Genomic DNA, 57,261 nt, shown 5'->3' on the forward strand with positions numbered 1-57,261 from the left:
TTCTGCAGGAAGAGGATGACGAAGACGTCGAGCGCGGTGATCAGCACGCCGAGTTCGAGCGGAATGCCCATCAAGAGGTTGAGGCCGATCGCCGTGCCGATCACCTCGGCGATGTCGGTGGCGATGATGGCAATTTCGGCAAAGGCCCAGAGCGGCACCGAAACCCATTTCGGATAGGCGTCGCGGCAAGCCTGCGCAAGGTCGCGGCCCGAGGCGATCGCGAGACGCGCGCAGAGCGATTGCAGGACGATCGCCATCAGGTTGGAAAGCAGTGCGACGGTGAGCAGCGCATAGCCGAATTTCGAGCCGCCGGCGAGCGAGGTCGCCCAATTGCCGGGGTCCATATAGCCGACGGCGACCATATAGCCCGGCCCGGCAAAGGCCGCCGCCCTGCGCCACCTCGAGCTGTGACGCCCGGTTCCGACGGTGCGGTAGACATCCGACAGCGACGCCTCGCCGCGTTCGTGCCGCCAGCCGCTTGTTACCTTTGGGTTGAGGGCGTCCATGCCATTTCCACCTGTTTATCGTGAGCGCACTATGACGAATCAGAATGACAATGCAAGTCATTCGCAACAAGAAAGACCATTCTCGATGTTTTGCAAACGCGGCCATTGCGTTTGTCGTTCCAACGCATACATGGATGCCGATCGTAGATTGACGATCGGGCGACCCGAAGCGAAGGATGGGAAATGGCCGGATTCTGGAAAAAATTGCTGCCGAAACGGTTCCGCAAGGAGGGCGTCACCATCCCGGTCGTCAGATTGCAGGGCGCGATCATCAGCGGCGGCGGCCAATTCCGGCCGACCCTCAATCTCGCCAATGTCGCTCCGGTCCTGGAAAAGGCCTTTGCCATGAAGGGCTCGCCGGCGGTTGCCATCGCGATCAACTCGCCGGGCGGCTCGCCCGTCCAGTCCCGGCTGATCTTCACCCGCATCCGCGAGCTTGCCCGCGAGAAGCAGAAGAAGGTCCTGGTCTTCGTCGAGGACGTCGCCGCCTCCGGCGGCTATATGATCGCGCTTGCCGGCGATGAGATCATCGCCGACGCCACCTCGATCGTCGGCTCGATCGGCGTCGTCTCCGGCGGTTTCGGCTTTCCCGAACTTCTGAAGAAGATCGGCGTCGAGCGCCGCGTCTATACGGCGGGCGAAAACAAGGTGATCCTCGATCCGTTCCAGCCGGAAAAAGAAAAGGACATCGAATATCTGAAGAGCCTGCAGCTCGAGATCCATCAGGTCTTCATCTCGATGGTGCGCGAGCGCCGCGCCGGCAAGCTGAAGGATGACGCCACCGTCTTTTCCGGCCTGTTCTGGAGCGGCACCCGCGGCCTCGAACTCGGCCTCGTCGACGGCCTCGGCGACATGCGCCAGGAATTGAAGCGACGCTACGGCCAGAAGACCAAGCTTGAGCTCGTCACCGCCGGCCGCGGCCTGCTCGGCCGCCGCATCCCCGGCGTGTCGCCGGTCTCGCTCGAGGGCGCCGCATCGGGACTCGCGACGGGGCTTGTCGAAGCAGCGGAAGAGAGAGCATTGTGGACCCGCTTCGGGCTTTGAGAGGAGCAAGAGAGGGGCATGGCACAGCTTATCACCATCCTGGTCCTGGTCTTTTCGGCCTGGTGGCTCTACCGCCGCTTCGTCTCCGATGCCCGCAAGCTCGCTGAAAAATCACGCCGCGCCGAAAAGGAGCGCCAGACCGGCGCGATCGGCACGCTGGTCAAGGATCCCGTGACCGGGGAATACCGGCTGAAGCGCGAGGGAGAATAAGAGGCCTCGTAACTCATCTGCCTCTCATCAGGCTGCCGCTCCGCAGTGCGCAGCGTAGGGCGGGCTTGGAACCCTCCTCTGTCCTGCCGGACATCTCCCCCACTCGGGGGAGGCAGGGCAGAGGGTATTCCGGAATTATGGGGCAGATGCCACCAACCGATAACGATGCGGTGTTGGCAGCTTTGCGCCCCAGAAGCGGACGGTTGAAGATTTCCGATCAGCGGCTGGAATGATCCAAAGCAGTCGCTCGAGGAGACTACGATCCATGTTCTGTGGCCTGCATCGAAACCTGCCTCCCGAGAGATGGCCAGTCCCCAAATTTCCGAAAGTAGGCGCGGGAGAATGCTGCGGCACTGCCGAAGCCGACTTGCCGTGCCACGGTCTTCACCGTCGCCCCTTTGGACAGCTTCCGTCGGCCAATGACCAAGCGCCATCCCGTCAGGTAAGCCTGGGGCGTTGTGCCAACCACGTCGCGAAAAAGAGCCATAAAATGGCTTCGTGACATCCCGGCCTCCGCAGCAAGGTCTTCGATGTTCCAAGCGCGAGTCGGAGCATCATGCATAGCTACCAATGTCCGGTGTAATGAGGGGTGGGACAGGCCTGCCAGTAAGCCAGGTCCGGTTGCACCGCGGTCGATCGCTGTACGCAGAATAAGCAAAACCATCACTTCGCAGAGGCGGTTGAGGGCCGCGCTGCGCCCGCAACGGGGTTCCAAGGCCTCCGCCAGGAAAGCGGCTGTCGTGTCCCGAAGGGTTGGAATGTCGTTGATTTCGACCAGAACTTGATCCGGCAGCGCGTTCAAGAGCGGGTTGTGTACCCCCTCGAAATCGACCGCTGCTGTTACCAAAGCTGGCGGTTCAGGAATCGTGTCGCCGCGCAGGCAAAGGATGATCTTTTCCGCACGTCCCCCCGGTTCGCCGATTACAAATAGCCTCGCTTGTCTGTCGTTGGCCCGCGTCGGTTCTAGCGAGGCTTTCAGCTCGAACGTGTCAAAGAAGGCTGAGAGGCGATCCAGTTTCGAAAGGATTTTCGGATTCTTGATCATATTTTGAGGATCATTAACGGCCCTGACTATGGAATATTGAAGCACCAACGTCAACTTGGGCGTCGGAAGCGTCATGCAATCGGAGTTGATCGATGTTAGTCCCGAGAACACTGGCCCCTCATTTGACCGTCAAAACCCTCCAGCACGGAGAGTTCGATCTCACCCGCGAAAAGCCATCGCTTATGACGCTCGTGTGCTTTTACCGTGGTCTCCACTGCCCGGTCTGCGGAATCTATCTCAAAGAGCTGGAGCGGATGACGCTATCCTTCGACGAGCGCGGAGTCAGTACAATCGCCATAAGCTCTGATGGGGAAGACCGCGCCCGGCAAATGGCCGATAAGATTGGTGCTGAGCACTTGCGTATCGGCTTCGGTCTGCCTTTAAGCGTGGCACGGCAATGGGGCCTCTACATTTCATCCTCGCGCGGAAAGACCTCAATCGGCATCGAGGAGCCCGAACTGTTTTCCGAGCCGGGGGTCTTCCTGATCAAGCCGGATCAAACGGTCTATTGGCTCTCGGTGCAATCCATGCCATTCGCACGACCAAATTTCGTCGAGATGGTGCAAGCTTTGGATTTCGTCATCAAAAACGACTACTCGGCACGAGGTGAATACACCGGCGAGGTTTAAGTCCGGTTGGCGGCCCTGGAACGCTGGAATGCAGCTCTAGCCGCCTCGGCCCTGTCTCGGAATACGCAGTCTTCGGCGTGATCATTGAACAGTCCCATTGCCTGCATGAAAGCATAGACTGTGGTGGGGCCGACAAATGACCAGCCGCGCTTCTTCAGGTCTTTCGACATGGCGATGGACCCGGCTGAGGTGGATGCGGTCTGCGGAGCAGCAAGCTCTGTCGCCTTCGGTTCGAAGCGCCAGACATAGGCGGCGAGCGAACCCTCCTGCTTCACCAGTTCCTGGGCACGCTGCGCGTTGTTTATGACCGCCGCGATCTTACCGCGATGGCGCACGATGCCATCGTCCCGGAGCAGGCGCATAATGTCGGCCTCCGTGAATTGCGCGATGCGGTCAAAGTCGAAACCGAGAAAGGCAGCCCGAAAATTCTCGCGCTTGGACAGGATAGTGCGCCAGCTCAAACCTGACTGGAAGCCTTCGAGGCAAAGCTTCTCAAATAAACGGTGATCATCATCTACCGGGAAGCCCCACTCGGTGTCGTGATAGGGCAGGAACTCCGGAGCGGCTGCGCACCAGCGGCAACGCGGCTGCCCATCCGGGCCGAAGATCGTCGCGCTCATTTTCTCACGCCCTAAGAAAGGCCAAGCGGTCGTCGGTGCGGCCCGGTGCAATTTCAAGAATGTCTGCGCTTACGACACCCCCCACAACGAAAGGATCTTGCTGGAGACGCATTTCGAGATCGGCGCGGGATGTGTTGTGGGCGAGAACCGCTCCGCCCGCACTTTGCTGTAGGCTTCCGGTAAGGAGGAAGATACCATCGTCAAAGCCCTGTTTGATCCAGGCATTATGCCCTTCCATAAGGGCGGAGGCTCGGGCCTTGTTGGCGGAGAATTTAAGTGTAACGACGAACATACAGGCCCCCCTTTAGGAATTCTGGATGGAAACGGATTCGGGATGATCGGATAGATTGGGTCGCTGCACTGCCAACCATAGGCACATATCGTCGACTTCACGGCGGACGAAGGCTTCGTCGCGGAAGGCGGTCGCGAGTGCGGCGACACCCTGGCTTCGCATCAGGATGTGCATGGCAAGCGCGTCGGCATCGGTCTCACGGCCAAGTGCGGCAAACTGGCGCGAAAGCCAATTGCGAAACAGAGTGAAAAGCTTGGTCGCCTCGTCCTTGGCAGAGTGGTCGAGTTTGGCGAGTTCGTTGCAAAGCGTGCCGACTGGGCAGCCAAAGGCCATGATCTTTGTCTGGTTCATGATGAGCATGTGGATGAAGCTTCTGATCCGTTCGCCGGGGGCTTCAGCCCCAGCCTCCCACGCATCTAGCATCGCCTTGGTCTTTGAAAGACGATGGGCGATCACCGCATCGAGAATCTCGTCTTTCGTCTTGAAGTGATAGTAGAAGTTGCCTCGCGAAAGTCCGACGACTGCCGCAATGTCGGCGAAGGACGTCGCCTCGAATCCCCGCTCATAAAAAAGCCTGTCTGCAGCCTCAACAATCTGCAGTCGTGTGGTCGCTGCCCCCAAGTGCCCGGTTCTCCATCGCCATCGCTCGTCGCGTAGGGCAATTGCCCTACAAAGTTCTTTAGGACGATTGTCCTAATGACGTCAAGGGTGGACGTGAAGGTGACGGGCTTCAGCAAGTGACTGCTATCCCCCAATGTAGACGCTCGACTATCGAGAGAAGCGACCGCTGAGGGCCAGGCCGAAAGCGGTCGCTGGTGGCATTTGCTGCATAATTCCGGGGTATTCCCCGCTGCACGCCGCCACAAGGGTTAGGGTGAGGGGCGGCTAAGTCCTCTTCCATATCGGCTTTCGCCGGCTGTCCGCCGTAAACGTCTTGACCCCCGCCGCCCTCCATGGCACCTGTCGCGTCGATAATCCCAAAGCAATCGGTGCCGTCGATGTCAGCTATCCCAGACCATATGAACCCCAAGCGCTCGTTCCAGGCGCTGATCCTGACCCTGCATAACTACTGGGCGGACAAGGGTTGCGCGGTGCTGCAGCCCTACGACATGGAAGTCGGTGCCGGCACCTTCCACCCGGCCACGACGCTGCGCTCCCTCGGGCCGAAACCATGGAAGGCGGCCTATGTTCAGCCGTCGCGGCGTCCGTCCGACGGCCGCTATGGCGAAAACCCGAACCGGCTGCAGCATTATTACCAGTATCAGGTCATCCTGAAGCCGAACCCGCCCAATTTGCAGGAGCTTTATCTCGGCTCGCTGGCGGCGATCGGCCTCGACCCGCTGCTGCACGACATCCGCTTCGTCGAGGATGATTGGGAAAGCCCGACGCTCGGCGCCTGGGGTCTCGGCTGGGAATGCTGGTGCGACGGCATGGAAGTCTCGCAGTTCACCTATTTCCAGCAGGTCTGCGGCATCGAATGCGCGCCGGTCGCCGGTGAACTGACCTATGGTCTCGAGCGCCTCGCCATGTATGTCCAGGGCGTCGACAATGTCTACGATCTGAACTTCAACGGCCGCGAGGGCGACGAGAAGATCAGCTATGGCGACGTCTTCCTGCAGGCCGAGCAGGAATATTCGCGTCACAATTTCGAATTCGCCAATATCGAGATGCTGCATCGTCACTTTGTCGATGCCGAGAAGGAATGCCGGGCGCTGCTCGATGCCGGCGCGCCTGACGACAGCGCCAACCAGCGCCTGCACAAATGCGTCTTCCCGGCCTATGACCAGTGCATCAAGGCCAGCCACGTCTTCAACCTTCTGGATGCCCGCGGCGTCATCTCGGTCACCGAGCGCCAGAGCTATATCTTGCGGGTGCGCACGCTCGCCAAAGCCTGCGGCGAAGCCTTCCTGCTGACCGATGCCGGCGGCGTCAATCTGACCAGCGAGGCGGCGTGACGCAAAAGCCTGCCAGCCGTATAATCCATATCAACGGCTGGCCAGGCACCGGGAAGCTGACGGTCGGCCGCTTGCTGGCGAAAAGGCTCGGCGCACGGCTCATCGACAATCATACGCTGCTTAATCCAGCCGAGGCTCTTTTTGCCCGCAGCAACCCTCTGCATGCATCGCTGCGTGAGCAGATTCGCCGAGCGGTCTTCGACCATGCTGCGCGCGCCGATCCGGCGGAAAGCTTCGTCTTCACCGATGCTCTTTCGGATGACGCGGACGATAGTGCGATGTTTTCCTGGTATCTCGATCTGGCGGCCGCCAGAGGCGCGGATCTGGTCGCGGTTCTCCTCGATTGCGCGCCGGAGGAGAATGCCAGGCGCCTCATCTCAGCGGGCCGGTCCGAGGCGCTCAAGCTGACGGATGCGGCGAAGCTGCAACAGCTCAGGGCAAACTATAAACTGTTGCGCGGACTGGCGGAGCACACAGTCGTAATTGATACGACGGAGCTTTCGCCGGAGTTGACGGCGGCCCGGATCCTCGCGCATATCGGTGTCTGACGATAGCCCGCTCCTACACTCCATGTCGTCTAAAAAAATCCGTCGCTCCAGGGGTCAGGCTTCTTTTGTATTGCGTAAACCATCACTACGTTGTCATCTCTGGTGTTACGATAACGTAAGCTTTGGTATCTCTTTGAAGAGCAATATTTTTTACTTTAGACTTTTATATGAGAATTTGCCCTCCAGTATGTTGCGCCTTTTATCATGGCCCATCTTATGCGCCATGCTGCTCGCACTGACGTCGTGCAGCAATTTCGACCAAGAGTTCACCGTCCAATCGGCAAACAGCACGGTTGAGGTCTACACCGACGGCACCGCCTTTGTGTCGGAGTTCTTCGACATCGCGGTCAAAAGGGCGGAAAATTACGGCGGCGTTTACGTTGATATCCCTCAACGTTTCACGGATGCGTCAGGTGGTGTTCACTGGCGCGATTTCCAACTGGCCGCAGCTCGGCGCGGCGGACTCGATGAATATTTTTCCATAGAAAACAATGTGCCGGGCTATTCGATTTATATAGGAATGGAGCACTGCAAAAGTTGCTCTGCAGATCTGCCCAAGGTTCCTACAAAGATCCAGATCGCTTACTGGCTCGGACGCCTGGTTCGTCAGGAAGGCAACCGCGAGGTTCTCTTCCTGCCAGCCTATATGGGTCGCGTGCACGGCCAGGGAGCGAAAAAAACGCTGACCCTGAAGCTGCCGCCGGGCGGAACGTTACGCCCTTCGCAACAGGATCGGGCGGCGGCCTATGACGTCACGCGCAGCGCGCCGAATGAGCTCTTGGTGTCGATTCCAGCAGGCAAGGGGGATAGAGTCCTGCCTGATATCGAGATCGAATATCCCGCAGGGACCTTTGTGATTGTAACAAGCGGGAAGCGGATACAGTGGTGGCTTTCCGATCATTTTCTCCCCTTCATAAGCATTTTAGGGCCGCTGATCGTCGCTCTGGTCGCTATCCTCAAATTTCGACCGTCCTGGCTTGTGCCTGCACCATTGATAACTGTCGACACCAAAATAACGCAAAACATATCCCCCGCTCTGGCGGCCTATTTGTTCCGGAATTGGAAGGCAGATGCGGCAAAAGCGGCCTTCCTGGCGTCCGTCTGCCAACTCGCAGTAAAGCGAATGCTTCGCATTTCCAGCCTGGATGAGGATGCGGAGGCTTCGAACTTAATCACAAAGCAAGAGCGCAAGAAGGGCAAGCCGGGTCGCTCCAGGTGGTATGCTCTTCCGGCCCCGACGCGCTTGGTATTCGGCCAAATTGAAGGAGAGCGGCCTGCCGGCGATCGGCGCAGAGTTAAAAATGCCCGGCCTGATGTGAGAGATGAATTGCACAGAACAGTCACTGAGGAATATCAGAAGATCAGAGGCAAAGATCGATGGAGCTTGGCGGCTGCAGTATCAATTTTGGCTCTCGGCATTGTCGTCGCCTCTTTTTCCGGCCTTTTGATCTTCTCCACGGCCATCTGCGGGATATTGTTGGTTCTGTTGATCGTTGTAACGATGTTCCGCCATCCGGAGCGGTTTCCCGTGGCCGCCGGCACCTCCGAGCAATTCAGCCAGGCGGCATTTTTGTTTGTAGGGCTTCCGGCGATTGTTATTGCTGCACTTTCCTATATCGGCACGACCGAGGTGATCAGCGAACAGCGGCCATATCTGATGGCGATCTTGCTGCACATTGTCGGCATTATCGCCATTGTGGCGATGCTGCGCATGCCAACGCCGAAGCAGCGGCAGATCCGCAACAACATCCTCGATTTGAATCGGTATTTTCGCGGCGAGATAAACGGCCCGGCAATGTCGGTCGAATGTTACGAGCACTATCTGCCATTCGCTGTTGCGCTTGATGTCGAGCAACGCTGGACCGAACGCTTCAATCTGTGGCGGGAACGCGAAAAGATGGATGCCTATGCTCCGGATTGGCTGATAGCCTCTTAGTCAGCAGAGTATCCATCAAAGTCTCATCGAAACCGGCTGAGGAATTGTTTCGCCACGATGACTTTCCACAGCGGAATCACTAACGTGCGGTCATCAAATCGGGGAGCCCATCTGCATGTATGTCATACTCGCTGTTGTAGCCGTTATCGCGCTTTACATCGTCTTCATCTATAACGGCCTGGTTCGCTCCCGGCAGATGGCGCAAGAGGCCTGGTCGGGCATCGATGTGCAGTTGAAGCGCCGCGCCGATCTGATCCCGAACCTGATCGAGACCGTCAAGGGTTATGCCGCCCATGAGAAGTCGACGCTCGAAGAGGTGGTTTCGCTCCGCAACAAGGCGCAGGCCGTGCCATCAGGCGATGTCGCCGGCAGGGCACAGGTGGAAGGGCTGCTCGGCCAGGCGCTCGGCCGCGTCATCGCGCTCGCCGAAGCCTATCCGGATCTCAAGGCCAACCAGAATTTTGCCGAGCTGCAGGATTCGCTGGAAACCATGGAAGGCGAGCTGCAGATGTCGCGGCGTTATTACAATGGTGCGGCCCGCGATCTGAACGTCAAGGTCGAAAGCTTCCCCTCCAATCTCGTTGCCGGCCAGTTCGGTTTTGCCAAGCGGGAATATTTCGAAATCACCAATGAGGCCGATCGTGCCGTCCCCAGCGTGAAATTCTGACGGTCCGGCATTTTGCCTTTGCCAGAAAGCGATTAAGAGCAAGGGCAGATTGCGACCGGCAATGGTCGCTCCATGGAAGAAACAACATGACACGCACAGCCAAACTCACGATCATCCCGCCTGCCGGGCCGCTTTCGGGCCGCGCCATGCCGCCGGGTTCGAAGTCGATCACCAATCGGGCACTGCTGCTCGCCGGCCTTGCAAAGGGCACGAGCCGGCTGACCGGCGCGCTGAAGAGCGACGATACGCGTTATATGGCCGATGCGCTGCGCGCCATGGGCGTTGCGATCGATGAGCCCGATGAGACCACCTTCGTCGTCACCGGCAGCGGCCGGCTCCTGCCGCCGAAAGCGCCGCTCTTCCTCGGCAATGCCGGTACGGCCACACGCTTCCTGACAGCGGCCGCCGCGCTCGTCGACGGCACCGTCATCGTCGATGGCGACGAGCACATGCGCAAGCGCCCGATCGGCCCGCTGGTCGAGGCGATGCGCACACTCGGCATCGATGTGAGCGCCGAAACCGGCTGCCCGCCGGTCACCGTCAGGGGTACCGGCCGCTTTGAGGCCGACCGCATCCTGATCGATGGCGGGCTGTCCAGCCAATATGTTTCGGCGCTGCTGATGATGGCCGCCGGAGGCGACCGTCCTGTTGACATCGAACTCGTCGGCGAGGATATCGGCGCGCTTGGCTATATCGATCTCACCACGGCGGCGATGACGGCCTTCGGCGCCAAGGTCGAAAAGACCAGCCCCGTCACCTGGCGCGTCGAGCCGACCGGTTATCGCGCAGCCGACTTCGTCATCGAGCCGGATGCATCCGCCGCCACCTATCTCTGGGCGGCCGAGGTGCTGAGCGATGGCAAGATCGATCTCGGGGTGCCGAACGATGCCTTCACCCAGCCGGATGCCAAGGCCTACGAGACGATTGCCAGGTTCCCGCATCTGCCGGCTGAAATCGATGGCTCGCAGATGCAGGATGCCGTTCCGACGATCGCCGTGCTTGCCGCCTTCAACGAGACGCCGGTGCGCTTCGTTGGAATCGCCAATCTGCGCGTCAAGGAATGCGACCGCATCCGCGCCCTGTCCACGGGGCTCAACAATATTCGCGAAGGCCTGGCCGTCGAGGAGGGTGACGACCTGATCGTCCATTCCGATCCTGCTCTCGCCGGTCAGACGCTGCCGGCCGAGATCGACACGTTTGCCGATCACCGTATTGCGATGAGCTTTGCGCTCGCCGGCCTCAAGATCGATGGCATCACCATTCTCGATCCCGATTGCGTCGGCAAGACCTTCCCTGCCTATTGGCGGACGCTTGCTGCACTTGGTGTGACCTATCGGGACAAGGATTGACGGACAGGCGCAGTCGAGGCTGACGGCGGGGAGACGGGGATGGGGCGTCGGTTTTTCGGTTTTTGCTTGGCGCTGCTCTTGTGGGTGGCCGCCCCGGCGGCCTTCGCCACGGAGCTGATCGACAGTTTCGTCTCAGACATTGCGCTCGAAAAAAGCGGCGCGATGACGGTGACGGAAACGATTACCGTCAATGCCGAGGGCAACCAGATCAATCACGGCATCTTTCGTGATTTCCCGCTCTATTTCACCGATGCAGCAGACCGCCGGCGCAGCGTTGATTTCGATATGGTCTCGGTGCAGCGGGACGGCGAGGACGAGCCCTGGCATACCGAGTCGATATCGGGCGGCATCCGCATCTATGCCGGCTCGGCCGACGTAACCGTGACGCCTGGCCGTCATCGCTACGTCTTCACCTACAAGACGAACCGGCAGATTCGCTATTTCGACGACCATGACGAGCTCTACTGGAACGTCACCGGCAATGGCTGGATCTTTCCGATCCGTTCGGTCACTGCGACGGTGACGCTGCCGCCGGGAGTCGGCGCAACCGAGACGATCTTTTTCACCGGCCCGCAGGGCGCGACGGGAAAGAACGCACGGGTCAGTGAAACCGCGGCCGGCCTCGTCTTTTCCACCACCACGCCGCTCGGCGCAGGCGAAGGCCTGACCTTCGCGATCCGCATGCCGAAAGGCTCGATCGATCCGCCGAGCGCGGACATGGAAAGCAGCTGGTGGCTGAAGGACAACCGCAACTATTTCATCGGCTTCGGCGGCCTGGTCCTGGTCTTTGCCTATTACCTCAGATCCTGGCTGAAAGTCGGTCGCGATCCTGCCCGCGGCGTCGTCGTGCCGCGTTGGGATGCGCCCGACGGCATCTCGCCGGCGCTGGTCAACTATATCGACAATAAGGGTTTCTCCGGTGGGGGCTGGACGGCGCTTGCCGCCACCGCGCTCAATCTTGCGGTGCGCGGCTACGTCAAACTCGAAGACCTGAAGAATTCGATCGTCGTCCGCGGCACCGGAAAGCCGCTCGGCAAGGAGAAATTCCAGGCCGGCGAGACCGAACTGCTGAGGGTTGCGGGCGGCGCCGGCGGGACGCTGACGATCGACAGGGCCAATGGCGAGCGGGTGAAAACGGTCGGCCAGGCCTTCCGTTCGGCGATCGAGAAGGAGCACCGCGGCAGATATTACAATTCCAACGTCGGTTATACCGCAGGCGGCGTCGCGCTCAGCGCTGCGGCGTTGGTGATATTGTTCGTCTACGGTTCGCTGGAGCCCGACACCATCGCGCTGATGCTGATCCCGATCGCCATCTCGGTCTTCGTTGCGGTCTTCGTCGCCGGCTTGGTCAAGTCGCTGCATCGGGGCAGCTCGCTGTTCGGCAAGATCATCGCCATCATCGCCGCGGCGATCGGGGTTTTCGTCGGCATCAGCATCCTTGCGGTCGTCGTCCTGGCGCTTGCCTCATCGCTGATGGAACTGCACGAGACGCCGATGCTCTTCGCCGTTGGCGGAATCGTGCTGCTCAACATCCTCTATGTCTTCATCATGGGGGCGCCGACGCCGCTCGGCGCCAGGATGATGGACGGCATAGACGGCCTGCGGCAATATTTGACGCTGGCCGAGAAGGACCGCATGAACATGGCGGGCGCGCCTGAAATGTCGCCGCAACATTTCGAGACGCTGCTCCCCTACGCCGTGGCTTTGGGCGTCGAAAAGCCTTGGTCGCGCACTTTTGAGACCTGGCTTGCGGCTGCCGCCGCCGGTGCGGCGGCCTATGACCCCTCCTGGTATTCCGGCGATTTCGACAGCGGCCGCTTTTCCGACCGCGTCGGCGGGTTCTCCTCGTCGATGGCCTCGACCATCGCCTCGACGATCCCGTCGCCGCCGCCGTCGAGCTCGTCCTCCGGCTTTTCCGGCGGCGGCTCCTCCGGCGGGGGTGGCGGCGGTGGCGGAGGCGGGGGCTGGTAAGCTTTCCCGCTTGACCTTTCGGCGCTTGGCCCTTAACCGCCAGGGACAAAAGGAAAGGGTGGCGCATGAAGGTTCTGTTGATCGGATCGGGCGGACGCGAGCACGCACTCGCCTGGAAGCTGGCGCAATCGCCGTTGCTGAGCGAGTTCTATGCCGCACCCGGCAATCCCGGCATTGCCGAACACGCCACCCTCGTACCCGTGAATATCGACGATCATGAAGCGGTCGCCGCTTTCTGCCGGGAGAAGGCGATCGATTTCGTCGTCGTCGGCCCGGAAGCGCCGCTCGTTGCCGGCCTTGCCGACCGGCTGCGCGCCGATGGCCTGGCGGTCTTCGGTCCCTCCGCCGCCGCCGCCCAGCTCGAGGGCTCCAAGGGCTTCACCAAGGATATCTGCGCCCGCTACGGTATTCCCACCGGCGCCTATCAGCGCTTCAACAATGCGCCGAAGGCCAAGGCCTATATCCGCGCCCAGGGCGCACCGATCGTCGTCAAGGCTGACGGCCTGGCCGCCGGCAAGGGCGTGACCGTCGCGATGACGCTGGACGAGGCGTTTGCTGCCGTCGACGACTGTTTCGAGGGTGCTTTTGGTGCCGCCGGCGCCGAAGTCGTGGTCGAAGCCTATCTCGATGGCGAGGAGGCGAGCTTCTTCTGCCTCTGCGACGGCAGACATGCGCTGCCGCTCGCAACCGCCCAGGATCACAAGCGGGTGGGCGAGGGCGATACCGGCGTCAATACCGGCGGCATGGGCGCCTATTCGCCGGCGCCCGTCATGACCGCCGAAATGGTCGAGCGCACCATGAAGGAGATCATCGAGCCGACGATCCGCGGCATGGCCGAGAGCGGCCATCCCTTCTCTGGCGTGTTTTTCGCCGGATTGATGATCACCGAGAAAGGGCCGGAACTGATCGAATACAATGTCCGCTTCGGTGATCCCGAATGCCAGGTGCTGATGATGCGGCTGAAGAGCGATCTGCTGCCGCTGCTTCTGGCCGCCGCCAACGGCACCCTCGACCAGGTCAGCGCCGACTGGAGTGACGATCCGGCACTGACTGTCGTCATGGCCTCGAAGGGCTATCCCGGCGCCTATGAAAAGAACACGCCGATCCTCTCCCTGCCGCAGGCGGGCGACGGCGAGAAAGTGTTTCATGCCGGCACGGGCCTCAAGGACGGCGCGCTGGTTGCAACCGGCGGCCGCGTGCTGAACGTCACCGCATCAGGCGGCACGGTCGCCGAAGCGAGTACACGCGCCTACGCCCTGCTCGACAAGGTCCGCTGGGAAAACGGCTTCTGCCGCCGCGACATCGGCTGGCGGGCGATCGAGCGCGAAAAGGCCTGATATCAGGTGTAAACCGGCGCCTTCGTTAAATTTTTACCCTTTCCCCTGACGGGATGGAAACAAAGCTGCGTTATACCGCTCTCATAGTGAGACGGAGCGGCTTTATGCGTCAGATTTTCCTCGGTGCGGCAATCCTGCTGATGGCGGATTCGGCAATGGCCTCCTCAATCGAGGTGATCGGCAAGGCCGCGCCGCGCGCCGCCGAGGGCAGCATCGTCACCGAAAGTTGCGCCGATTGCCCGCCGCTGCAGGCCGAGATCACCAAGAAGGATTATACAGTGCCGGAACTGAAGGCCGGCGCCGTGCAGGCGACCGAGGTCCGTGATGTCGGCGGCGAAAAGAAGATCTATCGCACTGAAGCCTGGATGGGCGGCTCGCCCGTGGTCTTCGTCAGCAAAGCGACCCCGGAAGCGATGATTGCCGCCGCGCCTTTGGCCCCGCCTGCCGACGGGATCGATATGAACGCCACCACCGCCGCCGTCATCGGCAGCGACGCCCGGCCGGTTGCCGCCGGCGTGGCGCAACAGCCGGCGACCCTCAACGTTTCCGATTTCAAGCTGCGGTTCTGAAGCAATTCCCGTTTTGCGCCCGGAATTGCTTGAAGACAAAGTTCCCTGCCCCTGCCTGATCAAGGTTTCGATCGCTTGGGGCTCCACCACCGGTGGACCGAATGCACCCTCGATGAGCAGCGAGGGTGCATTCACGTTTTGGAGCATATGCTGGAAATAGCGCGGTGTCCGGGGCCAGAAAGCGGCATGAAAATCCGGCGGTTTTGCTTTGCAAGCTACCCCCGGATTTTTAGGGAATTTGCGTCGCGAACAGTAAAATTAAAGCTTTCTTATAGGGTGAGCGTCAATGGTTATTTACCCGGTCGCAGCATGTTGTTTTTAGCAGCGGTAGACGCGTCGTCTTGTTTGGCGCGCTCGCACAGGCGGTAGAAGACCGCACCGGAAGGCACCCACCATTCCCGTTGCGAGGCGTCGTGAAAAATCTGAAAATATCGAAGCAGCTCATATTACTGGTCGTTGGGCTGATGGCGGCCTTTGCGATCGCCACCTCCCTGCAGATCTGCTCCTCGGTCGATGCGATCTACAAGGAGCGTTATGACATGCTGCGCGCCGAGGTTCAGTCGGCGGTCTCCGTTCTCAAGCTTTACCAGGCCAAGGTCACGTCAGGCGAAATGACGCTCGAGGATGCCCAGAAGCAGGCCTACACCACCGTCAACGGGATGAAATACGACCCGGACGGCTATTTCTTCGGTTATAGCTACGACGTCCAGATGATGTTCCACTACGACGCCGCGAAAGTCGGGCAGAACCTGAAGGGCCAGCCGGACAGCAAGGGCAAGCTCTATCGCGAAGAGCTGGTGAAGCTCGGGCAGCAGGGCGGCGGTCTCGTCGAATTTTATTCCACCAGCAAACCGGGAGAGCCCGCCGGCGATTTCCGCAAGACGGCCTATGGGCAGGCCTTCGATCCCTGGAAGGTCGTCGTCGTCACCGGCGTCTACATGGACGATCTCGATGCTCAGGTAAACAGCACGATCCTGACCGCACTGTCCGGCAGCATCGTCCTGTTCTTTCTTGCCATGACGGCCGCCTACATCGTCATCCGCGGCATATCGGGCCCCCTCAACAACGTCCATGCCGCCCTGAAGGCAGTGGCCGAGGAGGACGTTTCCATCACCATCCCGCACACGGCCATGAACAATGAGGTCGGCATGATGGCCAAGGCGACGTTGTCGCTGCAGGAAAAAATCAGGGAGCGCCATCAAATGTCGGATCGCGAGGCGGCCCAGCAGTTGGCGCTGGAAAACGAGCGTGAAAACAATCTGCGTCAGCAGCAGGGCGAGGCGGCGCTCCAGGCCCGCGTGGTGGCGACGATTGGTCAGGCGCTGGAGATGATCGCCCGCGGTGATCTCACCGTCCGCTGCGCCGATCTCGGTCAGAAATACGCCGCCCTGCGAGACAACTTCAACGATGCACTGTCGCATCTCGAAGCCGCCATGGCCAAGGTCAGCGCCAAGGGCACCGATATCGGCACCAGCAAGGAAGAGATCCGCCGCGCCTCCAACGAGCTGTCGCAGCGCACCGAACGCCAGGCCGCCAGCCTGGAGGAAACCTCGGCCGCCCTCGACGAACTCACCGTTGCCGTTCGCCAGACCGCCGATGGCGCCCATGAGGCGAGCAAGCGCGTCCACTCCGTCAGCACCGAGGCCACCCGTAGCGATGCGATCGTCGGCCAGGCGATCGAGGCGATGAGCGGCATCGAGAAGTCATCATCGGAGATCACCAAGATCATCGGCGTCATCGACGAGATCGCCTTCCAGACCAACCTGTTGGCGCTGAATGCCGGCGTCGAGGCGGCCCGTGCCGGTGAAAGCGGCAAGGGTTTTGCGGTCGTCGCCCAGGAAGTCCGCGAGCTTGCCCAGCGCTCGGCTGCCGCCGCCAAGGAGATCAAGGATCAGATCGCCCGCTCCTCCAGCCAGGTGGATCAGGGCGTCCGTCTGGTCGGCGAGGCCGGCGAGGCGCTGAAGCGCATCTCCGACCAGATCAAGGCGGCCAACGAGATCGTCGCCAAGATCGCCCACAGCGCCTCCGAACAGGATACGACGCTGCGCTCGATCTCCTCGTCGATGAACCAGCTCGACGCCGCCACCCAGCAGAATGCCGCCATGGCCGAGGAGACCACGGCATCGGCCGAAACGCTGGCCAGCGATACCGACGAACTGATCGACCTCATCCGCGGCTTCCGCGTCAGTGGCGAAAGGGTTGCTCCTGCCATGCATCGAGGTCGCCGCGCCGCGTAATCCGCTTTGGGGATTGCGTTACCAGAGCTTAGCGGCCGCCGGTTTCCGGCGGCCGCCCTGCGTTCAGGTGTCGTGTGCCACGCGTGCGATCAGCCGCTCGATGTCGCGATCGGAAAACACTTCGATACCGACCGCTTTCAGCGCTGCCGCCGTCACGCCATTGCCGGCCTGCTTGCGGCCGGAAAAGCTGCCATCATAGATGAAGGCCGAGCCGCAGGACGGACTGCCGTCGATGAGCAGCGCATAGCGGCAGCCGGTCTGCTTTGCGAGCGCCACGGCATTTTCCGCCGCCAGCAGGAACACTGCCGTCACGTCGCCGCCGGTGACCTCGACAACCCGCGCCGTGCCAGCCAGCACCTCTTCGCCGGTTGCCGCCCCTGCTATCTCCGCCGGCGATCGCGGCACCTTCATGCCTGCCGACATTTCCGGACAGATCGTCACCAGCCGCCCCTCGGCCCGCCATGCCTCGATCGCCGGATGCAGCAACGGCTTCGCCCGCCCGTCATAGCGGACGGCGTGGCCCATAAGACAGGCGCTGACGAGAATCTTGTCTTGCATGCCTTTTGGATAACGCCACTGCTGCTACAATGCCAGCCTGCGTTCGCCTGAAAATTCCAGCCGAAACCCGGCTCTCACCCCGAAATCTTCGAGAAATCCGCAACCGTTCCCGTTGCTTCGCGGATCAGCCGCAAGAGGGCGAGGCGGTTGGCGCGGATGGCGGCGTCCTCGTCGTTGACCAGCACCTCTTCGAAGAAGCGGTCGACCGGGCCGCGCAGCTTGGACAGGGCTTCCATCGCCGAGCGGAAATCCTCCCCGGCCACGGCATCCGCCGCATCCTTCGAGGCAGCTGATATGGCGGCAAACAGCTCCTTCTCGGCGTCGAGCTTCAGAAGTGCCGGGGATACGCCGTCGGCAATGACGGTGCCCTTCTTTTCCTCGGCGGCGAGCAGCTGCGTCGCACGCTTGGTGCCGGCAAGCAGGTTCTTGCCGTCTTCCGAGGTGATGAAGTCTGTCAGCGCTTCGACGCGGCGCGCCACCATCAAGAGGTCGTCGGCATCGGGCGTCAGCACGGCGTCGATGAGATCGTGGCGGGCGCCCTGATCGCGCAGATAGACCTTGAGCCGGTCGTGGAAGAAGGAGAGCAGATCGCCATCCCTTGTTGTCGCCAACAGCGACAGGCGGACCCTTCGCTCCAGCAGGATGCGGACGACACCGAGGGCTGCCCGCCGCAGCGCAAAGGGATCCTTCGATCCCGTCGGCTTTTCGTCGATCGCCCAGAAGCCGGTCAGCGTGTCGAGCTTGTCGGCAAGCGCCAGCGTGATCGCCACCTTGTCTTCCGGCACCCGGTCGGACGGGCCTTGCGGCTTGTAGTGATCTTCGACGGCCGCGGCAACCGAGGCGTTTTCGCCCTGCAACACCGCATATTTGCGGCCCATCAACCCTTGCAGCTCCGGAAATTCGCCGACGGCTTCGGTGCGCAGATCGGCCTTGGCGAGCACGGCGGCGCGATCGGTGAGCGCCGTATCGGCGCCGGTGACAGCAGCCAATTCCTTGGCCAGCGCCCGGATGCGGGCGACGCGCGCACCCTGCGTGCCGAGCTTGGCATGGAAGGTCACGTCGAGCGCGTCGAGCTTGGCCATGCGCTGATCGAGCGGCTTCTTGAGGTCGAGGCCGAACTTTGTCGCCGAAGCTGCGAGCGTCTCGAGATCCGGCAGGTTGCCCTGGTCGCGCTTCCAGAAATGCAGCGCGTCCGAAAGCCGGGCCCGCACCACCTTGCCATTGCCATGGACGATTTCCTTGCCGCCGTCATGCGCCTGGATGTTGGAGACGAGGATGAACCGGTTCGACAGCGTCTCCTCGCCCTGCTTGCGGGTGACGAAGCACTTCTGATTGGTCTTGATCGTCAGCCGGATGATTTCCGAGGGGATGGAGAGGTAATCCTCCTCGAAGGAGCCCATCAGCACCTGCGGCCATTCGACGAGGCCGGAGACTTCCTCCAGCAAGCCTTCGTCTTCCACCAGTTCGAGCCCGTTGGCAAAGGCGATGTCGCGCGCGTCGTGCAGGATGATGTCCTTGCGCCGCTCGGCATCGAGGATGACCTTCGCCTTTTCCAGGCTCGCCGCATAATCGTCGAAGCGCCGGACGGTGATCGCCTCGGGCGCATGGAATCGATGGCCGTAGGTGACGTTGGAGGCGGTGATGCCGTCGATCTCGAAGGGGATGACGACTGTCTCCTCATGCTCGGGTCCGAAGGTGCAGACGATCGACTGCAGCGGCCGCACCCAGCGCAGCGCGCCGGACTTGGAGGAGGCCTTGCCCCAGCGCATCGACTTCGGCCAGGGGAAATCGCGGATGATGCCGGGCATCACATCGGCGACGATTTCTTCCGCCGCGCGGCCGGGCTTGGAGATGACCGCGACGTAAAAATCGCCCTTCTTCGGATCGCTGACCACCTGCGCCTCGGAAACCGACGCAAGGCCGGCGCCGCGCAAGAAACCTTCGATCGCCTTCTCGTTGGCGTCGGTGCGCGGCCCCTTGCGCTCCTCGCGCACATCGGCCGAGCGCGCCGTCAGGCCGTGAATGTCGAGCGCCAGCCGCCGCGGCGTCCAATATTCACGCGCGCCCTCATAGGACAGACCCGCTTCGACGAGTGCATCGGTGACGAGCTTCTTCAGGTCGCCGGCAGCCTTGCGCTGCATGCGGGCAGGAATCTCTTCGGAGCGGAGTTCGAGAAGAAGGTTTGGCATGTCACACTTTTCCTTGCGCCCGCGGGCAGGGCGATCCAAAACTTTGCTTCTGCTATCAAAGAATGCCGCATCTGCACAACCGCAAAAACGGAAGAGAGCGATGGGTGGATGGTTGGAGGTGTTGTGCCGTGTGGCCCCCTCATCCGACCCTTCGGGCCACCTTCTCCCCGCTGGGGAGAAGAGAGGAGTAGGCCGCTTGCCCTCGGCTCCACAAACAGTACCTCCAGGAGGGCGGGACGCTGCTACGAGTCCGCTTCTCCCCTCGGGGGTCCGAAGGACGGGTCGAGACCTGCGGCTCGACCCCGGTTGATGCCGGCAGGCAGATGAGGGGGCTACAACTGCACAACGCCGATGATCCCCATCCCTCAACTTCCGCTGTGGAAACCACAGTCGGGCATTGCCTTGCCGCTTTTCGCCGCTATGGTCCCGCAACTTTCGTCGACACAGGAAATCCCATGGCCGCTGACCTCCGTTTTCTCGCAGCCCGCATCGCGGCCGAAATCAACGCCCGGCCGGATCAGGCCAAGGCCGCCATCGAGCTGCTCGACGAGGGAGCCACCGTGCCCTTCATCGCCCGCTACCGCAAGGAAGTGACCGGCGGGCTCGACGACACGCAGCTGCGCAATCTCGCCGAGCGGCTGGTCTATCTGCGCGAACTCGAAGCCCGGCGCGCTGCGATTGTCGAATCGATCACCGGCCAGGGCAAGATGACCGACGAGCTGATGGGGAAAGTCGCCGGCGCCGAAACCAAGGCCGAGCTCGAGGATCTCTATCTGCCCTACAAGCCGAAGCGCCGCACCCGCGCCGAAATCGCCCGCGAACGCGGCCTCGGCCCGCTTGCCGAGAAAATTCTTGCCGACCGCGGCCGGGAACCGGCGGTGCTCGCCGAAGCCTTCGTCACGGCTGACGTGCCCGATGTGAAGACGGCGCTCGAAGGCGCGCGCGACATCATCGCCGAAGGCATTGCCGAAAACGCCGATCTGCTCGGCAGACTGCGCGCCCATATGCGCCAGGCCGCGCTGCTGAAGGCCAAGGTCGTCGACGGCAAGCAGGCGGCGGGCGAGAAGTTTTCCGACTATTTCGACCATTCCGAACGCTGGGCGACGGCGCCTGGCCACCGGGCGCTCGCCATGCTGCGCGGCTGGAACGAGGAGGTGTTGACGCTGACGATCGAGGCCGACGCCGACACACCCTCGCCGATGAAGCCGGTCGAACGCATGATCGCTGCCGCTTACGAGATCGGCGCGAGCCGCCCGGGCGACCGCTGGCTGATGGAGGTCGCCAGCTGGACCTGGCGCGTCAAGCTTTCCATGTCGCTGTCGCTCGACCTGATGCGTGAACTGCGCGAGAGGGCCGAGGAGGAGGCGATCCATGTCTTCGCCCGCAATCTCAAGGATCTGCTGCTCGCCGCACCCGCCGGCTCGCGCGCCACGATGGGTCTCGATCCCGGCATCCGCACCGGCGTCAAGGTCGCCGTCGTCGACGGCACCGGCAAGGTGGTTGCGACCTCGACCGTCTATCCCTTCCAGCCACGAAACGATGTGCGCCGCGCCCAGGTCGAGATCGCATCGCTGATCCGCAAGCACAATGTCGAGCTGATCTCGATCGGCAACGGCACCGGCAGCCGCGAGACGGAAAAGCTGGTGGCTGACATGCTGGCCGAACTGCCGGCGCCGAAGCCGACCAAGGTCATCGTCTCGGAAGCCGGCGCCTCGGTCTATTCCGCCTCGGCGACCGCCGCGGCCGAATTCCCCGATCTCGACGTGTCGCTGCGCGGCGCCGTCTCCATTGCCCGGCGCCTGCAGGATCCCTTGGCCGAACTCGTCAAGATCGAGCCGAAGTCGATCGGCGTCGGCCAGTATCAGCACGATGTCGACCAGCAGAAGCTGTCGCGTTCGCTCGATGCCGTGGTCGAAGACGCGGTGAATGCCGTCGGTGTCGATCTTAACACCGCCTCGGCGCCGCTGCTCTCGCGCGTCTCCGGTCTCGGGCCCTCGATCGCCGACGCCATCGTCCGCCACCGCGACAGCGAGGGCCGTTTCGAGACGCGCCGCGATCTGTTGAAGGTTGCCCGCCTCGGTGGCCGCACCTTCGAGCAATGCGCCGGCTTCCTGCGCATCCCGAACGGCAAGGAACCGCTCGATGCCTCCTCCGTCCATCCGGAGGCCTATGGTGTCGCCAAAAAGATCGTCGCCGCCTGCGGCCGGGATCTGCGCGCGCTGATGGGCGACAGCGCCGTCCTGAAAGCGGTCGACCCGCGCCAGTTCATCGACGAGAAATTCGGCCTGCCGACGGTTCGCGACATCATCGCCGAGCTGGAGAAGCCGGGCCGCGACCCGCGCCCGAGCTTCAAGACTGCGACCTTCGCCGAGGGCGTCAACGAAATTTCCGACCTGAAGCCGGGCATGGTGCTCGAGGGGACGGTGACCAATGTCGCCGCCTTCGGCGCCTTCGTCGATATCGGTGTGCACCAGGATGGCCTGGTGCATGTGTCCCAGCTCGCTGATCGCTTCGTCAAGGATCCGCATGAGGTCGTCAAGGCTGGCGACGTCGTCAAGGTGCGGGTCGTCGGAGTCGACGCCAAGCGCAAGCGCATCGCTCTGTCGATGAAACGCGATGACGGTTCTGCAGCACCGCCGCCGCGCGGTGATTCTCGCGGCAACCAGGGCTCGCGACCGCAGAACGAAAGACGGCCGGCCGCGCCGAAACAGGAGAGCCAGGGAGCCTTCGGCGCTGCATTGGCCGAAGCGATGAAGCGAAAATAAGGGTTTAGCCGGAATTTCGGCAAAAATGCAACAATTTGGCAGCGTTCTGAAGGGAGTGCTAAATCCGGCGCTTGTAAGGCGAAAGAGATCGCTTAAGTTGATGTGACCATCCTGTCACATTTGCGAGGCGTCCATGGCGTCGGCTTTCTTATCGATCGTCCAGCAAATCATCCGCAAGGGTTCGTTGAAGCTTACCCTTGCCAATGGCGAGACCCATGATATCGGCGACGGCACGGGTGAGACCGTTGTCGCCCGCCTTGCCGACCAGGAGGCGGAGGACGCCATCCGGCGCGACCCGACGATGAAGCTCGGCGAAATGTACATGCAGGGCCGGTTCATTCTCGAACAGGGCAACATCTATGATTTCCTGTCGCTGGTGAAACAGAATACCACCAACGAGATCTTCGATTTCAAGATGGCAGCACTGCTCGTCGGCCGCATTGCCTGGCAGCAGTTGAAGAGCCGCCTGCCGGTCAATCGCAACAAGCACAACGTCGCCCATCACTACGACCTGTCGGCCAAGCTTTTCGATCTCTTCCTCGATGAGGACTGGCAATATTCCTGCGCCTATTTCGAACCGCCGGGCATCAGTCTCGACGAGGCGCAGCTCGCCAAGAAACGCCACATCGCCGCCAAGCTCCTGCTCAAGCCCAACCAGCGTATCCTGGAGATCGGCTCCGGCTGGGGCGGCATGGGCATGTATCTGACGGAGGCGACGCAGGGCGCCGAGTTCACCGGCATTACGCTCAGCGAAGAACAGCTGAAGGTCTCTCGAGCCCGCGCCGAAAAACGCGGCCTTGCCGACCGCGTGCGTTTCGAGCTGCAGGACTATCGCAGCATGACCGGCCAAAAGTTCGACCGCATCGTCTCCGTCGGCATGTTCGAACATGTCGGCATCGGCAATTACGCCAATTTCTTCCGCAAGGTCTCTGATCTCCTCGATTACAATGGCGTCATGGTGCTGCATTCGATCGGCCGTCCGAAGCCGAGTTTCGGCACCAATGCCTTCATCGAGAAGTATATTTTCCCCGGCGGCTATATCCCGTCCGTCGGCGAAGTCGTGCCGCCGCTCGAAAAGGCCGGGCTGCTGGTCAAGGATATCGAAATCCTGCCCATGCATTATGCGTATACGCTTCGCCATTGGCGCGAGCGTTTCGTGGCGCGCAAGGCCGAAGCGGTGGCGCTCTACGACGAGCAGTTCTTCCGCATGTGGGAATTTTATCTCGCCGGTTCCGAGATGGGCTTCCGCTGGGACGAGCTCTTCATCCTGCAGATCCAGATCGCCAAGAACCAGTTCGCCGTTCCCGACAATCGCAATTACATCGCCGAGAACGAAGCCAGGCTGAAGGAATTCGAGGCGCGGCGCCCTCCGCTGGAAAAAGTAACGTTCTAAAACATGTTGCCGCAAGACCGTGCCGCGATCTTGCGGCAACGATATGCGTGTTTTGGCACCGGCAGCCGTTGCCGGTGGTGACGGCCATGATGAAAGGGCATGCCGATGAGCAGTGCGTTTCCCGAGATTTACCTCGTCCGCCACGGCGAGACCGAATGGAGCCGGTCGGGGCGCCACACCGGACGCAGCGACATTCCGCTGACGGAGGTGGGCGAGGCCGCCGCCCGCAAACTTGCCGAGCGGCTCTCGGACCACTCCTTCGCTGCCGTCTGGTCAAGCCCCTCCGCGCGCGCCCGTAAAACCTGCGCGCTTGCCGGCGTCGGATCGGGCGCGGTGATCCGCGAGGATCTCGCCGAATGGGACTACGGCGCTTATGAAGGCATCACCACCAAGGAAATCCTGGCGGGCCGCCCCGGCTGGCAGCTCTTTCGCGACGGCTGCCCGAATGGCGAAACACCCGTCGATGTCGGCGCCCGCGCCGACGCCGTCGTCGAGGCGCTTCGCCAGGCGGCCGCCCCCATCCTGATTTTCTCGAGCTCGCATTTCCTGCGCGTGCTCGCCGCCCGCTGGCTCGGCCTGCCACCTGAAGGCGGCGCGCATTTCGTGCTGGACACGGCCAGCATCAGCGTGCTCGGTTACGAACACGATCTGACGGAACCGGTTATTCGCCGGTGGAACCAGAGATAGAGCGGCTGCGGAGCGGGACTGCGGTGAGGTCGGTTCGTTGGCGCCGTGCCTGTGGCCCCCTCATCCGACCCTTCGGGCCACCTTTGCCTGGGCCGAGCCACGGGTCTCGACCCGTCCTACGCATCCCCGAGGGGAGAAGAGGGAGCGAGCGGCACCGCCGTCACTCCCAGCCAAGGTCCTGGGGAGCGAGACGCTGCTGCGACTCCCTTCTCCCCTCGGGGAGAAGATGCCGACAGGCAGATGAGGGGGCCACACGGCAGGACATTTATTAGCGCCCTTTGTTCACCGTGGTTAACATTGGCGTAACGACCTCACGATAAATGTAGCCACCGCCGCCCTCCGCGGCTTTGTTTTTGCGTTTTCTGGAGTGCGGACGTGTTTCATCGATCAGTCGTATCGATCTCATTCATTATTGCCTTTTCATCCATCGCTCCCGCGGCCGCACAGGACAGCGGTCAGCATTTCTGGTCGGGTGACTGGTATCTGAATGTCGGCGTCGCCGGCTTTTCCGCCCCGAAATTCGAAGGCGCCTCGCGCAACGAATTCAAGTTCAGCCCGCTGATCTCGGTCGGCCGGCAGGGCGCCGGCCCGCGTTTTTCCTCGCGCAATGATAATCCTTCTTTCGCCCTGATCGACAAGGGCGCCTTCCGCGCCGGCATCGTCGGCAGGTTCGTGCCGTCGCGCGATGACGGCGATGGCCATGAGCTCAAGGGCTTGAGGAAGGTCAAGTGGGGTGCCGAGGCCGGCGGCTTCGTCGAGGTCTATCCGACCGATTTCATCCGCGCCCGTGCCGAAGTCCGCCAGGGCATCCGCTCCCATGACGGCGTCGTCGCCGATCTTGCCGTCGATGCCTTCACCGATATTGCACCCGACCTGCAGCTGTCGGGCGGCCCGCGCGCGACATTTGCGACAAGCGGCTATTACGACGCCTATTACGGCGTCAGCGCCAAGCACGCCGCAGCAAGCGGCCTCGATCCCTACAAACCCTCCTCGGGCATTCAATCCTATGGCGCCGGCGCGGCGCTGACATGGAAGGCGACCGAGAACCTGTCGGCAAGCTCCTTCCTTGAGTATAAGCGGCTGGCCGGTCCCGCCGCCGACAGCAGCCTGGTGCGCGAGCGCGGCTCGAAGAACCAGCTTCTGATCGGCGTTTCGGCGACCTACAAGTTCAATTTTTCGCTGCAGTGATTGCCGGCGCCCGCCCGTCTCTTCAGGTGCGCGGACGCTGTAGGATCTTGAATCGCCGCGTAACTTTAATCCCTGAATCGCGTCCGATCCAAAAAGCATCCACGTGGCAGGCGGCGATCGCTTCTTGACCGGATCGCCGGCCGGTCGCTAGATGGCGGCATGCAAGATACTGGCGACTTCAACGACCGCGTTTCCGACGCGCCTTCCGACAACTGGGTCTACCGGATCCTGCCGCCATGGCTCTGGCCCTATGCGCAGCTCGCCCGCTGGGACCGCCCCATCGGCTGGCAGCTGCTGATGTGGCCGTGTTTCTGGTCGGCGACCCTTGCCGCCAATGCGGCGATCGACGAGGGGCTCTATTCCGGCAGCCTGCTGGTTTCCCACCTTTTCCTCTATTTCATCGGCGCCGTCGCCATGCGCGGCGCCGGCTGCACCTATAACGATCTCGTCGATCACGAGATCGACATGCAGGTGGCGCGCACCCGTTCGCGCCCGCTTCCCTCCGGCCGCGTCACCCGCGCCCACGCGAAAATCTTCATCGGCCTGCAGGCGCTGGTCGGGCTTTTCGTGCTCTTGCAGTTCAACTGGTTCACCGTCTTCCTGGGCCTGCTCTCGCTTGGCATCGTCGCGCTTTATCCCTATGCCAAACGCTTCACCGACTGGCCGCAATTTTACCTCGGCCTTGCCTTTTCCTGGGGCGCGCTGATGGGCTGGGCCGGCATTCTCGGCGGAATTTCGGTCGCCTCCGTCCTGCTTTATGCCGCCTCGGTCGCCTGGACGATCGGTTACGACACGATCTACGCCCATCAGGACAAGGAGGATGACGAGCTGATCGGCGTCCGCTCCACCGCCCGGCTGTTCGGCGACAGGACAAGGGCGTGGCTGATCGGCCTTTACGGGCTGACGCTGGTGCTAATGTTTGCGGCCTTCGCGCTTGCCGGCGCCAATCTCATCGCGTTTCTGGCGCTGCTCGGCGCGGCCGGCATGTTCGCCTGGCAGATCGTCCGGCTCGATATCGAGGATGCCGCCCAATGCCTGGCGCTCTTCAAGTCGAACAACCGCGTCGGCCTGATCATCTTCTTCGGCCTCTTCGTCTCGCTGCTCTTCGCCATTCCCTGAATGGGGCGACGCGAAAAACGACGAAACCCGGCGCGGGCGCCGGGTTTCAAATGCTTGCGAAAGCGAAGTGTCGCCATATCGCTCAGTTGCGGGCGATGATTTCCTTGCCTTCGATCCGCATGGCGACGCCGAGCTGGCCGGTGGTACGGCGCACCAGGAAGCGCGGACGGCGATTGGCGAAGTAGGAATGGCGGCGGCGCGGCTTCAGATCGCCGGTGCGGAGCGCTCCGATATGATCTTCGAGCGGCCGCGCGACGCCGTCGGCCTCGACCATCAGCATCGGAATTCGGAAGGCCTCGGACCAACTGCGCCAGTCGGCGGCGATATCGCTGAGATCATGGGCGACCAGCAGCGGAATGCAGAGCTCCGGGTCGGCGTGATGGAGTTCCAGCGTGACGGTCACCTCGCCGTCGCCATGGTCGATGGCGCGGGCGGCGACACCCTTGAAGACGCGCTTCGGCAGGGCGATCGATAGCGGCAGGCCGCTGGAGGGGAGGATTTTACGCAGGACTGCGCCGCGTTCGTCCAAGGTGATGCTGACGTCATCCGAACAATCATGGATGGCGTAACTGACCTGCTGCGGGAAGCGGGACGGATCGAGACGCAGCGTCGTGCCAGCCCAAGCGGGCTTCAAAACGGGATTGTTCATTTCATTCTACCCTTGTCTTACCTGAGAGCCGGTTTGCGGTCTTCTCCTCGGGACTTTTCGTCCTCTATGGCCGACAATAGGCGGGCGCCCTTCCGTACAGCTTAAAAATTGCGGTTAAGAAAACTTTGCCTCCCCTGATGGTTATCAAAACCGAATCCGGCAGGGTTTCCGGAAGGTGAACGGTGTGCCGTCCCGAAATGACGCAGCCCGGACGTAAGTCTCGGGTAAGTTTTGCGTGGCAAAATGGGCTTACCGGCAGTTCGTCGTTTTTTTAGAGATTTTGCCAAAAGGGCGCTTTTGATGATTACGGCTTCCCTCGCTTATTCGATCCTGTCGAAGGATATGACGTCGAGCCTCAACAAGGTTGCGTCGCAGGCGACGGTCAAGAAGGATGCGCAGTACTACGCCGACCATATCAACAAGGTCACCTCGGTCGACGACTTCCTCGGCGATTACAAGCTCTACAGCTATGCGATGAAGGCCTATGGTCTCGAGGATATGACCTACGCCAAGGCGTTCATGAAGAAGGTGCTGGAGAGTGATCTGACCGATCCCAACAGCTACGCCAACAAGCTCTCCGATGCGCGCTACCGCGAATTCGCCGCCGCCTTCAATTTCAACGCGCCCGAAAAGGACGTGCAGACGGATGCTCAGGAGGACGAGCTCATCGGCCTGTACAAGCAGTCCTTTGTTGACGCCGACAAGGCGTCGGCCGCCGAGAGCACCTATTACAGCAACAATATCGACAGCGTGCAGACCGTCGACGATCTGGTCAATAACACAAGGCTGCGCACCTATGTGCTGAAGACCTTCAAGATCGATCCGACCTATGCGTCGAAGGATTTTCTGCGCCAGGTACTGACGAGCGATCTCAGCGACCCCGCAAGCGTCGTCAACACGCAGGGCGGCGACAAGTACAAGGCGCTTGCCGCCCAGTTCAGCTTCAATGCCGACGGCACCGTCAACGGCACGGCGCAGACCGCGGCGCAGAAGGCCTCGGTCATCGAGACCTACACGCTGAATTCCCAGTCCGTCATCATCGACAATTCGGTCGGTTCGGACGTTGTCTATGTCAGCAAGACGGCGGCCGAATACAACAAGGCCTATTATACCGCCAAGATCGGCACGATCACCAATGTCGACGATCTGGTCGCCGACAGCCGCCTGACCTCCTATATCAAGACCGCCTACAGCATGGGCGCCGACTTCACTGCGTCAGCACTGCGCAAGGTCCTGACCGACACCAGCTATGCCCAGCTGATGGGCTTTACCAATGTCTACAACGCCTTCAATTTCAAGGCGGATGGTTCGACCTCGAACACGGCGCGTGTGCGGACCATCGAGCAGGCGAACAAGCTGTCGTCGGCGGCGTCGAGCACGGCCAACTATTATCGCGTGACCTCGCAATCGAGCGGCATCACCAATGTCGACGACCTGCTGGCCGACGGCATCATGGCGCGCTACATCAAGGATGCCTATGGGCTCGGCACAGATTTCAGCAATGCCGATCTGAAGAACATCCTGACCGATCCGGCCTATGCCGCCGCGCAGGGCCATGCCGATATCAATGCCGATTTCAACTTCCAGGCGGACGGTTCGATCAACGGTTCGGTGATCCAGACCGACACGCAGCGGAAATCGACGACCGACAAGTCGGCGGCGAATGCCGCCCACTTCAACGCCATGATCGACAATGTCACCAATGTCGACGACCTCATGTCCGATCCCGTTGCGGTCAGCTATCTCAGAACAAGCATGCAGATCGCCGACAGTGTTTCCGATGCGACGCTGAGGACTTTTCTCGTCGATCCGGCGGCGGCCAGCGCCCAGGGCTATAGCGACGTTCACGATCTCTTCAATTTCAAGACGGACGGGTCCGTCGCCACCCTTTATGCCTCGCAGACCGCCACCCAAAGCGCCAACACGACAAGCAAGGCCGACAATGCGGCCGTCTATTACCAGTCGACCATCGCCGGAATCTCGAACGTCGATCAGTTGCTGGCGGACCAGAAGCTCAACAACTTCGTGCGCAATGCCTACGGCATCCCGTCTACCGTAACCGACGTCGATCTTCGCAACATCCTGACCGATCAGAGCGGCACCGGCACCTATGCGGATGTCGCCGCCGCCTTCAATTTCAAGGCCGACGGATCGCTCGAGGATGGCTTGGCCGCGCAGACGTCCAGCCAGATCACCAACACCAAAATTGCCGCCGGAGCGCGCACTGACGACTATTCTTCCCGGATGGCGACGATCGCCAATGTCGATGAGCTCATCGCCGATCCCGCCATCACCAATTTCCTGAAGAGCACCTACAATCTGCCGTTCAACATCTCGGACGCCGATCTGAAGAGCATCCTGACCGATGCGACGGCTGCCGCCGCCGCCGGCCATGCCGATCTCAACGCCGATTTCAATTTCGCTGCCGATGGATCGCTCCCGGCCGTCAGCTCGGTGCAGACGGCCGATCAGGCGCAGACCACCAATGACAACTATATGGCGCGTTATGACGACGAGCGCGACGAGGCGATCGATGAAGTCGCCGACAATTACTCGAGCATGATGGCCGACAGTTCGAGCCTGCTCGATACTGCCGAGATCAAGAGCGTCAACGACTTCCTGCGCACCAATGCCGCGGCCGATTTCAAGAAGAGCAACGACAATCTGCCGGATCCCTATCATGTGGCGCTGCAGGCCTTCGGCCTGACCGACCAGGATGTGCCGCGCTCGATGATGCGCAAGATCCTGACGAGCGATGCTTATGACCCGGATGGCTATATCGCCTCGCTGAAGGACGAACGCATCACCAATCTCGCTCGCGCCTTCAACTTCGGCCCGGACGGCAAGGCGGCGTCACCCTTCCAGGCGCTGCCCGACGCGACCCTGGCCAAATACGCCACCGACTACAAGGCGCATATGACCATGCTGCTGAAGGCTGGACCGGTAAAGGACAAGGCGTCGAAGGATGCGACCGCCGAAGTCGATTACTTTGCCAAGGGCATGGCCAAGGTGAAGTCACTCGACGATTTCCTCGACGACAGCCGCCTGACCGATCTGGTGCTGAAGGCGAACAGCCTCGACCCGAAAGATTACGACAAGGCGACGCTGAAGAAGATTTTCACCTCCGATCCCGACGACAAGAAGAGCTACCTGAACGCCAAAGCCGATGCGCGCTTCAAAGACATCGTCGCCGCCTTCAACTTCGACAAGGACGGCAACCTGACCCGCGCCAAGATCGGCACGATCCAGAACAAGGCGGCCGAGGAGAACACCCAGGAGCTCTTTGTCAGGCAGATGCTGGAAGCCCAGCAAGGCGAAACCAACGACGGCGTCCGCCTGGCGCTCTATTTCAGCCGCAAGGCTCCCAGCATCACCTCGATCTACTCGATCCTCGGCGACAAGGCGCTCTATCAGGTGATCACGACGGCCTACAGCCTGCCGGCTCAGATATCGAGCATGGACGTCGCCAAGCAGGCCGATCTGATCAACCGCTTTGTCAAGCTCGAGGATCTCCAGGATCCGAAGAAGGTCGACAAGCTGCTGCGCCGCTTCACCGCGATGTACGACGTCCAGAACAGCGCCCAGCAATCGCCAGCGCTGCAGATCCTGACCGGCGGCGGCTGATAGAAGTTCTAATCTCTCTTCAGTTTCAATGATTTGCCCCTCACCTTAACCCTCTCCCCGTAACAACGGGGCGAGGGGACGTGCCCTGCGAGAGGTTGGCGAGGGACGGAGAGGTTGCGGCTATCCCCCTTCTCCCCGCAGGCGGGGGTCCGAAGGACGGGTCGAGACCCGTGGCTCGACCCCGGTCGGTGCCGGCGGGCGGATGAGGGGCTGTCCCCCGACCGCCGACCTCAAACGTCGAGGCTGACCACCTTCCCAGGGTTCATGATACCAGCCGGATCGAAAGCGCGTTTGATGCGGCGCATCAGCTCGATCTCGATCGCCGGGCGGATCGCCGCCAGTTCGTCGCGTTTCAGCTGGCCGATGCCGTGTTCGGCCGAGATCGAACCGCCATGGGCGAGCACCAGACCGTGGACGATGTGGTTCATTTCGCGCCAGCGGGCGATGAAGGCGGCCTTGTCGGCGCCGACCGGCTGGGAAATATTGTAATGGATATTGCCGTCGCCCATATGGCCGAAGGCGCAGATGCGGGCTCCGGGCATGGCCACCATGACGGCCTGTTCCGCCTCGGCGATGAAATGCGGGATCCTCGACACCGGCACGGACACGTCGTGCTTGATCGATCCGCCTTCCGGCTTCTGGGCATCCGACATGCTCTCGCGCATGTGCCAGATGGCCTTCTGCTGGGCGACGGATGAGGCGATCGCCGCATCAAGCACCAGGCCGGCCTCAAAACCCTGTTCGAGGACGCCGTTCATCATCCGCTCCGCCGTCTCGGCCGAATCCGATGTCGAAATATCGATCAGCACGTACCAGGGATAGGCCGCGTCCAGCGGATCGCGCACCCCGTCGATATGGCGCGTGGTGATCTCGACGCCGAAACGCGGCATCAACTCGAACCCGGTGAGCGAGGTGCCGCAGAGGCTGGCGGCAAGGTTGAAGAGACCAAGCGCGTCCTCGACCGAATTGAGGCCGGCGAATGCCACCTGATGGCCGAGCGGCTGGGGAAACAGCTTCAGCACCGCGCCGGTGATGATGCCGAGCGTGCCTTCGGCACCGATGAAGAGATCGCGCAGGTCGTAGCCGGTATTGTCCTTCTTCAGCCGGCGCAGGCCATCCCAGATCTCGCCGGTCGGCAGCACCACTTCGAGGCCGAGGCAAAGCTGGCGCATATTGCCGTAGGCCAGCACCGCCGTGCCGCCGGCATTGGTGGAGAGATTGCCGCCGATGCGGCAGGAGCCCTCCGAGCCGAGCGACAGCGGAAACAGCCGCCCATGCGCCTCGGCCGCTTTCTGCACATCGGCAAGAATGGCGCCGCCGTCGGCGACCAGCACGTTGGCCACCGGATCGATGTCGCGAATCCTGTTCATGCGCTCGAGCGACAGGATGATATCGGACTGGCCCGGGCGCGGCGTCTGGCCGCCGACGAGGCCGGTATTGCCGGTCTGCGGCACGATTGCGGTTCCGGTCTCGCTGGCGAGCTTCATGATATCAGAGACCTCCTCGACCGTGCCGGGCTTTAAGAGGAGAGGGGAGGAACCGTGATAGAGCCCGCGGTTTTCGATCAGATGCGGCGCCAGGTCGGCCTCGCCACGCAGCGCGTATTTGTCGCCGACGATGGCGGCGAAGCGGTCGAGAAGATCGGTGGAAATGCCGGGGCTGCTCATCGGGTCGATCCTCTGTCGCTTCTATCAGCTTTGTCAGTCGCGCGGGGCGGCAGCCCTTTGCAGACGGTCGTTGATCGCTTCGCCCAGGCCGTCGTCGGGAATGGGCGAAAAGGCGATGCTCGAAACGCCGCTGGCATCGGCCCGCTTCATGTAGTCGAAAAGGTTGGCCGCCGCTTCCGCAAGATCGCCGCGCGGGCTGAGGTCGAGAACGATGCGTGCGTCGCGCGCGCCTTCGACTGCCGCACCGCCGAAGGCGATCAGCGCCTCGCCGGGTTCCACCGCGGTCGCATTGAGACGCACGCTGGCGCCCGGCGCATAATGCGAGGCGAGCATGCCCGGCGCCTCGATGGCCGCCGATGCCTTTTTGGCGCGCAGCAGCGGCCTGCCGGCGACACGCTCGATCTCGCGCGCCGCCAGGCCGCCGGGCCGAAGCAGCCTCACCCGGTCGCCTTCCACCTTGACGATCGTCGATTCGACGCCGACCGTGCTCGGGCCTGCATCGAGGATCAACGGAATCTTCGCGCCGAGATCGGCCTCGACATGGGCAGCACTCGTCGCGCTGATGGCGCCCGAGGTATTGGCGCTCGGGGCTGCGAGCGGCCGGCCGAAGGCGCCGATCAGGGCGCCGGCGAACCCCTTCGGAACGCGCACGCCGACGCTGTCGAGACCGGCGGTCGCCAGCGAATGGATCGGGCTTTCGGCCTTGAGCGGCAGCACAAGCGTCAGCGGACCGGGCCAGAAGGCTTCGGCGAGCGCCCGCGACACCGGATCGAACTCGGCATGATGTTCGGCCATGGCAAGGTCGGCCATGTGACAGATCAGCGGATTGAAGCGCGGCCGGCCCTTCGTCTCGTAGATGCGGGTGATGGCGGCGGGGTTGGTGGCGTCGGCCGCAAGGCCGTAGACCGTCTCGGTCGGCATGGCGATGGCAAAGCCGTCGGCAAGAGCGGCTGAGGCCGCTTCGAGCGCCGCCTGCCTGTCTGTCTCTATGTCGATGATGCGTGCCATGTGCTGCCCGGATTGATCCCGGCAGTCATTAGGCTTTCCATCGCCACCGATCAATCGCTGTTATAGCTGCCGGATGATTTCGCGCAGCTGTTCGTTGCGGGCACCGAGCAGCAGGACGTTGCGGATCGCCGCCTGTGGGTCGTGGGTGCGGAAGAGCAACCCATTGCCGCGTACCGAGCGGTCGATGGTCATCCTTTCGGAGGAATCCTCGCCCGGTTTTATCGCGACGGCGAAATACATGCGGGAATAGCCGACGTCGATGCGCTGGAAGAAATTGTCGTTGTCGCCGATGTCGGAATAGAAATTCGCAATATAAAAGGCCCAGCTCACCTCGTCATAATGGGCAAACTTCGTGCGCGCGGCGGTGACATGGCAATAGCCGAGATGCGGGCTGTCCTCCAGCGTCCGGTGGAAGACCATCTTCGGAAACTGGATCGAGTGATGAAAGCCGTTGATGTGCTGATGCGTTTTTTCGCCGGCGACCTGCAGCTTGCGGCCGGTCTTTGCCGCGACCTCGTCATGGGTGAGGTAGCGCTTTTCCTCTGCCAGCCAGTGCCGCCGTTCGCGCGGGATGCGGCCGGTGCGCAGGAATTCGGAATGGGCGGCAATCGGCTGCCGCTCCCGCAATCTGCTGGTGTCCTTCGCATCGAAATAGCGGAGTCTGGCCATGGTTCGCGTTCTTCGGTCGGTCTGATTCATCGCAAGGATAGGGTCCTATGCTTAAGGCGCTGTTAACGCGGTTCCGGCTGCGCCACGGCTGCCGGCAGATGTCGCAAATGCGACGGTGATCGGCATCCGGCAGCCGACCTCTTTGCGAAACGGGACTTTACGCCATGTCGCAATTGACGATAATTGCCTGGAGAGTCGGCGATGCGATCGAGCGGGCGGGCCGTCACGGCCTTGCCGCATCCTGTCGTCAATTTCGAAGCCGATGTCGCATTGCAACCAAGCAGCAGGCGGGCTCGGTGATTAAATGACGCCATGAACAATTCTCCAAGAGGAGAAGGAAGCGGGCGCGCTTCAGCGGTTTTTCCCGCTTAACGGCGGCAGCCGGATGCACGAGGATATGAAGATGGATATTCGCAGCAACGTTTTGCGTCAGCTCAAGAACCGCCGTGAGGGCTTCAGCCTCGAGCAGCCGTTCTATATCGACGAGGATTATTTCCAGCTCGACATGGAGATGATCTATTATCGCGACTGGCTGTTCATGGGCCATGATTGCGAACTGCCGAAGCCGGGCGCTTATTTCACCGTCCAGATCGGCCGCTATCCCGTCGTCATCGTGCGCGGCCGCGACAATGTCATCCGCGCTTTCCACAATAGCTGTCGCCATCGCGGCTCGCGCGTCTGCACCAAGGAGCACGGCTCCTCCGTGCGTCTCGTCTGCCCCTATCATCAGTGGACCTATGATCTCGACGGCAAGCTCGCCTTCGCCCGCCATATGGGGGATGATTTCGACAAGACCGGCTTCAACCTGAAGCCCGTCCATTGCGAGAGCGTGGCCGGCTATATCTTCATCTGCCTCGCCGACACCGCCCCGGATTTCCAGACGGTGCGCGACAAGGTCGAGCCCTACATGGCGCCGCATCGGATCGGCGAGACCAAGGTCGCCTTCCAGAGCACGATCATCGAGAAGGGCAACTGGAAACTCGTCTGGGAAAACAACCGCGAGTGCTATCACTGCGCCGCCAATCACCCGGAACTCTGCCGCACCTATCCTGAAGCGCCGAGCGTCACCGGCACCGATGGCGGCGCCGACGATCCCGAAATCGCCGGCCATTGGGCGCGCTGCGAGGCCGCCGGCCTGCCGAGCAAGTTCCAGATTTCCCCGGACGGTCAGTTCCGTACCGCCCGCATGCCGTTGATCGAAGATGCCGAGAGCTACACCATGTCCGGCAAGCCGGCCGTCAAGCGCCGGATCGCCGACGATATCTCGATCAGCCATATCGGCACCATGCTGCTCTTCCACTATCCGACGACCTGGAACCACCTGCTCGGCGACCATGCCATCTCCTTCCGCGTGCTGCCGCTCAGCGCCAACGAGACGGCGGTGACGACCAAGTGGCTCGTCCATAAGGACGCGGTCGAGGGCGTGGATTACAATCTCGAGGAGCTGACGCACGTCTGGACCGAGACCAACGATCAGGATCGCCGCATCGTCGAAGAGAATGCCTTCGGCATCCACTCGCCCGCCTACGAGCCCGGCCCCTATTCCTCCCTGCACGAGGGCGGCGTCATGCAGTTCCTCGAATGGTATTCGAACTTCATGGTGAACCGGCTGCAGGGCGACCAGGCGAAGATCTCCGCCGTCGCCTGATGCATGTCGCCTGCAATTAAGGCCGGCTCAGGTCCGCCGATCTAAAACAGAAAACAGCCGGTCCCCGGCTGCCTTCGGAACCATTCAGCCACGAACGCGTTGCGTGGCAGGCGGTGATCGCCGTTGAATGGGAGAGAAGAATGATCGGGCTGAAAAACAAAATCGCGACCGCAATTCTTACTGCCGCCGTCGTGCTGACGGGCTTTGCCCCGTCGCAGGCAATTCAGATGCCCACCGCCCCGCAGGTGGAGAAATCCTCCGCCGTCGAGGAGGTCCAATACCGCCGCTATTATCGCCGCGACTATTACCGGCCCGGCTATCGCCCCGGCGCCTATTACCGCCCCGGCTGGTATGGCGGCTATCGCGGCTACAGCTATTACCGCCCGGGCTATCGCCGCTATAACGGCTACTGGTACCCGCTCGCCGCCTTCGGCGCTGGTGCAGTCATTGCCGCCCCGCGCTACGTTGCGCCCGCGCCGCGCTATGGCTCGGCGCACGTCGCCTGGTGCGCCAACCGCTACCGCTCCTATCGGGCCTATGACAACACGTTCCAGCCCTATAACGGCCCGCGCCAGCAGTGCTATTCGCCTTATTGAGGTGAGGTAGGGGACGCGCGACGTGAGTTGGTTACCCTACCCTCCGTCATCCTCGGCCTCGAGCCGAGGATCCATGCCCGCTGCTGATGGAGGCCAAGGTGGATCCTCGGGTCAAGCCCGAGTATGACGGAGGGTGGGGGAAGCTCTGCGCCTAATTCCCTGAGATATCGGGGTCAGAAGCGCCCGTAGCGGGAGACACGATTGCGCAGCGACTGTGTTGGACGGCTTCCGTCCGTCGGCTTTCGTTTTGAAACATGACTATCGGCTCGGCTGACCAAGCCCGAGTCACCACGCCGGACGGTACCAGCAGCCGCTCATGGACCTGCGCATGCAGGGGAAAGAGAGGGCGGCATGCAAGAGCCCGTGAGCCCGTTTCATCGTCGGCTGCGAAGCTCAGTGAACGACAGTGATTACCGAAATGCCAGCTTCGTCGGCGGCACGGATAAGCGCTGCTCGCGCAGCCTGAGCCGGAATCTCCCCATGTATTGCGTCCCGGCAAGCCATAATCGCCGTGAGATATTCTTCTCCATCGTCGATTGGCCAGCCAACGGTCAGCATCTCCGCGGCTTGCACGAGAGTTGCGACGAGCTTGTATTTTTCCGGCCCACTCACAACGAGCATCAGAGGGGCAAATTCTCCGGATGTGCACCATTTCATGACATTAGGTCTCCCCACGGTAAATATATTAGTAACCGTGCAAGAACTATTCCGGGCGAGGTGGCGGCGCGCGCAGCGTCGCGCAATTGCGGTGTGCCGAAGGTGAGTTTGGCCGGAACGTCACCCCATCCTCCGTCATCCTCGGCCTTGAGCCGAGGATCCATTGGCCTCCACCGCAGCGGGCATGGATCCTCGGGTCAAGCCCGAGGATGACGGAGAATGGATGAGCCCTGTTATAGGTGTTGCAATCTGTAGCAGAGAAAGGCGAAAGGCGCCGCCTCTCACACATTCAAAGAATATTCACCCGCCGCAGCAGCCACCAGGCAAGCGCGACGGAGCCGACGATGAGGATGACGGCGTATTCCGTGCCGTAATCGCCGACGGCGAAGGGCAGGTTGGCGGTGTTCATGCCGAAAAAGCCGGTCACCAGCGTCGGCGGCAGCAGGAAGGCGGTCATGATCGACAGCAGATAGAGGTGGCGGTTGGTTTCGGAGGATTGTTTCGAATCGATTTCTTCGTGCAGCAGGCGCGCCCGGTCCTGCAGCGCATAGATATCGTGGTCGACCGTCTCCAGCCGGCTCGTCAGCCGCCGCGCCACGTCGTCGAAGCCGAAGGGCATCTCGTCCTCATCGGCCGCCGCCGCCCGGCGCATCAGCGCCAACACCGTGCGCAGATGGCGATGCAGCCGCACCACGGTTCGCCTGACCGGCGCCAGCCGGCGGCGCTCGTCGCGCGGGGCGTTGTCGTAGACGATATCCTCGATCTGGTTCAGCTCTTCGGTGAGTTCGATGACGATGGCGATCAGCGTGCGCTGAAACTCGATCACCAGCAGTTCGAAGAGATCGACCGGCCGCGCGAATTTGCCCGGATTCTTCTCGATCAGCCCGCGCGCCCGCTCGACGCTGCGCAGCGGCTGCAGCCGCGTGGTGATGATGAAGCGGTCGGACATGGCGAAATGCAGCCAGCCGAGATTGTTGGTGTCCTGGGCGAAATCGCGCTGGCAGTCGACGAGCGTGCCGTAGAGCATCTGCTCGTCGACGGTGATCGCCGCATGCGTGTCATGCGTCGTCAGCGCCGATTTGGCGTCCTCGGTCAGCCCGTCGAGCGTCTCGAGCAAGGCCGGCACGCGGGCGTCGACCAGGTTGAGATGCAGCCAGTAGAAACAGTTGTCGGCGGTCAGCTCCGCCACCGTCGCGCTGTTGTTCAGCCGCACCGCGGTCTTGTCATCCGGCGAGAAACGATAGGCCCAGACGAAACCGGGGATGTTGACGGGCAATGTATCCATTGTTCGCCGGTCCTTTGCGAAGGCGATGTCATTCTAGAAATTCTCCATGACGTCCATTTGTGCAACTGTGCAAGAGCAAACCGCCAGGTCGGGTAAACTATCGCACGGCAGGCCGGGAAATCGAAATTGACGTTTACGTAAAAATCAATTAGCCCTGGCCTCGGAGGGGTTTTGCACGAAGTGCAGGCCGGTCCCATGGAGGAGAAAGCATGTATAAGGCGCCTGTCGAGGAAATCGCGTTCACGTTGAAGCATGTAGCGGATATGGGGGAGGCGCTGTCGAACGGTCTTTTCGGCGACCTCGGCGAAGATCTGGTCGACGCTATTCTCTCCGAGGCGGGACGTTTTGCCACAGAGGAGGTGGCGCCGCTCGCCGACATCGGCGACCGCCAGGGTGCCCGCCTCATCGACGGCGAAGTCAGGTTGCCGGATGGCTGGCGCGATCTCTACCGCAACTGGATCGCCGGCGGCTGGAACGGCCTGACGGCGCCCGAAGCCTTCGGCGGCCAGGCCCTGCCCGACATGCTGAATGTCGCGGCGCTAGAAATGTGGAATTCCGGCTCCATGGCCTTTGCGCTCGCCCCGACACTGACGATGGGCGCGATCGAGGCGGTCAGCACCCATGGCAGTGCGGCGCTGAAAGACAAATATCTGGCAAAGATGGTGTCCGGCGAATGGACCGGCACGATGAACCTGACGGAGCCGCATGCCGGCTCCGATCTCGGCGCGCTGAAGGCCCGCGCCGAGCGGCGCGCCGACGGCAGCTATCGCATCTTTGGCCAGAAGATCTTCATCACCTGGGGCGAGCACGACGCGGCCGACAATATCATCCACCTGGTGCTGGCCCGGCTGCCGGATGCGCCGGCCGGCACACGCGGCATCTCGCTCTTTCTCGTGCCGAAATTCCTGGTGAACGACGACGGTTCGCTTGGCGCCCGCAACGATCTCTTCTGCCATTCGCTGGAGCACAAGCTCGGCATCCACGGTTCGCCGACCTGCACGATGATCTATGGGGACGGCCGGTTCGGCGGCGAAAAGGGTGCGATCGGCTGGCTGGTCGGCGAGGAGAACAAGGGGCTCGCCTGCATGTTCACGATGATGAACAATGCGCGTCTCGCCGTCGGCATGCAGGGCGTGGCGATCGCAGAGGCGGCCACCCAGAAGGCGCTCGCCTATGCCAGGGAACGCACGCAGGGCAGGGCGCCGGGTTCGACCGGCGCCGGCATGAGCCCGATCGTCGAACATCCCGACGTCGCCCGTATGCTTCTCACCATGAAGGCGCTGACCCAAGGTTCGCGCGCCATCTCCTATGCCTGCGCCCATGCGCTCGACATGTCGCGCCGGGCAGGCGATAGCCGCCACTGGCAGGAACGCGCCGCGCTTTTGACGCCGATCGCCAAGTCGTTTTCAACCGATGCCGGCGTCGAGGTCGCCTCGCTCGGCATTCAGGTGCATGGCGGCATGGGCTTCATCGAGGAGACGGGTGCCGCGCGTTATCTGCGTGATGCCCGCATCGCCCCGATCTACGAGGGCACCAACGGCATCCAGGCAATCGACCTCGTCACCCGCAAGCTGCCGCTTTCCGACGGCGATCAGGTCATGGGCTTCATCGCCGAATTGAAGGCGATCGCCGAGGCTGTCGGCCGCTCCAATCTCGACGGTTTCGGCGAGACTGCCGCCAGACTCGGCGCCGCGATTTCAGATCTCGATGAGACGACCGCCTGGCTTCTGGCAGCACTTGCCGATGGGAGGGCCGCCGAGGCGCTTGCCGGCGCCACTCCCTATCAGCGCCTGTTCGGCCTCGTGCTCACCGGCTGTTATCTCGCCAAGGGTGCTCTGGCCGAAAGCGGCGACGGCAAAGGCAAGGGCCGCATCGCCCTCTGCCGCTTCGCCGCCGAAAACCTGCTTGCCGAGACCGCGGCCCTTCGCGACCGGGTCGTTATCGGCGCGGCGAGCCTCGCCGCCGCCCGCATCCTGCTTGCCTGACAGGCCCCATGGAGTTCTGAGGAGATCCTATGACCGACCACATCATCGTCGAGCAGCCTTCCGCCCATCCCGGCGTTCAGCTCATTCGCTTCAACCGGCCGGAAAAGAAGAACGCCTTCACACGGGCGATGTATCGCACCATGACCGATGCGCTCACCGCCGCCAATGCGGACGCGAATATCAGAGTGACGGTCTTTCTCGGCACCGAAGGCAGCTTCTCGGCCGGCAACGACATCGGCGATTTTCTTGCCACTGCCATGGGCGGCAGCATGGGAGACGAGCTGATCGATTTCCTCTACGCGCTCGCCAGATCCGAAAAGCCGCTGGTGTCAGGGGTCGACGGCCTGGCGATCGGCATCGGCACCACCCTCAACCTGCATTGCGACCTGACGATCGCCTCCGACCGCAGCCAGTTCCGCACGCCTTTCGTCGATCTGGCTTTGGTGCCGGAAGCGGCTTCCAGCCTGATTGCGCCGCGCGTGATGGGCCACCAGCGCGCCTTTGCCATGCTGGCCGCCGGCGAGGCCTTCAGCGCCGAAGAAGCCCGCGAGGCCGGCCTCATCTGGAAGGTAACGACGCCGGACGAGGTGGAGAATGCGGCGCTTGCCGCGGCTGCGAAACTCGCCGCCAAGCCACCGGAGGCCTTGAAAATCGCCCGCGATCTCATTTGCGGTTCCCGGGAAGAGGTCATCGCCCGCATCGACGTCGAGGCCCGTCATTTCGCCACGCGCCTGAAAAGCGCCGAAGCCCGGGCGGCCTTCGAAGCCTTTATGCGCCGCTGAACGGCGTCCCGGGAGCAAACCGATACCGATTATACCATCGGCACATTGAACACCTCACCGGCCCTGAGCGGCCGGAACCGGTCCGAGGCAATATCATGCTCTTTCATCGCCTCTTGCAACGCTCTCACCGGCGCGTCGACCGCTTCATTCGTCAGTTGGAACGTGGCGAAGTGATGCCCGGCCACATAGGCCGCGTTTGCGAGCTTCATCCCCATCACCGCTTCCTCAGGATTCTGGTGCTGGCCTTTCATGAACCATCGCGGCTCATAGGCGCCGAAGGGTAAAATCGCCAGGCGAAAGCCGCCGTGTTTCCGCTGCGCCGTTTTGTAATTGATGCCGTGGTGAAAGCCCGTATCGCCGACGTGATAGATCTTGCCGGCTGGCGTCGACAAGACGAACGACGCCCAGAGCGCCATCCGGCGATCGGCGGTTCCGCGGGCGGACCAATGGTGGGCAGGCTCCGCATCGATGCTTATTCCGGCGTGCGAGATGCGCTCGCCCCAGTCCATCGATGTCGTCTGCAGATCGGGCACGGCGCGGCGGATGATCGTGTCGTTGCCGAGCGGCGTCACGACACGCGGCCGATGCTTCGCATGCAAGCGTTTGAGCGTCGCGATATCGAGATGATCATAATGATTGTGCGATACCAGCACGAGATCGATCGGCGGCAAATCATCGAACGCGATGCCCGGTTGAACGACGCGTCTGGGGCCGGCAAAAGTGAAGGGGCTGACCCGCTCCGACCACACCGGATCGGTGAGAATATTGAGCCCGGCGACCTGCACCAGCATGGTTGCATGCCCAACCATGGTCACCCGCAGGTCTTCGCCGTCTACGCTTGGATCCGGCTTTGCCGCCGCAAATGGACTTGGGACCGACCGCGGCCAGCGCTCACGGCCGCCGCCGAATTGCCACCGCAAGAGCTCGCGGAAACCAAGCGGCTCGATGCCTTCGGGATTGAAGAAGTACGTGCCGTCGAAGTGGTCGGACACCGGGCCCGCATAGTAGGGATTGCGTCTTTTGGTCTTGCGCATTCGGAATCGGTTTCCTTGACCGAGGATAGGATGACTTTAAGCCTGTTGGCTTGAAATCTGAATCCTATCCTCGATTAACGCGTCAGGCTGAGGCCGGAAACTCGTTGACCTTACGCAGCAGGCTGTCGACCAGCCGCTCCGGCAGGTAGCGGCGAAGCGAGCGGACCTGGCGCGACTGCTTGCCGGCTGAATAGCGCAGCTTCGGCTTCTTCGCGGTTGCGGCTTTCACGACCATGTCGGCGACGACCTCAGGCGCATCGCCCGTCTCCACCCATTTGCGCATCAGCGCTTCACTGCGGGCGCGCTCCGAAGCATAGACCGGAAGAGGTTGGTCTGCTCGTGTCAGATTTTCCTCGAAGGATGTTCTGGTGACGCCGGGTTGGACGAGAACAACACGAATGCCGAAGTTGCGCACTTCATGATCGAGCGATTCCGAGTAGCCCTCGAGCGCATGTTTGGTCGAGGCATAGAAGGCGTTGTACGGAGCCGGGATGAGGCCGATGATCGAGCTCATGTTGACGATCCGGCCGCTCTTCTGCTTCCGCATGACCGGCAGCACGGCATTGGCGACGCGCGCCACGCCGAAGACGTTGACGTCGAAAAGCCGCTGGGCCTGGGCGATCGAGGATTCTTCCGCACCGCCGATGAGGCCGATGCCGGCATTATTGACGACGAGGTCGAGCCGGCCGGTTTGCTGGACGACCTCCGCAACGGCCGCCTGCACCGAGGCTTCATCCGCCACATCACAGATCAGCATTGTTATCCCGGGTCTGTTGGCGACCGGTTTGCGGCTGGTCCCGAAGACGCGGTAACCGGCCTTTACCAGAGACTCTGCCGTTGCGAGGCCGATGCCTGAGGACGCACCGGTGACCAGTGCAACGCTTCTGTTTTTGTCGGTCATATTGTCAGCTTCCAAAAGAGTGGATCATCGTTGGCCGATCTGTTACTATCTTTTCGATATCGTGTCACTATCGAAAAGATACTAAATGAAAAATAATCCGATTCCCCAATGCCCGGTCGCCCGCGGCCTTCAATCCGTCGGCGATGCGTGGAGTATTCTCGTCCTGCGCGACGCCCACGCGGGCCTCACCCGCTTCGACCAGTTCAGGAAGAGCCTCGGCATCGTGCCGACCATGCTGACCAAGCGTCTCAAGGCGCTGACGGAGGATGGTCTGCTGGAGAAGCGCCTCTATTCCGAACGGCCGCCGCGCGAAGAATATGTCCTCACGGAAGCGGGTCGCGATTTTCTGCCTGTGCTGATGATGATCGGGGCTTGGGCACACCGCCATTGCGATGGCGAACTCGCCCGCTATGTCGATATCGAGTCAGGATCGGAGATCGAGCCGGTCGCAGTCGATGCGGTCACCGGCGCAAAGCTCGGAACGCGACCAATGCGCATGAGTTTGCAGCGGGGAAGCGAACCGGGCGACCGATAAGATGTTCCTGACGCTCTGGTTATCGCGATCGCTTCGGCCGCGAAGTGTGAGGCCGCCGCTTATTTCTCCAGCGTCGCCACCACCTCGACATGCGAGGTCCAGAGGAACTGGTCGATCGGTGTCACCCCGGTAATGCGGTAGCCGCCCTCGACGAGGATCTGAAGGTCGCGGGCCAGCGTCAGCGGATTGCAGCTGACGGCTGCGATCTTCTTCACGCCTGAGCGGGCAAGCTCCTTGCACTGAAACTCCGCGCCGGCGCGTGGCGGGTCGAAGACGACCATGTCAAAGGGCTTGAACTCCTGCGTCATCAACGGGCGGCGGAAGAGATCGCGTTTTTCGACGCTCACCGGCTTCAGCCCCTGCGACTTGCGGGCGGCCTGGTCGAGGGCGGCGAGCGCCGTTGCCTCGGCCTCGACCGCATGCACGCGGCCGATGCGGGCCAGCCGCAGCGAAAACGTGCCGGTGCCGGCGAAGAGATCGGCGATCCGCTTAGCCTTGCCGGCATGGGCAAGCACCAGCTCCACCATTGCCTCTTCCGCCGGCTTGGTCGCCTGGGCGAAGCCGCCGGGCGGCGGCGAAACCTCGACGCCGCCGAAATCGATGAGCGGCTTGGCCGGCTCGACCAGGATTTCTCCGTTCAGCGTCACGCGGGCAATTCCGCGCAGGCCGAGCACGGTCTCGATTGCCTTGCGCCGCTGCGGATCGGAGAGCTTCTTGATGTCGTCGGCCGCTATATCGAGGCCGGAAAGCGTCTCGAGCACCGCCACCCGGAAGGGGTCGGCGCTGGTCGCCAGCGAGGCGGCAATCGCCTTGATCGCCGGCAGCCGGGCGACGACCCCTGCCGACGAGATCGGACATTCCTCGATGGCGACGATATGATGGCTTTCGGCCTGGTTGAAGCCGATCAGCATATCCTTCTCGGTCTTGCGCGCCGCAAACACCACGCGCCGGCGCTCGCCCGGCCGGGCCGGAACGATCTCGCCGACATCAGGCGTCAGCCCCTTGGATTTGAGTGCATCGACCACCAGCTGCCGCTTGAAGGCGCGGTAGGGGGCATCCGCCAGATGCTGCAGCGTGCAGCCGCCGCAGGTGCCGTTGACGCCGTCGGGACCGAAATGCCGGCAAGGCGGCTCCTGCCGGTCGGGCGAGGGCGTCGTGATCGACATGATCGTGCCCTGGCTTTTGACGCGGGCGATCGCAACCGTTTCCCCGGGCAGAGAAAAGGGCACATAGACCGGGCCGGCGGCGCTGCCGGCAATGCCGTCGCCCTGGGCGCCGAGCTTCTCGATGGTGACGGTTTCGGTGCTCACGGTTTCAATCCTGCCAGAAGGAATTCCTGATTGCCGTCGCCGCCGGCAACCGGGGAGGGGATGAGGCCGAGGCTGTTCCAGCCCATGTCCTCGGTGAACCAGCGCTCCAGTTCCGCAGCGACGGCGGGCGCAGAGGCGGGGTCCTTCAGCAGTCCGCCCTTGCCGATCGCCTCGCGTCCGGCCTCGAACTGCGGCTTGACCAGCAGCACGGCGATGGCGCCCGGCGAGGCGATGTCAAGAGCCGGCGCCAGCGCCAGCTTCAGTGAGATGAAGGAGACATCGGAGACGATGAAGCTTGCGGGGTGGCCGATATCCTCGGCCGTCAGGTTGCGGGCGTTGAGGCCTTCCCGGTTCGTCACCCGCGGGTCACCTGAGATGCGCGGATGCATCTGCCCATGGCCGACATCGATCGCCGTGACATGCGCGGCGCCCCGCTGCAGCAGCACCTCGGTGAAGCCGCCTGTGGACGCGCCGATATCGAGACAGTGATGTCCGGCCGGGTCGAGCCGGAAATGGTCGAGGGCGCTAGCAAGCTTCAATGCGGCGCGCGAGACGTAATCCTGCGCCGGATCGTCGATGGCAATATCGGCGTCGGCGCCGAAGAGCGCGCCGGCCTTCGTCACCAGCTGGCCGGCGATGCGGACGGTGCCGCGCTGCACGGCGTCGCGCGCCCGCGAGCGGCTGGCAAAGAGGCCGCGGGAGACGAGCAGCTGGTCGAGGCGTTGGCTGTTTTGATCGGACATCGGCTGTGAATGACCGGCAAAGCCGCCGGTTGCAAGCATTTTGTTCCGAAGCGGTTGTTGCGGGCAATTCCTGAGATCGACAATTTAAACAAATTTAAATCCTGCCCGCATAGTTTCGTCGCGATTGCAGCGGTTCGCTCGAACCTCTCTGGCGCCATGAAGGCGCAGGGCGTCATTACGCCGATCATGTTTCCTATTGAAAAGTCTTGGCGGTTGCGCATTGGCGCGACCTGTCTCTCGCCGCGTCGACTGTCGTCAGGAGAAATTCACCGATGTCCGCTAAAAACATATCCTTGAATGGGAAGCTTGCGGCGACGTTCGCAGCCCTCATTCTGATCTTCATGTCCGTCTCCGCCTTCGTCTATTCCAAGGCAACGGCGTCGGCGGCCGCGTCCGCCGAGCAGGAAAAGTCGGAGCTGCTCGTCAACCAGATCGACGACGCGTTGCAGGCAATGCTCGAGCAGGCGGTCAACCTGCGCGGCTTCATCCTCTTTCGCAGCGACAGCACTTACGGCGATGTCTTCGCCAACCGCGAGCGCATGCTGAAGGCGATCGCCGCCGCCAAGCAGACGGCCGCGGCCGAGCCGCAGCTGGTCGAGATGATCGACGGCATGCAGAAGGCCGCCGACCTCTATTTCCATGAACTTGCCGAGCCGCAGACCAAGGCGCGCAAGGAAACCGACATGCCGATCGAAGAGGTCGTCAAGATCGGCGTCAACGCCACCAAGGGTCAGCTCGACGGTTTCCGCCAGGCGTCCGCCAAGATCAAGGCCACCGCCCGCGAAAAGTCGAATGCGCTCGCCGCCATCCGCGCCGATGCCAACAGAGATCTGACGACGACGCTGATTGCCGGTGGCATCGTCGCTTCGCTTGCGGCCGCCGTGCTTGCCTGGCTGATGTCGCGCACCATCGTCCGCCCGGTCGTCGGCATGACCGCGGCCATGGATCGCCTCGCCGGCGGTCAGAACGATATCGAGGTGCCGGCTGTCGAGCGCGGCGACGAAATCGGCCGCATGGCCCAGTCCGTCCTGGTGTTCAAGCAGGCGGCGATCGAGAAGCTGCGTCTTGCCGGCGAGACCGACCGCATGCGCGGTGACGCCGAGCGCCAACGCCAGGCAAGCGACGAGCAGAAGGCGCGCGAGGAAGGCGAGCTGCGTTATGCCGTCGACGCCTTGGCCGGCGGTCTAGCCGGCCTTGCCGTCGGCGATGTCGCCGCCCGCATCCAGACGCCGTTCGCGCCGCAATATGACAGCCTGCGCAACGACTTCAACAATGCCGTCGAAAAGCTGCAGGCCGCACTCCAGTCGGTCGGCCGCAACGCTTCGGCGATCAATGCCGGCGCCGGCGAGATCCGCTCGGCCGCCGACGATCTTGCCCACCGCACCGAGCAGCAGGCCGCCGCCGTCGAACAGACCGCCGCAGCGCTCGAAGAAGTGACGACGACGGTGCGCGACAGCGCCAAACGCGCCGAGGATGTCGGCAATCTCGTCGAGCGCACCCGTCTCGGCGCCGAAAAATCCGGCGATGTCGTCCGCAGGGCCGTCTCGGCCATGCAGCAGATCGAAAAATCCTCGGGCGAGATCTCCAACATCATCGGCGTCATCGACGACATCGCCTTCCAGACCAACCTCTTGGCGCTGAACGCCGGCGTCGAGGCGGCGCGTGCCGGTGAGGCCGGCAAGGGCTTTGCCGTCGTCGCCCAGGAGGTGCGCGAACTCGCCCAGCGTTCCGCCAAGGCTGCCAAGGAGATCAAGGACCTGATCACCACGTCAGGCACACATGTCCAGACCGGCGTGTCGCTGGTCGGCGAAACCGGCAAGGCGCTGGAAGCCATCGTCGCCGAGGTGCAGGAGATCAACCGCAACGTCAACGCGATCGTCACCGCCACGCGAGAACAGTCGATCGGACTGCAAGAGATCAACACCGCCGTCAACAACATGGATCAGGGCACGCAGCAGAATGCGGCCATGGTCGAGGAACAGACCGCGGCAAGCCATGCGCTCGCCAGCGAGGCAAGCGCCCTGGATGAACTGCTGCGTCAGTTCAAGCTCGGCACCCAGCTTGCCGCTCCGGCCCAGAAGACCGCCGCCGCAACGCCGGCCTCCCGCCCGGTCGCCTCTCCGGCCCGCGCACTCGCCGGCAAGGTCACCAAGGCCTTCGGCGGAAGACAGGCGAGTGCTGCGGTCGCGGTGCAGGAAGACTGGACGGAGTTCTGAGATCACTCAGGATGGGATGTTAAGTGCAGAGGGCGGTGCAGGAATGCGCCGCCCTTTTTCGTTGGAGGGACCGCAGATAAACACGAGAACCATACAGCGATCCACTGCGCCGACGACGCGTTTGGCTAGGACATGTCCTCACCCTCCGTCATCCTCGGCCTTGAGCCGAGGATCCATGCCACCCGCACTGGTGGATGCGGTGTGGATGCTCGGCTCAAGGCCGAGCATGACGGAGGGTGGGGTGGCTTCTGGAGCAAGTACAGCGGTGGGCGGGCGCAGGAGATGCGCCGCTTTCTTTGTTGGGGCGCCTGCTTGGCGGCCCCCTCATCCGCCTGCCGGCACCTTCTCCCCGAGGGGAGAAGAGATTCGCGGCGACGTCTCGATTCCCTCTTCTCCCCTCGGGGAGAAGGTGCCCGTAGGGCGGATGAGGGGGCCACACGGCGCGCCCTCGCGTAGTCACCTATCCCGCAACCCCAACCGCAACCCCGCGCCCCAAGGCCCGGAACACCGTCGCGACGATCCCGGCGCGATCCAACCCGGCATGGGCGTTCATCGCTTCCGGTTTGGCCTGCTCCATCCAGATGTCGGGCATGACCAGCGAGCGGATTTTCAGGCCGTTGTCGAGCAGGCCCTCGCTTGAGAGATATTGCATCACCTGGCTGCCGAAGCCGCCGACCGAGCCTTCTTCGACGGTGATCACCATCTCGTGGTGGCGGGCGAGCTGGCGGATCAGATCGTGGTCGAGCGGCTTGGCGAAGCGGGCATCGGCGACCGTCGTCGACAGGCCGGCGGCCTCGAGATCTTCGGCGGCAAGCAGACAGTCGGCAAGCCGGGTGCCGAAGGAAAGCAGAGCAACCTTGGTGCCTTCCTTGACGATGCGGCCCTTGCCGATCTGCAGGATCTCGCCGCGTGCGGGCATGTCGACGCCGACGCCTTCGCCGCGGGGATAACGGAAGGAGATCGGCCCGGCGTCATAGGCGGCGGCCGTGCGCACCATATGTTTGAGTTCGGCCTCGTCGGCCGCCGCCATCACCACGAAGCCGGGCAGGGTGGCGAGGAAGGCGGTGTCGAAGGAGCCGGCATGGGTCGGGCCGTCGGCCCCGACGAAGCCGGCGCGGTCGATCGGGAAACGCACCGGCAGTCCCTGGATCGCCACGTCGTGCACGACCTGGTCGTAGGCGCGCTGCAGGAAGGTGGAATAGAGCGCCGCGAACGGCTTGTAGCCTTCGGCCGCAAGGCCGGCGGCGAAGGTCACCGCATGCTGTTCGGCAATGCCGACATCGAAGCAGCGTGAGGGAAAGGCTTCGGCGAGCTTGTCGAGGCCGGTGCCATTCGGCATGGCGGCGGTGATGCCGACGATCTTGTCGTCGAGGGCGGCTTCCTGCACCAGCGCCTCGGCAAAGACGCTGGTATAGCTCGGCGCGTTGGGTTTGACCCGGGCCTGGGCGCCGGTGATGACGTCGAACTTGTTGACGCCGTGATATTTGTCGGCGGCGGCTTCGGCCGGCGGATAGCCCTTGCCCTTCTGGGTGACGACATGGATCAGCACCGGTCCGCGGGCGTTGTCGCGCACATTGCGCAGCACCGGCAGCAGATGGTCGAAGGAATGCCCGTCGATCGGCCCGATGTGATAAAAGCCCATCTCCTCGAACATCGTGCCGCCGGTGACGTAGCCGCGGGCATGCTCGACGGCGCGGGTGATGGCGCGGTCGATGTTCTTGCCGAGATAGGCCGTCAGCTTCTTGCCGAAATCGCGGAAGCCCATATAGGTGCGACCCGAGGCGAGGCGGGCGAGATAGGCGCTCATTGCCCCTGTCGGCGGCGCGATCGACATGTCGTTGTCGTTGAGGATGACGATGAGGCGGGCATCGAGCGCGCCGGCATTGTTCAGCGCCTCATAGGCCATGCCGGCCGACATCGCCCCGTCGCCGATGACGGCGATGACGCGGCGGTCGTTCTTGTCGAGATCGGCGGCGATCGCCATGCCGAGGCCGGCCGAAATCGAGGTCGAGGAATGCGCCGCGCCGAAGGGATCATATTCGCTTTCGGCCCGGCGGGTGAAGCCGGAAAGCCCGTTTTCCTGGCGCAAGGTCCGGATGCGGTCGCGCCGGCCGGTCAGAATCTTGTGCGGATAACATTGATGGCCGACGTCGAAGATCAGCCGGTCGTCAGGCGTGTCGAAGACGCTGTGAATGGCGATCGTCAGCTCGACCACGCCGAGACCGGCGCCGAGATGACCGCCGGTGCGCGACACCGCGTCGATCATTTCGTCGCGGACCTCGCGGGCGAGCTGCGGCAGGTCGCGATCCTCGAGCTTGCGCAGGTCGGCGGGGTAAGTGACCTGGTCGAGCAGAGGGGTCTTCGGCGGATGTGTCACGGGCGGGCGCTCTTTCTTACTTTTCCTTGTACCGCTTTATTCGATTAGAACGAGGCAAAACAAGTGGTTTCAGGAACCGAGGGTTTTCACCTTAGAGCATGGCGGAAAAATGTGTGAGGGGTTTCGGGAGTTATCACATTCTATTTCCGTAAGTTGCATTCGCCTGATCTTGGCCCGGTGCCGCCCCGGTTTTCCGCCTCGCCGGTCGAACGCGCAAAGGGCGGCGAGCCGCTTGAATATGACACGGAATGGTAGCACTGTTGCCGCACCGACTGGGGGGATCAGGTCATGGGAACGATTGTTGCAGCGCATGCCTATGTGAACAACGAGGTCGCCTATGTGGCCTGGGATATCGACGCCAAGATCGACGGCTGCCTCGGCTTTGAGGTCGTGCGCGTCTATCTCGACGACCAGGGAAACGTGGCGAAAAAGTCCGATGGCAGCGAGGACCGCGTGACCTGCGCCGCCTGGGTCGCCTTCAAGGGGCAGCGCAATCCGCATTGGCTGCCGCAAACGACGTCGCTCTGGCCGGTGCAGAAGCTGTCCTGGCGCGACCTGACGCTGCGCAAGCGGCGCAACGAGATGCGGCGGCGGCCAGACGAGGTGCGGGTGCGTTACGAAATCCGCCCGCTCGGCGATCTGAAGCCGGGCATGCAGGCGGCCCCCGACCCGACGCCTGATCTTGTCGAGATCAACAAGCGCGACGACAACGGCAGGCCGATCAAGAAGGCGGACGGCACCTACGAGAAAATCGCGGTCAAGGCCTATGAAGGCCCGCCGCGGCCGCTCGGTTATCTCGGGCCGGCCGTCGCCTCCAACCCGGTCCATGTGACGCGCAAGCGCGGCCAGTTCGAATCGACCTTCACCAACGGCATCCTCGCCGCCCAGTGGCTGCGAAACGTCCTGCTGGAAGACGGTGTGAAGCAGCCGAACGAGCTGATCGACATGATTTCCAATCCGGCGAACGGCATCCGCAAATATCTGGCCGGCGATGTCATTCCGATGCTCAGGGATTTCATGAATGCGCCCGGACGCTTCCTGGTCGCCCTCTACGAGCTCGAGGATAAGGAGCTGCTCGACCTGCTCCTTGCCAACAAGGACAAGTTGCGCATCATCCTCGCCAATACCGGCAAGGTCGGAGACGAGTGGGATGTGCGCAATGCCCACGCACGCGAGGCGCTGATCGCCGCCGGCGTCGACATTCACCACCGGATGTTCAACAATTCGAGCCAGATCGGTCACAACAAATTCGTCGTGCATATAGCGCCCGATGGGACGCGCAGCGTCTTCACCGGCAGCACCAACTGGACGGCCACCGGCCTTGCCGGCCAATCCAACAACGCCTTGATCGTCCGCAACGATACGGTTGCCGCCGCCTATGTCGCCTATTGGGAGCGGATGCTGGCAGACAATGGGACGCTGGAAGCGCCGGTCGAATTCGATGACGGCATGCCGGACAATCAGCAGAGCAAGGCGTTCCGGCGCTCCAACGAGACGCCTTCTCTCGTCCCGACCGGGAACGGCGCTTCGGTCGAAACGTGGTTCTCGCCGAACATGCAGAACCGGAGAAAGGGCAAGGAGACGCCGCCCGATCTTCGCGAGGTCTACCGCCTGATGCGCCGTGCCGAGCACGCCGTGCTGTTTCTGGCCTTCTATCCCGGTCAGTCGGGCAGGGATTGCATCGTCGGCGAGGTGATCGATATCGGCCTTAAGGATCAGAAGCTGATCGTCACCGGCGCGGTTTCCAGCCCTCAGGCCATGCCCAATTATGTCGCCGGCAAGAAGAACGATCCCGACGACGAAGACGACGATACCGAGGCCGTCTCACCCCATACGTTCGACGAGGCTAATGTCTCGATCGTCCGGGCGTCGCGCATCGATGACCGCCAGCTGCTGGCCGATTTCGGCGCCGAGGAACTGACGGCCAAGAAGGTCGGCGCCATCATCCATGACAAGGTGCTGGTGATCGATCCCCTGTCGGACGACTGCGTCGTCGTGCTCGGCAGCCACAATCTCGGCTTCAAGGCCTCCTACGCCAATGACGAGAACATGTTGATCGTCAAAGGCGACCGGGCGCTGGCCGAGGCCTATGCCGTCCATATCCTCGATGTCTATGATCACTATCGTTTCCGCGCCGTCGAGGCGGAATTGAAGCGCCAGGGCAAGAAGGGCTGGTCGGGCTTTCTGAACGTCGATGACAGCTGGCAGGACCGCTACGTGAACCGTACCAAGGGGGCGCTGATGCGCTATTTCGCGGCGGGTTGAATTGTCTGCCGCCGTCAGCCCTCCGGCAACGGCACGAATTCCTCTTCGTCGCCGGGGACGATGTCGAAGCGGCCGGTGCGCCATTCCTCCTTGGCCTTTTCGATCCGTTCCTTCGACGAGGAGACGAAATTCCACCAGATATAACGTTTCGAGTTCAGCGCCGCGCCGCCGAAGAGCATCAGATGGCAGCCGTCGCTGCCGGCTTCCAGCGTGATCGGATCGCCCGGCCGGAAGACCAGCAGTTGATCGGCGGCGAAACGGTCGCCCGAGATCACGACCTCGCCGGAGAGCACATAGACGGCGCGCTCCTCATGGCCGGCGCCGAAGGGAAAGCGCACGCCCGGCTGCAGGTTGAGATCGACATAGAGCGTGTCGGAGAAGGTGCCGACCGGCGATGTCATGCCTTCGAACGAGCCGATGACGACCCGCCCGCGCACGCCTGATGTCTCGATCAGCGGCATGTCGGTCTTTTCCGTATGGGCGAAGGACGGATCGATCTCCTCCTTGTCGTCGGGCAGCGCCAGCCAGGTCTGCAGCCCCGACATCAGCAGCGGGTGGCCGCGCAGATTGTCGGGTGTGCGCTCGGAATGGACGATGCCGCGGCCGGCCGTCATCAGGTTGATATCGCCGGGTCGGATGACCTTTTCGGTGCCGAGGCTGTCGCGGTGGCGGATCTCGCCGTCGAAGAGATAGGTCACGGTCGACAGGCCGATATGCGGATGCGGCTTGACGTCGAGCGCCTCGTTTGGCTTCAGGATCGCCGGCCCCATGCGATCGAAGAAGATGAACGGCCCGACCAGCCGCCGCTGCCGCGTCGGCAGGGCGCGCCGCACCTGGAAGCCGCCGATATCGCTGGTGCGCGGAATGATCAGATTCTCGATCGCATCACTGGCGAAGGCATCGCCGGGCAGCGGATCTTTACCGGGAAAGAAGGACATGGGGATCTCCGATCTCAAAATATCCGCCAGAGATAGTGCCTGGAGGTCCGCGCGCCAATGGAACGCGTCTCGCAGGGCACCCGCTCAAATCGCGGTGAAGCCGTTGTCGACGAAGAGGTGGGCGCCGTTGACGAAGTTCGACTCGTCGCTGGCGAGATAAAGGGCGGCCCGCGCCACATCCTCCGGCTCGCCGATCCGGCCCTGCTGCGCGGCGATGGCGGCATCCGAGACATCGACGCCGAGCGCCTGCAGGTCGGCCACCTCGCGCAACCCATGCGGCGTGCGGATGAAGCCGGGGCAGACGGCGTTGCAGCGGATGTTGCGGTCGCGGAATTCCACCGCAATCGCCCGGGCAAACATATGCACGGCGCCCTTGGTCGTGTCGTAAAGCACCTCCATCGGCGTGGCGGCGACCGCCGAGATCGACGAGGTGCAGACGATCGAGCCGCCGCCTGCGGCAATCATCTTCGGCAGCACGGCCTTGGTCATCAGGAACATCGAACGCACATTGACGGCGTGCAGCCAGTCCCATTCCTGAAGCGTCGTTTCGAGAAAGGGTTTGATGACGATGGTGCCGGCATGATTGAAGAGCACGGTCACGGCGCCGTAGCGCTCCTCGACGGCGGCGACGGAGGCATTGACTGCCGCTTCGTCGGAAACATCGGCCGTCCAGCAATCGGCCTCGCCGCCGGCATCGCGGATCGCCTTGACGGTCTCATCAGCCGCTTCGCCGTTGCGGTCGATGATGGCGACACGCGCGCCTTCGGCCGCAAACAGCTTCGAGGCAGCACCGCCCATGCCGGTGGCGCCGCCCGAGATGATGGCGACCTTACCCTTCAACCTGTCCGTCATGTTGCGTCCCCTCGTTGTTTTGGCAGGGGATCATAGAGCGGCAGCAAGCAGATCGCCAAGCGCCTTGATGGGCAGTTTTGGCGAGGCCTCAGGCGCCGTCCAGCGGCTCGACGCCCTGCGGCTTGCCGGCGCGGTCGAGCCGGATCTTCTCGATGCGGTTTTCGGCGGCCGAAAGCAGCGTCTCGCAATGTTTCTTCAGCGCTTCGCCGCGCTCATAGATCTCGATGGATTCATCCAGCGCCACATCGCCGCGTTCCAGCCGGGCGACGATGCTTTCGAGTTCGGCGACCGCCTTTTCGAAGGAAAGGCCGGACACCTCCGGCTTGGCGCTGTCAGTCATTCTCAACCCTTCATCATTCGTAGAATATGCATGCCCGCCGATTCGGCGAGTCCCTCGAGATCATAACCGCCTTCGAGCAGGCTGACGACCCGGTTCTTCGCGTGCCGGTCGGCCAGTTCCAGGACGCGGCCGGTGGCCCAGTCGAAGTCCTCGCCCGTCAGGTTGATCTGCGCCAAGGGATCGCGGTGATGCGCGTCGAAGCCGGCGGAGATGATGATCAGATCCGGCCGGAAATCGTCGAGCGCCGGCAGCACGCGCGATTTGAACGCCTCGCGGAAATGGTCGCTGCCGACATTCGGCGAAAGCGGTGCGTTGACGATGGTATTGTGCTTGCCCTTCTCCTCCTTGGCGCCGCTGCCGGGATAGAGCGGCATCTGATGTGTCGAGCAGAACAGCACGGAAGCATCGTCCCAGAAGATGTCCTGGGTGCCGTTGCCATGGTGGACGTCCCAGTCGACGATGGCGACACGCTCGGCGCCATGCCTCTTCTGCGCGTGGCGGGCGGCGATCGCCGCATTGTTGAAGAAGCAGAAGCCCATCGCCGTCGTCTTCTCGGCATGGTGCCCGGGCGGGCGGGCGGCGACGAAAACATTGTCGGCGGCGCCGGAAAAGACGTCGTCCACCGCCGCCATCGCGCCGCCGATCCCGGTCAGCGCCGCCTGCAGGCTTTTGACGCTGGCATAGGTATCGGCTTCCAGCTGGTTGATCCGATCTTCCTCTTCGGGGATCTCCCGCATGACGGCGGCAAGATGTTCCTCCGGATGCGCCAGCAGCACCGCATCCTCGCTCGCCTGCGGCGCCTGCCGGCGCTCCAGCCGCTCGAAATTCGGATGTTCCAGCGCGACATTGATGGCGCGGATCCGGTCCGATCGCTCCGGATGGCCGGAAGGCGTCACATGTTCCAAGAAGATCGGGTGTTCATAAAGACGGGTGCTCATGGAGACACTCTATCGGCCGCTTGTGTCATGTTCCACAGCAGATGGGGCATCGCCAGACGATTTCAACAAGCGCTGCCCGCAGCGCTTGCGCAGGCTCATCGGATCGCAAAGCCTTCTTCGCAGCGTTTGCCTCCGGGAATATCGTCACACCGGCGTCGTGCGCTCTGCCCGACCTGCAACGCAGCTCTAACACTTTGAACCCTCGCATCTTTTGTTGTTAAATCTGTTTCGATCCGATGAAATATGAAGTAGTGTCGGTTCTGGGGAATGTTGTAGGGCAGTATTGTTGATGAGTCAGTCGAAACGCCCTGGGGTGGCGGAAATACGCGTGCCGTTTCGCGATGTCGATATGAACGGCCAGATGTTTCTGGCGTCCTACATTTCTTACGCCGAATCTGTCATTGCGAGCTTCTGGTCGGCACGGCCCGACGTAGACGACGAACCGGTCTATAGCGCCAGCAAGATCTCCTGCATGCTTCACCGCCCGCTGCACCATGACGAGCCGGCAATCTTCACCGCCGCCATCGACAAGATTGGCGTGCGTTCCATCGGCTTCCTCGTTTCGATCGACACCGGCGACGAGCGCGCCGCCGAGGTCGAGATCATCTGGCAGGCCCGCAACAGCGAGGATCAGCAGCCGGCCTCGCTGCCGGAGGAAACGCGCGACTGGCTCTATCGGTTTTTGGATTGATCCGTCTGGCGTCCACTCATCTCGTCGCCATGCTCGCGACCAGATCGCTGAACCTTTCTCCCTGAATGCCGACATGGGTTCGCAGCAGGCGGCGGGCTTCATCTCCGTCTCCTGTAAAGATCGCATCGACGATGGCGCAATGTTCTAAGAAGGACGTCGACAGGCGGTTGCGCACGCGCAGCTGCAGACGGCGATATGGGCGCAGGCGTCGATGCAGCTGCACGCAATGCTCCTGCAGGAAATCGCTGCGGCTGGCGGCGTAGATAGCCTTATGGAATTCCTCATTGTCGTAATAATAGGCATCGCTGTCACCGGCAGCGGCCGATTGTTCGCAGCGGCTGTGGGTGGCGGTGATCGCCTCGCGTGACGCCTTGTCCAGCCGGCGCGCGGCGAGCGATCCGGCCAGGCCCTCGAGCTCGGCCATGACCTCGAACATCTCGTAAATGCGGTGCGGGCCTGGATCGATCACGATGGCGCCGCGGCGCGGACGGATTTCGATGAGGCCGATGGCATCAAGCTGCATCAGCGCCTCGCGCACCGGCGTCCGCGAGACACCGAAGCGATTGGCAAGCACGGTTTCATCCAGCCGCTCGCCGGGGGCGAACTCGTAGGAAAGTATCGCATTTTCAATCTCATCTCGGAGCCACCGGCCGACATTCTCGGACATTTCTCTCGCTTCCTTCATACATAAATGCCGTTCTTGTATACACAAACGTTGACGTCGTGTACGAAGAGTG

At 62.4% G+C, this 57,261-nt stretch carries 50 protein-coding genes (1 of these 50 running past the window's edge); 27 read left to right on the top strand and 23 right to left on the bottom strand.

Annotated features, from left to right (window positions below; all coding sequences use genetic code 11):
• Positions 1 to 506, bottom strand: partial view of an Nramp family divalent metal transporter gene (locus K6M89_RS07250; RefSeq protein WP_222138925.1) — the beginning only. 835 nt of this gene lie to the left of the window's left edge; only the first 506 of its 1,341 coding nucleotides appear in the window; the start codon lies at positions 504 to 506; its stop codon lies beyond the left edge, outside the window.
• A 183-nt stretch (positions 507 to 689) separates the two neighbouring features.
• On the opposite strand from K6M89_RS07250, the gene K6M89_RS07255 reads away from it, so the two are divergent.
• Complete coding sequence (locus K6M89_RS07255) at positions 690 to 1,550, top strand: S49 family peptidase (protein ID WP_222138926.1); 861 nt, start codon at positions 690 to 692, stop codon at positions 1,548 to 1,550.
• 18 nt (positions 1,551 to 1,568) lie between these two features.
• Positions 1,569 to 1,760, top strand: a complete 192-nt coding sequence (locus tag K6M89_RS07260; protein ID WP_222138927.1) for a hypothetical protein — start codon at positions 1,569 to 1,571, stop codon at positions 1,758 to 1,760.
• A 256-nt stretch (positions 1,761 to 2,016) separates the two neighbouring features.
• Here the strand turns inward: K6M89_RS07260 and K6M89_RS07265 are convergent, their stop codons facing one another.
• Positions 2,017 to 2,805, bottom strand: a complete 789-nt coding sequence (locus K6M89_RS07265) for an AraC family transcriptional regulator (RefSeq protein WP_222138928.1) — start codon at positions 2,803 to 2,805, stop codon at positions 2,017 to 2,019.
• 92 nt (positions 2,806 to 2,897) lie between these two features.
• On the opposite strand from K6M89_RS07265, the gene K6M89_RS07270 reads away from it, so the two are divergent.
• The gene (locus K6M89_RS07270; RefSeq protein ID WP_222138929.1) at positions 2,898 to 3,434 is read left to right on the top strand and encodes a peroxiredoxin-like family protein; all 537 of its coding nucleotides are present in this window, start codon (positions 2,898 to 2,900) and stop codon (positions 3,432 to 3,434) included.
• Here the strand turns inward: K6M89_RS07270 and K6M89_RS07275 are convergent.
• Genes K6M89_RS07275 through K6M89_RS07285 form a run of 3 tightly spaced genes read right to left on the bottom strand, consistent with a single transcriptional unit; the run spans position 3,431 to position 4,967 of the window.
• Positions 3,431 to 4,054 carry a DNA-3-methyladenine glycosylase I gene (locus tag K6M89_RS07275; protein ID WP_222138930.1) on the bottom strand — a complete coding sequence of 208 codons (624 nt, stop codon included), beginning with the start codon at positions 4,052 to 4,054 and terminating at the stop codon, positions 3,431 to 3,433. The two genes, K6M89_RS07270 and K6M89_RS07275, sit on opposite strands and share 4 nt — an antisense overlap.
• A gap of 4 nt (positions 4,055 to 4,058) precedes the next feature.
• On the bottom strand, positions 4,059 to 4,346 hold the full coding sequence (locus K6M89_RS07280) for a YciI family protein (RefSeq protein WP_131666216.1): 288 nt from the start codon (positions 4,344 to 4,346) through the stop codon (positions 4,059 to 4,061).
• Between the two features lie 12 nt (positions 4,347 to 4,358).
• A complete protein-coding gene (locus tag K6M89_RS07285) occupies positions 4,359 to 4,967 on the bottom strand; it encodes a TetR/AcrR family transcriptional regulator (protein WP_168293429.1) in 609 nt (202 codons plus the stop codon).
• A gap of 377 nt (positions 4,968 to 5,344) precedes the next feature.
• On the opposite strand from K6M89_RS07285, the gene K6M89_RS07290 reads away from it, so the two are divergent.
• The 9 genes from K6M89_RS07290 to K6M89_RS07330 all read left to right on the top strand — a co-directional run bounded on the left by K6M89_RS07290 (position 5,345) and on the right by K6M89_RS07330 (position 16,915).
• Positions 5,345 to 6,301: a glycine--tRNA ligase subunit alpha gene (locus tag K6M89_RS07290; protein WP_222138931.1), complete on the top strand. Its 957-nt coding sequence runs from the start codon at positions 5,345 to 5,347 to the stop codon at positions 6,299 to 6,301.
• Positions 6,298 to 6,849: a P-loop nucleotide/nucleoside kinase family protein gene (locus tag K6M89_RS07295; RefSeq protein ID WP_222138932.1), complete on the top strand. Its 552-nt coding sequence runs from the start codon at positions 6,298 to 6,300 to the stop codon at positions 6,847 to 6,849. Before K6M89_RS07290 ends, K6M89_RS07295 begins: the two co-directional genes overlap by 4 nt.
• 187 nt (positions 6,850 to 7,036) lie before the next feature.
• On the top strand, positions 7,037 to 8,785 hold the full coding sequence (locus K6M89_RS07300; protein WP_222139033.1) for a DUF2207 family protein: 1,749 nt from the start codon (positions 7,037 to 7,039) through the stop codon (positions 8,783 to 8,785).
• Positions 8,786 to 8,900: 115 nt separating this feature from the next.
• Positions 8,901 to 9,452, top strand: a complete 552-nt coding sequence (locus K6M89_RS07305) for a LemA family protein (protein ID WP_222138933.1) — start codon at positions 8,901 to 8,903, stop codon at positions 9,450 to 9,452.
• Between the two features lie 86 nt (positions 9,453 to 9,538).
• On the top strand, positions 9,539 to 10,801 hold the full coding sequence (locus tag K6M89_RS07310) for a 3-phosphoshikimate 1-carboxyvinyltransferase (RefSeq protein ID WP_222138934.1): 1,263 nt from the start codon (positions 9,539 to 9,541) through the stop codon (positions 10,799 to 10,801).
• A gap of 39 nt (positions 10,802 to 10,840) precedes the next feature.
• Positions 10,841 to 12,772, top strand: coding sequence for a DUF2207 domain-containing protein (locus K6M89_RS07315; protein WP_222138935.1), 1,932 nt, complete (start codon positions 10,841 to 10,843; stop codon positions 12,770 to 12,772).
• A gap of 65 nt (positions 12,773 to 12,837) precedes the next feature.
• Entirely contained in the window at positions 12,838 to 14,109 is a 1,272-nt protein-coding gene (gene purD / locus K6M89_RS07320) for a phosphoribosylamine--glycine ligase (RefSeq protein ID WP_222138936.1), read from the top strand.
• Positions 14,110 to 14,213: 104 nt separating this feature from the next.
• Positions 14,214 to 14,678, top strand: a complete 465-nt coding sequence (locus K6M89_RS07325; protein ID WP_222138937.1) for a plant virulence effector HPE1-like domain-containing protein — start codon at positions 14,214 to 14,216, stop codon at positions 14,676 to 14,678.
• 413 nt (positions 14,679 to 15,091) lie between these two features.
• The gene (locus tag K6M89_RS07330) at positions 15,092 to 16,915 is read left to right on the top strand and encodes a methyl-accepting chemotaxis protein (protein WP_222138938.1); all 1,824 of its coding nucleotides are present in this window, start codon (positions 15,092 to 15,094) and stop codon (positions 16,913 to 16,915) included.
• A gap of 63 nt (positions 16,916 to 16,978) precedes the next feature.
• Here K6M89_RS07330 and K6M89_RS07335 read toward each other — a convergent pair whose 3' ends face one another.
• Both K6M89_RS07335 and glyS read right to left on the bottom strand, forming a co-directional pair.
• Positions 16,979 to 17,473: a 2-thiouracil desulfurase family protein gene (locus K6M89_RS07335; protein ID WP_222138939.1), complete on the bottom strand. Its 495-nt coding sequence runs from the start codon at positions 17,471 to 17,473 to the stop codon at positions 16,979 to 16,981.
• A 74-nt stretch (positions 17,474 to 17,547) separates the two neighbouring features.
• On the bottom strand, positions 17,548 to 19,662 hold the full coding sequence (glyS, locus tag K6M89_RS07340; protein ID WP_222138940.1) for a glycine--tRNA ligase subunit beta: 2,115 nt from the start codon (positions 19,660 to 19,662) through the stop codon (positions 17,548 to 17,550).
• A 455-nt stretch (positions 19,663 to 20,117) separates the two neighbouring features.
• On the opposite strand from glyS, the gene K6M89_RS07345 reads away from it, so the two are divergent.
• The 5 genes from K6M89_RS07345 (at position 20,118) to ubiA (ending at position 26,814) form a co-directional block, all read left to right on the top strand.
• Positions 20,118 to 22,427, top strand: coding sequence for a Tex family protein (locus tag K6M89_RS07345; protein WP_222138941.1), 2,310 nt, complete (start codon positions 20,118 to 20,120; stop codon positions 22,425 to 22,427).
• A gap of 133 nt (positions 22,428 to 22,560) precedes the next feature.
• On the top strand, positions 22,561 to 23,820 hold the full coding sequence (locus K6M89_RS07350) for a cyclopropane fatty acid synthase (RefSeq protein ID WP_222138942.1): 1,260 nt from the start codon (positions 22,561 to 22,563) through the stop codon (positions 23,818 to 23,820).
• A gap of 105 nt (positions 23,821 to 23,925) precedes the next feature.
• Positions 23,926 to 24,507, top strand: coding sequence for a histidine phosphatase family protein (locus tag K6M89_RS07355; RefSeq protein WP_222138943.1), 582 nt, complete (start codon positions 23,926 to 23,928; stop codon positions 24,505 to 24,507).
• Between the two features lie 375 nt (positions 24,508 to 24,882).
• Entirely contained in the window at positions 24,883 to 25,695 is an 813-nt protein-coding gene (locus K6M89_RS07360) for a MipA/OmpV family protein (protein ID WP_222138944.1), read from the top strand.
• Positions 25,696 to 25,854: 159 nt separating this feature from the next.
• On the top strand, positions 25,855 to 26,814 hold the full coding sequence (gene ubiA / locus K6M89_RS07365) for a 4-hydroxybenzoate octaprenyltransferase (RefSeq protein WP_097579996.1): 960 nt from the start codon (positions 25,855 to 25,857) through the stop codon (positions 26,812 to 26,814).
• An 82-nt stretch (positions 26,815 to 26,896) separates the two neighbouring features.
• Here the strand turns inward: ubiA and K6M89_RS07370 are convergent, their stop codons facing one another.
• Positions 26,897 to 27,463: a DUF6101 family protein gene (locus tag K6M89_RS07370; RefSeq protein WP_222138945.1), complete on the bottom strand. Its 567-nt coding sequence runs from the start codon at positions 27,461 to 27,463 to the stop codon at positions 26,897 to 26,899.
• A 300-nt stretch (positions 27,464 to 27,763) separates the two neighbouring features.
• Between K6M89_RS07370 and K6M89_RS07375 the strand changes: the two genes are divergently transcribed.
• Positions 27,764 to 31,087 carry a DUF1217 domain-containing protein gene (locus tag K6M89_RS07375; protein ID WP_222138946.1) on the top strand — a complete coding sequence of 1,108 codons (3,324 nt, stop codon included), beginning with the start codon at positions 27,764 to 27,766 and terminating at the stop codon, positions 31,085 to 31,087.
• Positions 31,088 to 31,317: 230 nt separating this feature from the next.
• On the opposite strand, the gene K6M89_RS07380 is transcribed toward K6M89_RS07375, so the two are convergent.
• The 3 genes from K6M89_RS07380 to K6M89_RS07390 are packed head-to-tail and all read right to left on the bottom strand — an operon-like array spanning position 31,318 to position 34,431.
• Complete coding sequence (locus tag K6M89_RS07380; RefSeq protein ID WP_222138947.1) at positions 31,318 to 32,754, bottom strand: FAD-binding oxidoreductase; 1,437 nt, start codon at positions 32,752 to 32,754, stop codon at positions 31,318 to 31,320.
• Between the two features lie 33 nt (positions 32,755 to 32,787).
• Positions 32,788 to 33,762, bottom strand: coding sequence for an L-threonylcarbamoyladenylate synthase (locus K6M89_RS07385; protein ID WP_222138948.1), 975 nt, complete (start codon positions 33,760 to 33,762; stop codon positions 32,788 to 32,790).
• A gap of 60 nt (positions 33,763 to 33,822) precedes the next feature.
• Positions 33,823 to 34,431 (bottom strand): DUF6656 family protein, encoded by a 609-nt coding sequence (locus tag K6M89_RS07390; RefSeq protein ID WP_010030774.1) that lies wholly within the window; start codon positions 34,429 to 34,431, stop codon positions 33,823 to 33,825.
• Positions 34,432 to 34,834: 403 nt separating this feature from the next.
• Between K6M89_RS07390 and K6M89_RS07395 the strand changes: the two genes are divergently transcribed.
• Positions 34,835 to 36,079 carry an aromatic ring-hydroxylating oxygenase subunit alpha gene (locus tag K6M89_RS07395; protein WP_097580098.1) on the top strand — a complete coding sequence of 415 codons (1,245 nt, stop codon included), beginning with the start codon at positions 34,835 to 34,837 and terminating at the stop codon, positions 36,077 to 36,079.
• Between the two features lie 140 nt (positions 36,080 to 36,219).
• The gene (locus K6M89_RS07400; protein ID WP_222138949.1) at positions 36,220 to 36,675 is read left to right on the top strand and encodes a BA14K family protein; all 456 of its coding nucleotides are present in this window, start codon (positions 36,220 to 36,222) and stop codon (positions 36,673 to 36,675) included.
• Between the two features lie 393 nt (positions 36,676 to 37,068).
• Here the strand turns inward: K6M89_RS07400 and K6M89_RS07405 are convergent, their stop codons facing one another.
• Both K6M89_RS07405 and K6M89_RS07410 read right to left on the bottom strand, forming a co-directional pair.
• Positions 37,069 to 37,332: a DUF982 domain-containing protein gene (locus tag K6M89_RS07405; RefSeq protein ID WP_009986459.1), complete on the bottom strand. Its 264-nt coding sequence runs from the start codon at positions 37,330 to 37,332 to the stop codon at positions 37,069 to 37,071.
• Positions 37,333 to 37,621: 289 nt separating this feature from the next.
• The gene (locus K6M89_RS07410) at positions 37,622 to 38,617 is read right to left on the bottom strand and encodes a transporter (RefSeq protein ID WP_222138950.1); all 996 of its coding nucleotides are present in this window, start codon (positions 38,615 to 38,617) and stop codon (positions 37,622 to 37,624) included.
• Between the two features lie 209 nt (positions 38,618 to 38,826).
• Between K6M89_RS07410 and K6M89_RS07415 the strand changes: the two genes are divergently transcribed.
• On the top strand, positions 38,827 to 40,602 hold the full coding sequence (locus K6M89_RS07415; RefSeq protein ID WP_222138951.1) for an acyl-CoA dehydrogenase family protein: 1,776 nt from the start codon (positions 38,827 to 38,829) through the stop codon (positions 40,600 to 40,602).
• Positions 40,603 to 40,631: 29 nt separating this feature from the next.
• The gene (locus tag K6M89_RS07420) at positions 40,632 to 41,384 is read left to right on the top strand and encodes a crotonase/enoyl-CoA hydratase family protein (protein ID WP_222138952.1); all 753 of its coding nucleotides are present in this window, start codon (positions 40,632 to 40,634) and stop codon (positions 41,382 to 41,384) included.
• Between the two features lie 29 nt (positions 41,385 to 41,413).
• Here K6M89_RS07420 and K6M89_RS07425 read toward each other — a convergent pair whose 3' ends face one another.
• Positions 41,414 to 42,418: an MBL fold metallo-hydrolase gene (locus K6M89_RS07425; protein WP_222138953.1), complete on the bottom strand. Its 1,005-nt coding sequence runs from the start codon at positions 42,416 to 42,418 to the stop codon at positions 41,414 to 41,416.
• 82 nt (positions 42,419 to 42,500) lie between these two features.
• Positions 42,501 to 43,319, bottom strand: a complete 819-nt coding sequence (locus K6M89_RS07430) for an oxidoreductase (protein ID WP_222138954.1) — start codon at positions 43,317 to 43,319, stop codon at positions 42,501 to 42,503.
• A gap of 85 nt (positions 43,320 to 43,404) precedes the next feature.
• On the opposite strand from K6M89_RS07430, the gene K6M89_RS07435 reads away from it, so the two are divergent.
• Complete coding sequence (locus K6M89_RS07435) at positions 43,405 to 43,854, top strand: winged helix-turn-helix transcriptional regulator (RefSeq protein ID WP_222138955.1); 450 nt, start codon at positions 43,405 to 43,407, stop codon at positions 43,852 to 43,854.
• A gap of 59 nt (positions 43,855 to 43,913) precedes the next feature.
• Here the strand turns inward: K6M89_RS07435 and K6M89_RS07440 are convergent, their stop codons facing one another.
• Both K6M89_RS07440 and K6M89_RS07445 read right to left on the bottom strand, forming a co-directional pair.
• Positions 43,914 to 45,164, bottom strand: a complete 1,251-nt coding sequence (locus K6M89_RS07440; protein WP_222138956.1) for a class I SAM-dependent RNA methyltransferase — start codon at positions 45,162 to 45,164, stop codon at positions 43,914 to 43,916.
• Positions 45,161 to 45,907 (bottom strand): TlyA family RNA methyltransferase, encoded by a 747-nt coding sequence (locus K6M89_RS07445; RefSeq protein ID WP_222138957.1) that lies wholly within the window; start codon positions 45,905 to 45,907, stop codon positions 45,161 to 45,163. Before K6M89_RS07445 ends, K6M89_RS07440 begins: the two co-directional genes overlap by 4 nt.
• Positions 45,908 to 45,916: 9 nt before the next feature.
• Between K6M89_RS07445 and K6M89_RS07450 the strand changes: the two genes are divergently transcribed.
• Together K6M89_RS07450 and K6M89_RS07455 are read left to right on the top strand one after the other, a co-directional pair.
• On the top strand, positions 45,917 to 46,204 hold the full coding sequence (locus K6M89_RS07450; RefSeq protein ID WP_222138958.1) for a hypothetical protein: 288 nt from the start codon (positions 45,917 to 45,919) through the stop codon (positions 46,202 to 46,204).
• The gene (locus tag K6M89_RS07455; RefSeq protein ID WP_222138959.1) at positions 46,180 to 48,123 is read left to right on the top strand and encodes a methyl-accepting chemotaxis protein; all 1,944 of its coding nucleotides are present in this window, start codon (positions 46,180 to 46,182) and stop codon (positions 48,121 to 48,123) included. Before K6M89_RS07450 ends, K6M89_RS07455 begins: the two co-directional genes overlap by 25 nt.
• A 460-nt stretch (positions 48,124 to 48,583) precedes the next feature.
• Here the strand turns inward: K6M89_RS07455 and dxs are convergent, their stop codons facing one another.
• Positions 48,584 to 50,500, bottom strand: a complete 1,917-nt coding sequence (gene dxs / locus K6M89_RS07460) for a 1-deoxy-D-xylulose-5-phosphate synthase (protein ID WP_222138960.1) — start codon at positions 50,498 to 50,500, stop codon at positions 48,584 to 48,586.
• A 288-nt stretch (positions 50,501 to 50,788) separates the two neighbouring features.
• On the opposite strand from dxs, the gene K6M89_RS07465 reads away from it, so the two are divergent.
• Entirely contained in the window at positions 50,789 to 52,765 is a 1,977-nt protein-coding gene (locus K6M89_RS07465; RefSeq protein ID WP_222138961.1) for a phospholipase D-like domain-containing protein, read from the top strand.
• Between the two features lie 14 nt (positions 52,766 to 52,779).
• Here K6M89_RS07465 and K6M89_RS07470 read toward each other — a convergent pair whose 3' ends face one another.
• The 4 genes from K6M89_RS07470 to K6M89_RS07485 all read right to left on the bottom strand — a co-directional run bounded on the left by K6M89_RS07470 (position 52,780) and on the right by K6M89_RS07485 (position 55,833).
• Positions 52,780 to 53,703 (bottom strand): pirin family protein, encoded by a 924-nt coding sequence (locus tag K6M89_RS07470; protein ID WP_222138962.1) that lies wholly within the window; start codon positions 53,701 to 53,703, stop codon positions 52,780 to 52,782.
• An 84-nt stretch (positions 53,704 to 53,787) separates the two neighbouring features.
• Positions 53,788 to 54,555 carry an SDR family NAD(P)-dependent oxidoreductase gene (locus K6M89_RS07475; protein ID WP_222138963.1) on the bottom strand — a complete coding sequence of 256 codons (768 nt, stop codon included), beginning with the start codon at positions 54,553 to 54,555 and terminating at the stop codon, positions 53,788 to 53,790.
• Between the two features lie 88 nt (positions 54,556 to 54,643).
• On the bottom strand, positions 54,644 to 54,895 hold the full coding sequence (locus K6M89_RS07480; protein WP_003545921.1) for an exodeoxyribonuclease VII small subunit: 252 nt from the start codon (positions 54,893 to 54,895) through the stop codon (positions 54,644 to 54,646).
• Positions 54,896 to 54,897: 2 nt separating this feature from the next.
• Positions 54,898 to 55,833 (bottom strand): histone deacetylase family protein, encoded by a 936-nt coding sequence (locus K6M89_RS07485; RefSeq protein ID WP_222138964.1) that lies wholly within the window; start codon positions 55,831 to 55,833, stop codon positions 54,898 to 54,900.
• Positions 55,834 to 56,122: 289 nt separating this feature from the next.
• Between K6M89_RS07485 and K6M89_RS07490 the strand changes: the two genes are divergently transcribed.
• Positions 56,123 to 56,524 (top strand): acyl-CoA thioesterase, encoded by a 402-nt coding sequence (locus K6M89_RS07490; protein WP_097579979.1) that lies wholly within the window; start codon positions 56,123 to 56,125, stop codon positions 56,522 to 56,524.
• Positions 56,525 to 56,540: 16 nt separating this feature from the next.
• Here K6M89_RS07490 and K6M89_RS07495 read toward each other — a convergent pair whose 3' ends face one another.
• Entirely contained in the window at positions 56,541 to 57,191 is a 651-nt protein-coding gene (locus K6M89_RS07495; RefSeq protein ID WP_222138965.1) for a GntR family transcriptional regulator, read from the bottom strand.
• Positions 57,192 to 57,261 lie beyond the last annotated feature (70 nt).

This window comes from Rhizobium croatiense (genome assembly GCF_019793465.1).
Classification (GTDB): domain Bacteria; phylum Pseudomonadota; class Alphaproteobacteria; order Rhizobiales; family Rhizobiaceae; genus Rhizobium; species Rhizobium croatiense.

Coding starts and splice junctions, on each gene's coding strand:
- K6M89_RS07255 (WP_222138926.1), top strand. CDS start 690: ATGGCCGGATTCTGGAAAAAATTGCTGCCGAAACGGTTCCGCAAGGAG.
- K6M89_RS07260 (WP_222138927.1), top strand. CDS start 1,569: ATGGCACAGCTTATCACCATCCTGGTCCTGGTCTTTTCGGCCTGGTGG.
- K6M89_RS07265 (WP_222138928.1), bottom strand. CDS start 2,805: ATGATCAAGAATCCGAAAATCCTTTCGAAACTGGATCGCCTCTCAGCC.
- K6M89_RS07270 (WP_222138929.1), top strand. CDS start 2,898: ATGTTAGTCCCGAGAACACTGGCCCCTCATTTGACCGTCAAAACCCTC.
- K6M89_RS07275 (WP_222138930.1), bottom strand. CDS start 4,054: ATGAGCGCGACGATCTTCGGCCCGGATGGGCAGCCGCGTTGCCGCTGG.
- K6M89_RS07280 (WP_131666216.1), bottom strand. CDS start 4,346: ATGTTCGTCGTTACACTTAAATTCTCCGCCAACAAGGCCCGAGCCTCC.
- K6M89_RS07290 (WP_222138931.1), top strand. CDS start 5,345: ATGTCAGCTATCCCAGACCATATGAACCCCAAGCGCTCGTTCCAGGCG.
- K6M89_RS07300 (WP_222139033.1), top strand. CDS start 7,037: ATGTTGCGCCTTTTATCATGGCCCATCTTATGCGCCATGCTGCTCGCA.
- K6M89_RS07305 (WP_222138933.1), top strand. CDS start 8,901: ATGTATGTCATACTCGCTGTTGTAGCCGTTATCGCGCTTTACATCGTC.
- K6M89_RS07310 (WP_222138934.1), top strand. CDS start 9,539: ATGACACGCACAGCCAAACTCACGATCATCCCGCCTGCCGGGCCGCTT.
- K6M89_RS07315 (WP_222138935.1), top strand. CDS start 10,841: ATGGGGCGTCGGTTTTTCGGTTTTTGCTTGGCGCTGCTCTTGTGGGTG.
- purD (WP_222138936.1), top strand. CDS start 12,838: ATGAAGGTTCTGTTGATCGGATCGGGCGGACGCGAGCACGCACTCGCC.
- K6M89_RS07325 (WP_222138937.1), top strand. CDS start 14,214: ATGCGTCAGATTTTCCTCGGTGCGGCAATCCTGCTGATGGCGGATTCG.
- K6M89_RS07335 (WP_222138939.1), bottom strand. CDS start 17,473: ATGCAAGACAAGATTCTCGTCAGCGCCTGTCTTATGGGCCACGCCGTC.
- glyS (WP_222138940.1), bottom strand. CDS start 19,662: ATGCCAAACCTTCTTCTCGAACTCCGCTCCGAAGAGATTCCTGCCCGC.
- K6M89_RS07345 (WP_222138941.1), top strand. CDS start 20,118: ATGGCCGCTGACCTCCGTTTTCTCGCAGCCCGCATCGCGGCCGAAATC.
- K6M89_RS07350 (WP_222138942.1), top strand. CDS start 22,561: ATGGCGTCGGCTTTCTTATCGATCGTCCAGCAAATCATCCGCAAGGGT.
- K6M89_RS07355 (WP_222138943.1), top strand. CDS start 23,926: ATGAGCAGTGCGTTTCCCGAGATTTACCTCGTCCGCCACGGCGAGACC.
- ubiA (WP_097579996.1), top strand. CDS start 25,855: ATGCAAGATACTGGCGACTTCAACGACCGCGTTTCCGACGCGCCTTCC.
- K6M89_RS07370 (WP_222138945.1), bottom strand. CDS start 27,463: ATGAACAATCCCGTTTTGAAGCCCGCTTGGGCTGGCACGACGCTGCGT.
- K6M89_RS07375 (WP_222138946.1), top strand. CDS start 27,764: ATGATTACGGCTTCCCTCGCTTATTCGATCCTGTCGAAGGATATGACG.
- K6M89_RS07380 (WP_222138947.1), bottom strand. CDS start 32,754: ATGAGCAGCCCCGGCATTTCCACCGATCTTCTCGACCGCTTCGCCGCC.
- K6M89_RS07385 (WP_222138948.1), bottom strand. CDS start 33,762: ATGGCACGCATCATCGACATAGAGACAGACAGGCAGGCGGCGCTCGAA.
- K6M89_RS07390 (WP_010030774.1), bottom strand. CDS start 34,431: ATGGCCAGACTCCGCTATTTCGATGCGAAGGACACCAGCAGATTGCGG.
- K6M89_RS07395 (WP_097580098.1), top strand. CDS start 34,835: ATGGATATTCGCAGCAACGTTTTGCGTCAGCTCAAGAACCGCCGTGAG.
- K6M89_RS07400 (WP_222138949.1), top strand. CDS start 36,220: ATGATCGGGCTGAAAAACAAAATCGCGACCGCAATTCTTACTGCCGCC.
- K6M89_RS07405 (WP_009986459.1), bottom strand. CDS start 37,332: ATGAAATGGTGCACATCCGGAGAATTTGCCCCTCTGATGCTCGTTGTG.
- K6M89_RS07410 (WP_222138950.1), bottom strand. CDS start 38,617: ATGGATACATTGCCCGTCAACATCCCCGGTTTCGTCTGGGCCTATCGT.
- K6M89_RS07415 (WP_222138951.1), top strand. CDS start 38,827: ATGTATAAGGCGCCTGTCGAGGAAATCGCGTTCACGTTGAAGCATGTA.
- K6M89_RS07420 (WP_222138952.1), top strand. CDS start 40,632: ATGACCGACCACATCATCGTCGAGCAGCCTTCCGCCCATCCCGGCGTT.
- K6M89_RS07425 (WP_222138953.1), bottom strand. CDS start 42,418: ATGCGCAAGACCAAAAGACGCAATCCCTACTATGCGGGCCCGGTGTCC.
- K6M89_RS07430 (WP_222138954.1), bottom strand. CDS start 43,319: ATGACCGACAAAAACAGAAGCGTTGCACTGGTCACCGGTGCGTCCTCA.
- K6M89_RS07435 (WP_222138955.1), top strand. CDS start 43,405: ATGAAAAATAATCCGATTCCCCAATGCCCGGTCGCCCGCGGCCTTCAA.
- K6M89_RS07445 (WP_222138957.1), bottom strand. CDS start 45,907: ATGTCCGATCAAAACAGCCAACGCCTCGACCAGCTGCTCGTCTCCCGC.
- K6M89_RS07450 (WP_222138958.1), top strand. CDS start 45,917: ATGACCGGCAAAGCCGCCGGTTGCAAGCATTTTGTTCCGAAGCGGTTG.
- K6M89_RS07455 (WP_222138959.1), top strand. CDS start 46,180: ATGTCCGCTAAAAACATATCCTTGAATGGGAAGCTTGCGGCGACGTTC.
- K6M89_RS07465 (WP_222138961.1), top strand. CDS start 50,789: ATGGGAACGATTGTTGCAGCGCATGCCTATGTGAACAACGAGGTCGCC.
- K6M89_RS07470 (WP_222138962.1), bottom strand. CDS start 53,703: ATGTCCTTCTTTCCCGGTAAAGATCCGCTGCCCGGCGATGCCTTCGCC.
- K6M89_RS07475 (WP_222138963.1), bottom strand. CDS start 54,555: ATGACGGACAGGTTGAAGGGTAAGGTCGCCATCATCTCGGGCGGCGCC.
- K6M89_RS07480 (WP_003545921.1), bottom strand. CDS start 54,895: ATGACTGACAGCGCCAAGCCGGAGGTGTCCGGCCTTTCCTTCGAAAAG.
- K6M89_RS07485 (WP_222138964.1), bottom strand. CDS start 55,833: ATGAGCACCCGTCTTTATGAACACCCGATCTTCTTGGAACATGTGACG.
- K6M89_RS07490 (WP_097579979.1), top strand. CDS start 56,123: ATGAGTCAGTCGAAACGCCCTGGGGTGGCGGAAATACGCGTGCCGTTT.
- K6M89_RS07495 (WP_222138965.1), bottom strand. CDS start 57,191: ATGTCCGAGAATGTCGGCCGGTGGCTCCGAGATGAGATTGAAAATGCG.